This is a genomic window from Virgibacillus halodenitrificans JCM 12304, assembly GCF_001310895.1.
GTDB classification, from domain to species: Bacteria; Bacillota; Bacilli; order Bacillales; family Amphibacillaceae; genus Virgibacillus_Q; species Virgibacillus_Q halodenitrificans.
Window position 1 is genome coordinate 1 of sequence record NZ_BAZS01000033.1, and the last position, 44,660, is coordinate 44,660.

52 protein-coding genes, 3 pseudogenes and 1 other annotated feature are annotated in these 44,660 nt (G+C 39.3%); of the genes and pseudogenes, 3 read left to right on the forward strand and 52 right to left on the reverse strand.

Annotation, left to right across the window (positions count from 1 at the left end; genetic code table 11):
• Positions 1-319: 319 nt before the first annotated feature.
• On the reverse strand, positions 320-1,792 hold the full coding sequence (locus JCM12304_RS15170; RefSeq protein ID WP_060681347.1) for an aldehyde dehydrogenase family protein: 1,473 nt from the start codon (positions 1,790-1,792) through the stop codon (positions 320-322).
• A gap of 695 nt (positions 1,793-2,487) precedes the next feature.
• On the opposite strand from JCM12304_RS15170, the gene JCM12304_RS15175 reads away from it, so the two are divergent.
• Genes JCM12304_RS15175 through JCM12304_RS15185 form a run of 3 tightly spaced genes read left to right on the forward strand, consistent with a single transcriptional unit; the run spans position 2,488 to position 6,158 of the window.
• Positions 2,488-3,978, forward strand: a complete 1,491-nt coding sequence (locus JCM12304_RS15175) for a spore germination protein (protein ID WP_060681349.1) — start codon at positions 2,488-2,490, stop codon at positions 3,976-3,978.
• Positions 3,956-5,059, forward strand: a complete 1,104-nt coding sequence (locus JCM12304_RS15180) for a GerAB/ArcD/ProY family transporter (protein ID WP_060681351.1) — start codon at positions 3,956-3,958, stop codon at positions 5,057-5,059. The genes JCM12304_RS15175 and JCM12304_RS15180 overlap by 23 nt, the downstream gene beginning before the upstream one ends.
• Complete coding sequence (locus tag JCM12304_RS15185; protein WP_060681353.1) at positions 5,046-6,158, forward strand: Ger(x)C family spore germination protein; 1,113 nt, start codon at positions 5,046-5,048, stop codon at positions 6,156-6,158. The genes JCM12304_RS15180 and JCM12304_RS15185 overlap by 14 nt, the downstream gene beginning before the upstream one ends.
• A gap of 480 nt (positions 6,159-6,638) precedes the next feature.
• Here the strand turns inward: JCM12304_RS15185 and JCM12304_RS15190 are convergent.
• The 51 genes and pseudogenes from JCM12304_RS15190 to JCM12304_RS15440 form a co-directional block, all read right to left on the reverse strand.
• A pseudogene (locus tag JCM12304_RS15190) lies at positions 6,639-7,207 on the reverse strand (manganese catalase family protein); the annotation flags it as partial.
• A 389-nt stretch (positions 7,208-7,596) separates the two neighbouring features.
• Positions 7,597-7,977: a hypothetical protein gene (locus JCM12304_RS15195; RefSeq protein WP_172675304.1), complete on the reverse strand. Its 381-nt coding sequence runs from the start codon at positions 7,975-7,977 to the stop codon at positions 7,597-7,599.
• Between the two features lie 462 nt (positions 7,978-8,439).
• Positions 8,440-8,832 carry a 30S ribosomal protein S9 gene (rpsI, locus tag JCM12304_RS15200; protein ID WP_019375502.1) on the reverse strand — a complete coding sequence of 131 codons (393 nt, stop codon included), beginning with the start codon at positions 8,830-8,832 and terminating at the stop codon, positions 8,440-8,442.
• A 20-nt stretch (positions 8,833-8,852) separates the two neighbouring features.
• Positions 8,853-9,290 carry a 50S ribosomal protein L13 gene (gene rplM / locus JCM12304_RS15205; RefSeq protein ID WP_019375503.1) on the reverse strand — a complete coding sequence of 146 codons (438 nt, stop codon included), beginning with the start codon at positions 9,288-9,290 and terminating at the stop codon, positions 8,853-8,855.
• Positions 9,291-9,443: 153 nt separating this feature from the next.
• Positions 9,444-10,196: a tRNA pseudouridine(38-40) synthase TruA gene (gene truA, locus JCM12304_RS15210; RefSeq protein ID WP_019375504.1), complete on the reverse strand. Its 753-nt coding sequence runs from the start codon at positions 10,194-10,196 to the stop codon at positions 9,444-9,446.
• 26 nt (positions 10,197-10,222) lie between these two features.
• Entirely contained in the window at positions 10,223-11,023 is an 801-nt protein-coding gene (locus tag JCM12304_RS15215) for an energy-coupling factor transporter transmembrane component T family protein (RefSeq protein ID WP_060681355.1), read from the reverse strand.
• Positions 11,016-11,888, reverse strand: a complete 873-nt coding sequence (locus JCM12304_RS15220; protein WP_060681357.1) for an energy-coupling factor ABC transporter ATP-binding protein — start codon at positions 11,886-11,888, stop codon at positions 11,016-11,018. Before JCM12304_RS15220 ends, JCM12304_RS15215 begins: the two co-directional genes overlap by 8 nt.
• Entirely contained in the window at positions 11,864-12,703 is an 840-nt protein-coding gene (locus tag JCM12304_RS15225) for an energy-coupling factor ABC transporter ATP-binding protein (RefSeq protein WP_060681359.1), read from the reverse strand. The genes JCM12304_RS15220 and JCM12304_RS15225 overlap by 25 nt, the downstream gene beginning before the upstream one ends.
• Before the next feature lie 417 nt (positions 12,704-13,120).
• Positions 13,121-13,474 (reverse strand): 50S ribosomal protein L17, encoded by a 354-nt coding sequence (rplQ, locus tag JCM12304_RS15230; RefSeq protein ID WP_040953956.1) that lies wholly within the window; start codon positions 13,472-13,474, stop codon positions 13,121-13,123.
• A gap of 138 nt (positions 13,475-13,612) precedes the next feature.
• On the reverse strand, positions 13,613-14,557 hold the full coding sequence (locus JCM12304_RS15235) for a DNA-directed RNA polymerase subunit alpha (protein ID WP_019375509.1): 945 nt from the start codon (positions 14,555-14,557) through the stop codon (positions 13,613-13,615).
• Between the two features lie 209 nt (positions 14,558-14,766).
• Positions 14,767-15,159, reverse strand: a complete 393-nt coding sequence (rpsK, locus tag JCM12304_RS15240) for a 30S ribosomal protein S11 (RefSeq protein WP_019375510.1) — start codon at positions 15,157-15,159, stop codon at positions 14,767-14,769.
• A 22-nt stretch (positions 15,160-15,181) separates the two neighbouring features.
• Positions 15,182-15,547: a 30S ribosomal protein S13 gene (gene rpsM, locus JCM12304_RS15245; RefSeq protein ID WP_019375511.1), complete on the reverse strand. Its 366-nt coding sequence runs from the start codon at positions 15,545-15,547 to the stop codon at positions 15,182-15,184.
• 24 nt (positions 15,548-15,571) lie between these two features.
• The gene (rpmJ, locus tag JCM12304_RS15250) at positions 15,572-15,685 is read right to left on the reverse strand and encodes a 50S ribosomal protein L36 (RefSeq protein WP_010095733.1); all 114 of its coding nucleotides are present in this window, start codon (positions 15,683-15,685) and stop codon (positions 15,572-15,574) included.
• A gap of 31 nt (positions 15,686-15,716) precedes the next feature.
• Complete coding sequence (infA, locus tag JCM12304_RS15255) at positions 15,717-15,935, reverse strand: translation initiation factor IF-1 (RefSeq protein ID WP_010095735.1); 219 nt, start codon at positions 15,933-15,935, stop codon at positions 15,717-15,719.
• Positions 15,913-16,248 (reverse strand): KOW domain-containing RNA-binding protein, encoded by a 336-nt coding sequence (locus tag JCM12304_RS15260; RefSeq protein WP_019375512.1) that lies wholly within the window; start codon positions 16,246-16,248, stop codon positions 15,913-15,915. Before JCM12304_RS15260 ends, infA begins: the two co-directional genes overlap by 23 nt.
• Before the next feature lie 181 nt (positions 16,249-16,429).
• Positions 16,430-17,074 carry an adenylate kinase gene (locus tag JCM12304_RS15265; protein ID WP_019375513.1) on the reverse strand — a complete coding sequence of 215 codons (645 nt, stop codon included), beginning with the start codon at positions 17,072-17,074 and terminating at the stop codon, positions 16,430-16,432.
• Between the two features lie 34 nt (positions 17,075-17,108).
• The gene (gene secY / locus JCM12304_RS15270) at positions 17,109-18,401 is read right to left on the reverse strand and encodes a preprotein translocase subunit SecY (RefSeq protein ID WP_019375514.1); all 1,293 of its coding nucleotides are present in this window, start codon (positions 18,399-18,401) and stop codon (positions 17,109-17,111) included.
• Positions 18,401-18,841: a 50S ribosomal protein L15 gene (gene rplO, locus JCM12304_RS15275; RefSeq protein ID WP_019375515.1), complete on the reverse strand. Its 441-nt coding sequence runs from the start codon at positions 18,839-18,841 to the stop codon at positions 18,401-18,403. Before rplO ends, secY begins: the two co-directional genes overlap by 1 nt.
• 29 nt (positions 18,842-18,870) lie before the next feature.
• On the reverse strand, positions 18,871-19,053 hold the full coding sequence (gene rpmD / locus JCM12304_RS15280; protein ID WP_019375516.1) for a 50S ribosomal protein L30: 183 nt from the start codon (positions 19,051-19,053) through the stop codon (positions 18,871-18,873).
• A gap of 13 nt (positions 19,054-19,066) precedes the next feature.
• Positions 19,067-19,570 (reverse strand): 30S ribosomal protein S5, encoded by a 504-nt coding sequence (rpsE, locus tag JCM12304_RS15285; RefSeq protein WP_019375517.1) that lies wholly within the window; start codon positions 19,568-19,570, stop codon positions 19,067-19,069.
• A gap of 20 nt (positions 19,571-19,590) precedes the next feature.
• Positions 19,591-19,953 carry a 50S ribosomal protein L18 gene (gene rplR, locus JCM12304_RS15290; RefSeq protein ID WP_019375518.1) on the reverse strand — a complete coding sequence of 121 codons (363 nt, stop codon included), beginning with the start codon at positions 19,951-19,953 and terminating at the stop codon, positions 19,591-19,593.
• Positions 19,954-19,985: 32 nt separating this feature from the next.
• Positions 19,986-20,525 (reverse strand): 50S ribosomal protein L6, encoded by a 540-nt coding sequence (rplF, locus tag JCM12304_RS15295; RefSeq protein ID WP_019375519.1) that lies wholly within the window; start codon positions 20,523-20,525, stop codon positions 19,986-19,988.
• A gap of 26 nt (positions 20,526-20,551) precedes the next feature.
• Positions 20,552-20,953: a 30S ribosomal protein S8 gene (gene rpsH / locus JCM12304_RS15300; protein WP_060681360.1), complete on the reverse strand. Its 402-nt coding sequence runs from the start codon at positions 20,951-20,953 to the stop codon at positions 20,552-20,554.
• A 29-nt stretch (positions 20,954-20,982) separates the two neighbouring features.
• Complete coding sequence (locus JCM12304_RS15305) at positions 20,983-21,168, reverse strand: type Z 30S ribosomal protein S14 (protein ID WP_019375521.1); 186 nt, start codon at positions 21,166-21,168, stop codon at positions 20,983-20,985.
• 29 nt (positions 21,169-21,197) lie between these two features.
• Positions 21,198-21,737, reverse strand: coding sequence for a 50S ribosomal protein L5 (rplE, locus tag JCM12304_RS15310; protein WP_026041277.1), 540 nt, complete (start codon positions 21,735-21,737; stop codon positions 21,198-21,200).
• 26 nt (positions 21,738-21,763) lie between these two features.
• Positions 21,764-22,075, reverse strand: a complete 312-nt coding sequence (gene rplX / locus JCM12304_RS15315; protein WP_019375523.1) for a 50S ribosomal protein L24 — start codon at positions 22,073-22,075, stop codon at positions 21,764-21,766.
• Positions 22,076-22,111: 36 nt separating this feature from the next.
• Positions 22,112-22,480, reverse strand: a complete 369-nt coding sequence (gene rplN, locus JCM12304_RS15320) for a 50S ribosomal protein L14 (protein ID WP_019375524.1) — start codon at positions 22,478-22,480, stop codon at positions 22,112-22,114.
• Positions 22,481-22,524: 44 nt separating this feature from the next.
• Positions 22,525-22,788, reverse strand: coding sequence for a 30S ribosomal protein S17 (rpsQ, locus tag JCM12304_RS15325; RefSeq protein ID WP_019375525.1), 264 nt, complete (start codon positions 22,786-22,788; stop codon positions 22,525-22,527).
• Between the two features lie 26 nt (positions 22,789-22,814).
• On the reverse strand, positions 22,815-23,015 hold the full coding sequence (gene rpmC, locus JCM12304_RS15330) for a 50S ribosomal protein L29 (protein WP_019375526.1): 201 nt from the start codon (positions 23,013-23,015) through the stop codon (positions 22,815-22,817).
• A complete protein-coding gene (gene rplP / locus JCM12304_RS15335) occupies positions 23,005-23,439 on the reverse strand; it encodes a 50S ribosomal protein L16 (protein WP_019375527.1) in 435 nt (144 codons plus the stop codon). The genes rpmC and rplP overlap by 11 nt, the downstream gene beginning before the upstream one ends.
• A 17-nt stretch (positions 23,440-23,456) precedes the next feature.
• Complete coding sequence (gene rpsC, locus JCM12304_RS15340) at positions 23,457-24,098, reverse strand: 30S ribosomal protein S3 (RefSeq protein WP_019375528.1); 642 nt, start codon at positions 24,096-24,098, stop codon at positions 23,457-23,459.
• Positions 24,099-24,101: 3 nt separating this feature from the next.
• Entirely contained in the window at positions 24,102-24,443 is a 342-nt protein-coding gene (gene rplV / locus JCM12304_RS15345; protein ID WP_019375529.1) for a 50S ribosomal protein L22, read from the reverse strand.
• Positions 24,444-24,461: 18 nt separating this feature from the next.
• Positions 24,462-24,740: a 30S ribosomal protein S19 gene (gene rpsS / locus JCM12304_RS15350; RefSeq protein ID WP_019375530.1), complete on the reverse strand. Its 279-nt coding sequence runs from the start codon at positions 24,738-24,740 to the stop codon at positions 24,462-24,464.
• Between the two features lie 57 nt (positions 24,741-24,797).
• Entirely contained in the window at positions 24,798-25,628 is an 831-nt protein-coding gene (gene rplB / locus JCM12304_RS15355; protein WP_019375531.1) for a 50S ribosomal protein L2, read from the reverse strand.
• A gap of 32 nt (positions 25,629-25,660) precedes the next feature.
• Positions 25,661-25,948, reverse strand: coding sequence for a 50S ribosomal protein L23 (gene rplW / locus JCM12304_RS15360; RefSeq protein ID WP_019375532.1), 288 nt, complete (start codon positions 25,946-25,948; stop codon positions 25,661-25,663).
• Complete coding sequence (gene rplD, locus JCM12304_RS15365; RefSeq protein WP_019375533.1) at positions 25,948-26,571, reverse strand: 50S ribosomal protein L4; 624 nt, start codon at positions 26,569-26,571, stop codon at positions 25,948-25,950. Before rplD ends, rplW begins: the two co-directional genes overlap by 1 nt.
• A gap of 26 nt (positions 26,572-26,597) precedes the next feature.
• Entirely contained in the window at positions 26,598-27,227 is a 630-nt protein-coding gene (gene rplC, locus JCM12304_RS15370; protein WP_019375534.1) for a 50S ribosomal protein L3, read from the reverse strand.
• 31 nt (positions 27,228-27,258) lie between these two features.
• Positions 27,259-27,567 (reverse strand): 30S ribosomal protein S10, encoded by a 309-nt coding sequence (rpsJ, locus tag JCM12304_RS15375; protein ID WP_019375535.1) that lies wholly within the window; start codon positions 27,565-27,567, stop codon positions 27,259-27,261.
• Between the two features lie 827 nt (positions 27,568-28,394).
• Positions 28,395-29,585 (reverse strand): elongation factor Tu, encoded by a 1,191-nt coding sequence (gene tuf / locus JCM12304_RS15380; protein WP_019375536.1) that lies wholly within the window; start codon positions 29,583-29,585, stop codon positions 28,395-28,397.
• A gap of 122 nt (positions 29,586-29,707) precedes the next feature.
• Entirely contained in the window at positions 29,708-31,786 is a 2,079-nt protein-coding gene (fusA, locus tag JCM12304_RS15385; protein WP_060681362.1) for an elongation factor G, read from the reverse strand.
• 42 nt (positions 31,787-31,828) lie between these two features.
• Positions 31,829-32,299, reverse strand: a complete 471-nt coding sequence (gene rpsG / locus JCM12304_RS15390; RefSeq protein WP_019375538.1) for a 30S ribosomal protein S7 — start codon at positions 32,297-32,299, stop codon at positions 31,829-31,831.
• A gap of 36 nt (positions 32,300-32,335) precedes the next feature.
• Complete coding sequence (gene rpsL, locus JCM12304_RS15395) at positions 32,336-32,752, reverse strand: 30S ribosomal protein S12 (protein WP_019375539.1); 417 nt, start codon at positions 32,750-32,752, stop codon at positions 32,336-32,338.
• Between the two features lie 138 nt (positions 32,753-32,890).
• Positions 32,891-33,142, reverse strand: coding sequence for a 50S ribosomal protein L7ae-like protein (locus JCM12304_RS15400; protein WP_019375540.1), 252 nt, complete (start codon positions 33,140-33,142; stop codon positions 32,891-32,893).
• A gap of 169 nt (positions 33,143-33,311) precedes the next feature.
• On the reverse strand, positions 33,312-36,917 hold the full coding sequence (gene rpoC / locus JCM12304_RS15405; protein WP_060681364.1) for a DNA-directed RNA polymerase subunit beta': 3,606 nt from the start codon (positions 36,915-36,917) through the stop codon (positions 33,312-33,314).
• Between the two features lie 154 nt (positions 36,918-37,071).
• A complete protein-coding gene (rpoB, locus tag JCM12304_RS15410; protein ID WP_019375542.1) occupies positions 37,072-40,608 on the reverse strand; it encodes a DNA-directed RNA polymerase subunit beta in 3,537 nt (1,178 codons plus the stop codon).
• Between the two features lie 335 nt (positions 40,609-40,943).
• A complete protein-coding gene (locus JCM12304_RS15415; RefSeq protein ID WP_026041278.1) occupies positions 40,944-41,546 on the reverse strand; it encodes a class I SAM-dependent methyltransferase in 603 nt (200 codons plus the stop codon).
• A gap of 163 nt (positions 41,547-41,709) precedes the next feature.
• Positions 41,710-42,075: a 50S ribosomal protein L7/L12 gene (gene rplL, locus JCM12304_RS15420; protein ID WP_019375544.1), complete on the reverse strand. Its 366-nt coding sequence runs from the start codon at positions 42,073-42,075 to the stop codon at positions 41,710-41,712.
• Between the two features lie 69 nt (positions 42,076-42,144).
• The gene (gene rplJ / locus JCM12304_RS15425) at positions 42,145-42,645 is read right to left on the reverse strand and encodes a 50S ribosomal protein L10 (RefSeq protein ID WP_019375545.1); all 501 of its coding nucleotides are present in this window, start codon (positions 42,643-42,645) and stop codon (positions 42,145-42,147) included.
• A gap of 61 nt (positions 42,646-42,706) precedes the next feature.
• Positions 42,707-42,850 (reverse strand) — a sequence feature (ribosomal protein L10 leader region).
• 48 nt (positions 42,851-42,898) lie between these two features.
• Positions 42,899-43,591, reverse strand: a complete 693-nt coding sequence (rplA, locus tag JCM12304_RS15430) for a 50S ribosomal protein L1 (protein WP_019375546.1) — start codon at positions 43,589-43,591, stop codon at positions 42,899-42,901.
• A 213-nt stretch (positions 43,592-43,804) separates the two neighbouring features.
• Positions 43,805-44,229, reverse strand: a pseudogene (gene rplK, locus JCM12304_RS19170) (50S ribosomal protein L11).
• A 149-nt stretch (positions 44,230-44,378) separates the two neighbouring features.
• Positions 44,379-44,660: pseudogene (locus JCM12304_RS15440) on the reverse strand (hypothetical protein); the annotation flags it as partial.

Here is a 44,660-nt window from a genome sequence, read left to right on the forward strand (position 1 = left end):
TCATTACAAGAACCGAATACGATTACATTTCAAATTTAAACCTGTGGCAAAGAAGCTATTATATCTGATGAAAATAAATCACACTCTAGGGTAGCTTAACCTCCCCAGAGTGCGATGAATAAATGCATTTTAAAATCGACTAAAATTCAATACCAACGTCATTTGACTTAGAACCGGGATTATTTGACGCCTACTTATATATACATAAAACAAGAAGAGGTTGGCTTAATCAGTTCCTTTAACTCCATAATTTTATAATCACTTTTTGTGTCTGCCCTTTTGTTTATGCGAAAAGGCGTTTTTTTATTATAAATGATTTTCACTCCAAATAATCTGTATGGAAAGGATTTTCCCTTTCTTCAGTTTGGACAGAAATCCATTGGACAGTTGTAAACTCTTCAAGTGACCATTTCCCTCCAAATCGGCCCAATCCAGATGCTTTCTCCCCTCCGAATGCAATCAATGGCTCATCATTAACGCTTTGGTCATTCACATGAACCATACCAGAGGTTATCTGTTTGGCCACCTCCACACCTCTTTCCGGGGAACCTGCGTGAACCGCCCCGCTTAGACCAAATGGGGTGTCATTTGCAATGCGAATTGCATCTTCATCACTTTCAGCAGAAATAATAGTTGCCACCGGCCCAAACATTTCGTTCTGAGCAGTTGCAACATCATTCGAACCTGTTAGTATATAAGGATGCATGACGTTCCCTTCTACTTTTCCTTCCAACACAACTTCTGCCCCTTGCTTTTTAGCTGATTCGATTTGTTCGAGTATCCGATCAATTGCCTGCCGATTTATCAAAGGACCGATTAGATTATCCTTCTCGCTTGGATTGCCCACTTTAATCTTTTTCGCCTTTTCAACAAATTTCTCAACAAACTCCTTATATATATCCTTATGAACAATAATTCGATTGATGGCCATACATATTTGTCCATTATGCATAAACTTACCGAATAATGCCGAGTTTACCGCATTTTCCACTTTCGCATCTTCCAGCACTATGAATGGGTTGTTCCCCCCTAACTCAAGAGCAACTTTTTTAATATTTCTTCCACAAATTTCACCGATATGACGTCCTACCGGAGTAGACCCTGTAAATGAAATTAACCGTGGAATTGGATGTTCCACAAATGCATCGCCGATATCCTCTATGTTTGGAACCACAACATTAAAGACTCCTTTCGGCAATCCAGCTTCTTCAAATACCTTCGCAAGCAATATTCCGCCAGTTACAGCTGTCTGATTATCAGGTTTCAGTACGACCCCGTTACCGACAGCAAGTGCCGGTGCAACCGAACGCATGGCAAGATACATTGGAAAGTTAAACGGTCCTATTACACCGACTACCCCTAGAGGACTACGGTAAATCCTATTTTCCTTTCCTGGGATCAGGGAAGGGACGATTTCCCCTCTCATTCTTAGTGGGAAAGAAGCTGCTTCCCTTGTAATTGCAATAACAAAGTCAATTTCGACATTAGCTTTCAGATGGGATGAGCCACCTTCCCTAATTAAATGGTTAACCAACTCTTCTCTTCTCGCATCGATAATCTGCACTGCTTTTTCCATGATGGAAGAGCGTTCGAACGGATTAAATTTTGCCCATTCCTTTTTAGCCTGTTCAGCAGATTTATAAGCCTCATCTATATCTTCTTTACTAGCCATTTTTATTTCTTGCAGAACTTCATCATTATAGGGATTTTTCACTTCATAAGTGGTTTTCCCTTGGCCATCACGCCATACGCCAGAGATAAAATTTTTGTTAAGATTTTCATAAAGTTTCATATAATTTTTCTCCTTTCCTTCATACATGATTTATTCCTTATTAAATAAACTTCCCTATCAATCCCACCACAATCCAAGGATTTCTTTATTTCGTAAAAAAGCGCCTGTCCCTGTGCTTCCGTAGGACTATTTCAATACTCGCAAAACCGTTGTTACATTAAGATTACTGGAGGGAACTTTGGGCTAATACATAGACCCTTCACCCAAATTTAAAGAATACCTAAAATTAATAATCTTGAAACCATAACAACAGAAGTTGAAGCTACACGAGACGATTTAGTAATCAGAATCCAGTAAATCTTAAAATCTACCTGCCTTTTGAATTGAAGAAAGATTTTTATGTCAAATAGTGCAAAATAACACTTAAAAAAGTGCAAATTAAATTCAAAAGTGACAATCAAGGCATTTAGTTTGAATTTAATTTACGCAATAATTCTGATGTAATATAAAGTTTGTGAATATTTTCACTTAAACTATATGGGACAAAAACGGAATAAAGTATAGCCTCCAAAACTTTACTATTGGGCCAATTTGTGGAATATGGCTTATGGGGCTGCTGAGCGTTGGTGTTCAAGTAATTTGTCCCACGGATGTCCTTGTATTCTCTTTGAAACATCTTCCATCTTCTATTTGCATAATTGTATTCAAATTCCACATACTACTAACAAGAAATGGCGGTAAAAAGGGTGTGCGGGATGAGATTAAAAAGAAATAAATCCAAAAAGTCTTTGATAGATCAGGCAAATCTTTCCATAGAGAATATCAAAAGTCAATTAAATCATACTAGCGATTTAAAAGACCGCGAAATACATAGCAATAATCAAATCTATATTATCCTTTACATCAATTCATTAGTTGATCAGGAAAAGCTTGAATCAAAAATAATTAAACCGCTTATAAAAATGGAAAACAACAACATTTTAAATGAACTATATAGCCAGGAGATCAGCACTGCCAAAAGTAACAAAATAGCCATCAACGGATTATTAGACGGTTATTGTCTGCTAATTAAAAAAGGCAGAAATAGTGAAGGATTCCTGCTGAAAACGAACGCATCAACCGATAGAGAAGTTTCGGAGCCTATCGTAGAAAAAACAATCCTTGGGGCAAAAGTAGGTTTTGTTGAAAGCTTAGACAAAAACATTTTTTTACTCCGTACTGTAACAAAATCACCCGATTTCACGGTTAAAAAGTATACATTGGGATCCTCAACAACAACGAATGTATCACTAATTTATTTGGATCACTTGACAGATCCGGAAATCATAAAAAAGGTTGAACAACGTATAAAAAGTATTACGCTTGATTCCATCCGATCAGCAGGAGATATTCAGGATTGCATTGAAGATCATACAGTTACTCCATTTCCCCAGCTTTTACTTACAGAACGGTCAGACCGAGCTTCAGCAAATTTAAAGGACGGAAGGGTTGCTTTAATTATAGATGGAAGTCCTACTGTAATTATATTGCCAGCAACATTTATGACGTTCTTTCAAACACCGGATGACTATATTACCCGTTGGTGGTTAGGTTCATTTTTTAGATTTATACGTCTATTCAGCTATATCATTGCACTTATTCTACCGGCGTTATATATTGCTTTCGTTTCATTCCATTATGAAGCAATTCCTTTGGAGCTTGTTTATTCGCTGCAGTCTTCGTTGAGCTATGTACCATTTCAACCATTTATAGAGTTAATGATTATGCAGCTTTCCTTAGAGTTGCTTAGAGAAGCGTCCATTCGACTGCCACCTTCCATCGCCGCGACCTTTGGGATCGTCGGAGGGCTAGTTGTAGGAACAGCAATGGTTGAGGCAGGAATTGTCTCCTATGGTGGGCTTATAGTTGTTGCATTAACATCAGTCTCATCATTTGTTCAGCCAAATCTAGAAATGAGCAGCTCGATTCGTATATTAGGATTTCCTTTAATGCTATTGGCAGCTACATTTGGCTTTTTTGGTATTGTTATTGGAGTGTTATGTGTGTTAATTCACTTGTCACGCCTTACTTCATTCGGTGTTCCATACTTTTCGCCTTTTGTTCCATTGAACATAAAGGATTTTAAAGATACTATCATTCGTGTTCCTTCTTGGATGATGTATAAATACTCTAAAAATTCTCCTCATTATAAGCAAGAAAAACGATCAAGGAAGTGGAAACTAGATGAGAGTGAAGAGCCGTATTAGTTCTGTAAATTTATTTTTTCTGCTGGTGCATACGATGATTGGTGTAGGCTTGTTATCATTACCTCATCAAACACATGACGCAGCAGGCAGTGACGGGTGGATTTCCATTTTAATTTCTGGATTTTTTATTCAACTAATTGTACTGCTTATCTGGTTACTTTGCAGGAATTTCCCCAATCTTACCTTATTTGATTTTTCTAAAGTAATTTTGGGAGAAACTTTTGGAAATGTATTAAATTTTATATATATTATTTACATGCTCACAGTGATTTGTTATGTCTTCATAATATATGCGGATACCTTGAAACGATGGATCCTCCCTGAAACTCCAGTATGGATAATATTTTTGATAGGATTCTTTCTACTTATTTATGGATGTATTTGTAATATAAAAGATATAGTATCTTTATTTTCTTTTCTATTCATATTCATCCTGTTTTTATTCTTCATTACGTTTTTGGTTTATGGTTATTCATACATTGATGTTCGCTATCTCTTCCCTATTGGTTCCAGTGGTGGATGGAATATTCTTAAAAGTACAAGTGATTCAATGATATCCTTCATAGGGCTTGAAACATTACTTATTTATTTTGCTTTTATAAAGCAATCTAAAACTATTTCAGCACTGAAAGGAGTTTTTTTAGCAGTATTATTTGTAACCATCTTTTTAACGTATATTGTGATTCTAAGTACCGTAATGCTTAGTCCTGAAGAAATAAAAATCACGCCGGAACCGGTTCTATATATACTAAGTGCAATAGAAATAAGGATTTTAAGCCGATTAGATTTAATATTTCTTTCTTTCTGGGGTCTGATAGTTTTTACTACTATTATCAGCTACTCCTTTTCAGCAAGTATGGGAATAAGTAAATTAATCCGCATCAAACATAAATTTGCTGTGATACTATCTGGAACATTCGTCCTTATCGTTTCGATAATATTTTATTATATGGAGATTACCTTACTTGAAAAATGGCTAAAGCATTTAAGTTTAATTTTCGGCATTATTATCCCTATCCTACTGCTTTTAATAACAATTATTTTTAAAAGAGAGGCGGCATCGACCTATGAGAAAAACTGAGCTCTTCTTGATCTTATCTATTCTTCCATTACTAGCTGGGTGCTGGGATGAAAGACTTCTAAAGAATTCACGTACTGTGTATATATCGGGTTTTGACTTGGATGAGAATGGTGATTATCAAACAACTTCAATTATTAGAGATATGAATATTAGTGAGTCAAGTAGGGGGGAAATATCCATATCGAATGATCTGGTAACTGGAAAAGGAGGTTCGATAAAAGAGGCAAGCATGACAATTGATCAAAGCGTACCTGGTTATTACGATCCAGCAAAAGGAAGAACTTTAATCTTAGGAATCGACGTCGCCAAAGGTGACATCTACAATGTGCTGGATTCTCTTTACCGGGATCCAAGGGTGGACTTAAACGCCAAAATTGCTGTGACAGATAACAGTGCAAATGAGATAATTACCCATATATCCGAAAATGAAGTTGAAAAAGGGGAATACCTGTACGAATTGATTCACAGCAGTGAAATGTATTCGAAGATGCAGGAAATTACACTAAGATCGATTCGCACCTATTTGTTTGATGAAGGAAAAGATTTCATGCTCCCTTATCTGAGCAAGGACGAGGAAGATAATGAAGTTAAAATAAATGGTGCTGCTCTTTTTCATGACCATAGCTTTACCGGACAGTTTCTTTCCCCTGATGAAAGTACTTTGCTATTATTATTTATGGAAGCACAATCCAAAAAAGCACTCTTAACAGAACAGTTAGATAAAAAAGCTGACGGATCCGTCAGCTATAATGTAAAAAGCGTATCAAGAAAACTTAAGCTGGAAAAAGAAGAAAAGGTACATGCTGATATTATGCTGCAATTGGACGTGGAGATTGTTGACTATCCTCCAAACCATTTAGATAAGCAGGAAATGATAAATTTTTTAGAAAACCGATTATCAGAGATTCTCACTGAAAAAGCGGATGCTCTGTTCAAAAAACTTGCAGCGAATCAAAGTGACATACTTGGATTAGGCAGAGAACTCATTGCCTTTCATCCATCTATATGGAAAGAAATAAAGGGAGAAAATTATTATGAGCATATCCTTGTAAATCCAAAGGTAAAAGTCAATGTTAGAAGTAGTGGAATCATTTTGTGATCACTGTTTAAAGGCCTTTCCTGATGGAAAGGTCTTTTCGTGCTATAACCTATTAGATAATCTCTAATTTCATGTCCTACGTGTCTTTCATGAAATTCTCTCCTTAGAATTAATTTCCCAAGTTAAATTAAATGAGTTTTTTATGTATTGCGATTAAATTAAGTAGAACTTTATAATTATCTATTAATTAAGATGTAAAAAGTATTTATAAAATAATGAGCTAAAGGATATACACCCAATCAATAAAAGGAAATTTAAATATCCTGCATTTACAACCCATTACAAAAGACGATTGGATATCCTTGCGCTTCCGTGAAGACTAAATTTTGTGGCAACAAATGAACATGTAAAACAAATCTTCGAAAAAGTAGGTTTCCAAGAAGTCGAAGGATTAATGATTGAAGGTTAGCAGGTTTCCCACTTTACCTTTAACATAACGGAAAAGAGCTAAGAGGATTTCCTCCTAGCTCTTTTTGTAGATTACATATTACTTTTTAAACGTTTTAAAATCCGATGATAATCATCACGATCAATCCCTGCGGCAAATTGCTCTGGAAGTTCTGGGAAGTCGGGCACAGGCGCACCCTTAGGCATTCCATCAATTACTCTCAGTGTTTCGCCAGTTTCAGGGTTAGCCCCTTTCCAAATAATTTGGTTGATATCCCGATAGTCCTCTTCTCCCCATGTATACAATACATTGTACAATCCTTGATCCATAAATTTTTTGGCGTGATCAACACAGTCCTTATACGGTTAAAGAATTATGATAAACTAGGAACCAATTTAATAGCATCAATTATTATCCAAACTTGGAACAGGAAGCATCTTGCCTACCTCTGCCCCCGTAGCTACTTCGATTGCTTTCGCATAGGCAATAATGTGCGTTCCGCCTCGAACATTTCCAGCGCGGTAGGGTGGGTAGTCATTTCATAAACACGCATTTTATGGTTTCTTGCACCGATTTCCAATAAATAGTTGGCGAGAAGGTCCTCAACGAGCGTACCACTGTTATTGACAAAAGTTCCATTCCACGGTCTTCCCATCCCATCATCCAATTCAAAGCTTTGGCTGGCCGACGAACTTCCCAAATTGCTATGAATAAGATAAAGAACGTATTTAACAGGTATAGAAAAAAATCCACTCCAACTAAAATTCCTCCTTAGTTTTTCCCTTAGCATGTACAAACTATGTAGCAAGTATACGTTTGGAATACGAGGAATTGTTTAGATTGACCTTTTCTCATGAGACACCTCAAATAATTTTGTAATTAGTTTGTTTTGTCACAGGAAATTTAATGTTGGAGATGTATCGAAAAACAAAAAAGGAGGTTCGTTTTACATTTCTTCCATTTAAACCTAAAATCTTACATTATTCTGCTGTAGCTGACTAAGTATATTCTATGTTAAAAAGACTCCAACAGGGGGCAAGGTACCACTAATTAGGGATATCCGGTAAGAGCTCTATAAGTTGTAGCAACCCATGTTCCGTATTCGCCTGCTTGTAAAGAAGGGGGTTTCATAATAAGCCTCCCATTTAAAATAAAATGTCGAATTCTAATCTGGGGTTCATCAAATATGGCTAAGTTTCCAGAAAATGTGGCATAAGGTGAACCAAATCTTATTTGTTTGGTGTTTTCATCCCAAGATCCATTAATTGGAATAGGTGTACCACGAAAATTAACCGTACCAATTACCCTGTTATCTGTAATAGAGTTAATGTTGAGTACGCCCCAAACGATTGGTTTACCAGCTATAGCAGCATGGATACCCCATACTGATGGGAATGGAATATTAACCATTGTTTTCTGTGCAGTTTGCAATACTAATCTCCCCCTAAATTTAAAGTTTATGTTCAGAAGAATAAAGAATTAGATACCTTATTTACTACCCTATATAAAGGACCAATCCAGTATATGCACCACAAGCTGAATATGTTTACTTTTAACGGTTAGAAGCTCATCCTTTCGTTGAAAAATGCAGATCATTCAACAAATAGTTGTTAACTTTTAAGAAATCACTCGTGATGGAATCAAAAATCACGTGACAAAAAGTTGTTTATTCAACAAAATGGCCTGTTTGTTGCGCTATCCCAATCCATCTTATCAATGTAATTGCATCAAACTTAATTTCAAAATCACAGCCTCTTTTTCTCTAAATTATTTGTCTGCTACTTGTATGTTACGTGTATGCTACGTGTGAATTTTCCCCTGTTTTTAAAGCACCGCATATACAGTAAAATCCCCCAACCACACATGGTTGGGGGATTTGCAAGTGTTGATTTATTAACGTTTTGAGAACTGTGGTGCACGACGAGCGCCTTTAAGACCGTATTTCTTACGTTCTTTCATGCGGGCATCACGAGTTAGATATCCTTCTGGTTTTAGAGAAGCACGGTATTCTGGATCAGCTTCTAGAAGTGCACGGGCGATACCGTGACGGATAGCTCCAGCTTGTCCTGTGAATCCTCCACCATGAACGTTAACTAAAACATCATAAGTTCCTTCAGTTTCAGTTGCTGCAAGTGGTTGGTTAAGAATTAAAAGTTGTGTTTCATATGGGAAATAGTCTCTAGCATCACGACCATTGATTGTAATGTTTCCTGTACCAGGTACTAAACGTACACGTGCAGTTGACTTCTTACGACGGCCTGTGCCATAGTATTGTACTTGTGCCAATTGATTAACCTCCTCTTTAATTATCCGCGAAGTTCGTAAACTTCTGGTTTTTGTGCTTGATGATTGTGTTCAGATCCTCTGAATACATGTAATTTCTTGCTCATTTTACGACCAAGTGGTCCTTTAGGAAGCATGCCTTTAACTGCAGTCTCAAGCATTTCTTCTGTATATTTTGAACGCATTTCGTTTGCATTACGCTCTCTTAAGCCACCAGTGTAACCTGAATGACGATAGTACATTTTGTCTTGTAATTTGTTTCCTGTTAATTCGATCTTCTCCGCATTAATGATGATCACGTGATCACCTGTGTCTGCGTGTGGAGTGTAAGTTGGCTTGTGCTTTCCACGAAGGATTGCGGCAACCTCACTTGCTAAACGACCAAGACGTTGACCTTCAGCATCCACAACGAGCCATTTGCGTTCAATATTATTTTCATTCGCCATGAAAGTTGTGCGCATGATTGATTCCCTCCATCAATAAAATCTTTAATATTCGTTTCGTTATTCCTATATTTCAACATAATTAGTTCCGGGGCTAATCATGGTTTAGAAATAAAATGCCATAAATCATAATATACCAAACTGAGGCTATTTGTCAAGGGCTGAGACAGATTATTTACTGTTATTATAGGTTACCTGCCATAAATATAAACCTTGGGGTGGAACGGTTTCTCCCACAAGCTGTCTATCCTTCTTTTCTAACAATTTTTCAATATCTTCCGGACTTCTTCTACCTTGGCCAATATCCAATAATACACCTACGATAATTCGCACCATATTGTATAAAAATCCGCTTCCCCGAAAAATAAATTCGATTTCATTTCCTCGTTTTTCACAACTTACCTGAAACATCATTCGTTCTTTACTTCCCTTTGTAGTAGCCTTAGCTGAGGAAAAGGTAGTAAAGTCATGAAACCCTTCTAAATATTCACAGGCTCGCTGCATTTCCACAACATCTAACTTATATGGGAAGTGATAGGCATAGTTTCGCTTAAATACATCTGGTTCCTTTATGTTTAATACATAATAATGATATTCCTTCTCCGTTACATCATAACGAGCGTGAAACGTATCTGGAACCATTTCTACTTCTTTAACATACAAATCATCTGGTAATAAGGTGTTTAATGCCTTTTGCCAGTTAACTGTTGGGATATCGTAGTCTGAGTCAAAGTGAATCACTTGACCTTTCGCATGAACACCTGTATCCGTTCTTCCTGAAGCCTGAATACGGATAGGTAATCCTTTATGCATTTTAGTTAAAGCCTTCTCCAATTCACCTTGAATCGTTCTCTTCCTCGGCTGGATCTGAAAACCCGCAAATTGGGAACCATCGTAAGTAATTTTGCATTTCAATCTAGCCATTTGCTTCCGACCTTTCTGTTAACTTCTTACCAGCTTCTAAAATAGAATAAACCGGCAATTACAAACACAAATAAAACAAAAATCAACATATCTCTTTTTTCTATCTTTAACTCACGTAATTTCGTCCTGCCCTCTCCCCCTTGATAGCCTCTTGCTTCCATAGCCATCGCAAGCTCCTCTGCGCGTTTGAAGGCACTGATGAACAAAGGTATCAATAAGGGCACGATTGCTTTTATTCTTTCCTTAATAGGCCCTGTCTTAAAATCCACACCACGCGATGCCTGAGCCTTGGAAATTTTCTCTGTTTCCTGCATGAGTGTAGGTATAAACCTTAAAGAGATAGACATCATTAAAGCGAGCTCATGAACAGGGAATTTTAATTTCTTTAATGGATGTAGCATTTCTTCTATTGCATCTGTTATTTCTATAGGCGTTGTTGTCAATGTTAATAGAGAGGTAACCAGAATTAGTAGAAAGAAACGCATGGAAATTGCGAACCCTTGAATGACTCCTCCAGAATAAATCTTAAAACCTAAAATCTCTAATAAAACAGTACCTTCCTTTGTAACAATCAAATGCAAAATAAACGTGAAAATAATTAGGAACCATACTGGTGTTAACCCTTTCGCAATAAATCGGATTGGCACTCTGGAGGTGACTATACATGCGATAGCGAACAAGGTAAGAATGGAATAACTCACTACATTATTAGCAAAAAAAACAATAAAGACAAAGAAAAAAATAACTGTTATTTTTGTACGCGGATCTAACCGGTGTATAAGAGAATTACCGGGGACATATTGCCCGATAATTAAGGAATTATTCATTACTAACACCGTCCTTAACGATGGAATGAATCGTTTCCGCTATCTCCTGTACGGTTTGTCCATGAAATGGAATAGAGATAGAAAACTTGTCTTCAAAGGCATTGAGTAATTGAATTACTTCCGGCACATCCAGCTGTACTTGTTTTAGTGCATCCTTCTGTGTAAATACCTCTTCTGGAGATCCTTCCATATATTTCGTTCCCTTATTTAAGATAATTACATGATCCGCGTATTTTAGCGCATCCTCCATGCTATGAGTAACAAGGATTGTTGTAAGACCTTGTTCTTTATGCATCGTATTAAACATTTCCATTATTTCTTTTTGTCCACGTGGATCCAGACCTGCAGTAGGCTCATCGAGCACTAATACATCTGGGTTAATGGCCAAGACTCCAGCAATGGCTACTCTGCGCATCTGCCCTCCACTAAGATCGAAGGGCGACCGCTCAAGCATATCTTCCGAAAGACCAACTGCGGGTATAACCCTTTTTATACGCTCATTTATTGTTTCTTTGGGTACACCAAAATTCTCAGGTCCAAAAGCGATGTCCTTTGCTACTGTTTCTTCAAATAGCTGATGTTCAGGATACTGAAATACTACTCCTACCCGGCTTCGAAGTTCTTTGAGGTTAGTTGGTTTTTCCTTTGGAGTTAGTTTATATTCTCCTATTTTTACTTCTCCCTCGCTTGGGGTTACCAGGCCATTCAAATGTTGTAGTAACGTAGATTTACCTGAACCCGTATGCCCTACTATTGCTACAAAAGACCCTGAGGGAATATGAAAATTAAGATCTTTGATTGCTTGATGAGCAAAAGGAGTATTGCGTTGGTATATATAGCTTACGTTTGTGAATGTAATATCCATAAGTCCTCCAGCAATTCTTCGTGATTTAATGGTTCTTTTGTAAGGTTAATTCCTGTCTCCTTCAATTCATCAGCCAAAATAGCAACGAATGGAACATCAAGACCTATCTCTCTTAAAGAATCTTTCTTGGAAAATATCTCTCTAGGTGTAGCACGATCCCAGATCTCACCTTTATTCATAACAATAACACGATCAGCTTGTACTACTTCCTGCAGATCATGAGTTATTGTAATTAGTGAAAGGTCTTCTTTGTTTTGAACATTGGAGACCGTCCGCATAATTTCAGTCCTGCCTTTTGGATCAAGCATGGCAGTGGCCTCATCCAAAATGAGGACTTTTGGAGAAATAGCTAGCACGCTGGCGATAGCCACCCGTTGCTTTTGCCCACCGGAAAGCCGATGTGGTTCAGTAAACCGGTAGTCTTCCATACCTACGGCAGATAGCGTTTCTTCTATACGTGTTACCATCTCTTCTCTTGGTGTTCCTCTATTTTCCATCCCAAAGGCTACATCGTCCTGTACAGTCGTACCAACAAATTGATTATCAGGATTTTGAAAGACCATACCAACCTCTTTGCGAATATCCCAAATTGTTTCCTCATTCACTTGCTGGCCATCTATCAAAATTTCACCTTTTTGCGGAAATAAAAGGCCATTTATTAATTTAGCTATTGTTGACTTGCCGGAACCGTTATGACCAATGATGGCTACCCATTCACCTTCATAAATTTCAAATGAGCAATTTCTCAACACCCAGGGTTGCTCTTCTCCATATCGAAATGATACATCTCTAAACTCAATTAACTTCCTACTCATCGTACTCCCTCTCTCTCCCTGGATCTTGACTTATAATAAACTAACATAGTTTTATAATATAGATAGACTTCTATGATGTACATAGTCACTAAGTGGAATTATAGGGTTCCCCAGTTGATCCTGCCGGAGAATCGTATTCTGCCATAGAGGCTGGTTATCCGCCGGAGACTTGATATATCAGCCGTAGGAGGGTAGTTATCCGCCAGAGAACCGATTTACCTGCCCCTGCAGCTCTTATCTGCCTCAGAAGCGATTTATCCGTCGGGGGACATCTTACCCCCCTTCAGAACCAGCTTCGCTCCTCAGAACGCCGCTATATACCTTAGAGCTACATTTATCAATATTACTATACAAAAAAAGGGCTTGGATTCACCTCATGGAAGAGATTCAGTCCTGCCCTTGACGTATAACGTTACATTAAACTAGCTCGATAATTGCCATCGGAGCTCCGTCACCTTGACGAGCACCTAGTTTAAGAACACGTGTGTATCCACCTTGACGGTCTTCATAACGTGCAGCAACATCATCAAAAAGTTTTTGAATTACATTTTCGTTTTCATTTGCTTCCTGATTGTATAAAAATGCTGCAGCCTGCCGACGTGCATGAAGATCACCACGTTTACCAAGCGTAATCATTTTTTCTACTACAGATTTAAGTTCTTTCGCTTTTGCTTCTGTTGTTTCAATCCGTTCATGAATAATCAAATCAGAGGCAAGGTTGCGAAGTAATGCCATACGAGTGTCTGTTGTACGACCAAGTTTTCTAGCCATGGACTATCCCTCCCTTTCCTGTTGTATAAGGAACTGTCATTAATCTCGGGTTATTTAAACAGCAACACACAGATTTTTATAAATCTGAGATGGAACTGAAATGAACTTACAGTATTGTTCTAAAGGAGTTGTAAATGATCAGTCATCATTACGTAAACCAAGTCCAAGATCAGTTAATTTTACTTTAACTTCTTCTAGAGACTTACGGCCTAAGTTCCGAACCTTCATCATGTCTTCTTCAGATTTGTTTGCAAGCTCTTGAACGGTATTAATTCCAGCACGTTTCAAACAATTATAAGATCTAACAGATAAATCAAGTTCTTCAATCGTCATTTCCATGACTTTTTCTTTTTGGTCTTCTTCTTTCTCGACCATGATTTCTGCTTTTTGCGCTTCATCTGTTAAACCTACAAAGATGTTTAGATGTTCTGAAAAGACTTTGGCTCCTAAAGAAACTGCTTCTTCAGGACGAATGCTGCCATCTGTCCAAACATCAAAAGTTAATTTATCGTAGTTAGCATCCTGTCCTACACGCGTATTTTCAACTTGATAGGTCACACGTGAAACTGGTGTGAAAATAGAATCAACTGGGATTACACCGATAGGTTGCTCATCCCTTTTATTAGCTTCAGCTGAACGGTAACCACGGCCACGTTCTGCTGTTATTTTCATTTGTAAGTTTCCTTTGCTGTTCAACGTAGCAATAGGTAATTCCGGATTCAATACTTCTACATCACTATCAAAAGTTAGATCTGCAGCCGTAACTTTTCCTTCTCCCTGTACATCGATCTCCAAGGTCTTCTCTTCATCAGAGTAAATCTTAAGAGCAAGCTTTTTCAAACTTAAAATAATCGTGGTCACATCTTCAACAACACCATCAATTGTAGAGAATTCATGTAGTGCTCCATCAATTTGGACTGATGTAACAGCAGCACCTGGAAGTGAGGATAGTAGGATACGACGCAAGGAGTTTCCTAGAGTGGTACCATATCCACGTTCGAGCGGTTCGACTACGAATTTTCCAAATGTAGCATCATCGCTGATTTCTACCGTTTCAATTTTTGGTTTTTCAATTTCAATCATTCCATAAAACCCTCCTTTAAAACGTCGAAACCCCGGTTAGACAATAGGTCTAACCGAAATTCCTCAAATAGGCAGTTGGCGTTTCTGCACTATTGTCTATTTTGCCTTACTTGTCTCTTGGATGCTTGAATGATAAAGGAATTTAGCCTTTACACTTTTAAGCCATCATAACCCATTATAGACAGGGTGACAAATTCTATACGGTATAATTATACACGACGACGTTTTGGTGGGCGACAACCATTATGAGGAACTGGTGTTACGTCAACAATTGCTGTAACTTCCAGACCTGCTGCTTGAAGTGAACGAATAGCTGCTTCACGTCCAGCTCCTGGTCCTTTAACAGTAACTTCTAGAGTTTTCATACCATTATCAACCGCTGTTTTTGCAGCAGTTTCAGCTGCCATCTGTGCAGCAAATGGAGTTGATTTACGAGATCCTTTAAAGCCAAGTGCACCAGCTGAGCTCCAGCCAATAGCATTGCCTTGTGTGTCCGTAATAGTAACAATAGTATTGTTAAAAGTAGAACGAATATGTGCTACACCTGTATCAATATTCTTTTTCACACGACGCTTACGTGTGTTTGTTTTAGTACGTGCCATTGATTAGCTTACCTCCTTCACGTTATTTTTTCTTTCCTGCAACTGCTCGACGAGGTCCTTTACGAGTACGTGAATTGTTTTTTGTCTTTTGACCACGAACTGGTAAACCGCGGCGGTGACGAAGCCCTCTGTATGAGCCGATTTCGATTAGACGCTTAATGTTAAGTGAAACTTCACGACGAAGGTCACCTTCCACTGTATATTCGTCCAATGCTTTACGGATTTTACCTAATTCATCTTCTGTTAGATCGCGTACACGTGTGTCTTCAGAAACGCCTGCTTCTTTAAGGACTTTCTTAGCTGTAGTACTACCAACTCCATAAATATAAGTTAATGAAATAACTACACGCTTATCACGTGGAATATCTATACCTGCAATACGTGCCATATAACGTTAGCACCTCCTTGGTTATTAGCCTTGTTTTTGCTTGTGTTTAGGGTTTTCGCAAATCACCATTACTTTACCCTTACGCTTGATTACTTTGCATTTTTCGCAAATTGGTTTTACAGATGCTCTTACTTTCATCATCTTTACCTCCTTTTATATCGGAGCTCGCTTATTTATAACGGTACGTAATTCGTCCTCTAGTTAAATCATACGGAGAAAGTTCAACCGTTACTTTATCGCCTGGTAGAATGCGAATGAAATGCATACGGATTTTACCAGAAACATGTGCTAAGACCGTATGGCCATTCTCAAGCTCAACATTAAACATCGCATTCGGCAACGTTTCCGTTACGGTACCTTCTACTTCAATTACATCGTCTTTCGCCATCGTGTTGATCTCCCTTCTTCAAATCAGTCACAACCTCATTGACAAATTTAGCTATGGCAAATCGAATTTTGCCATTTGTGACACGACCAGTTTCTAGAAGGCTGTTTTGGACCTCTGGAGAAATGTATCCCATACATTCAATATGCTGTAAATTCTTTTTCTTTGGTCGATCATATTTACGTTTTTCCCCATCTGCAAGCATAACATACCTGTCATCCACTGCTTCAATGATGATTGCATATTGTCCAGCTTCGCGTCCCTGCATAATACGAACAACTTGACCTATTAGCGGAATCGAATCATCTTCGTTCAACAACGATCACCTTCACTTAGGCTATAGTTTATACTGCTACACCTTTTATGAAAAAGGCTCTACATTTCATTTTGTGTCACTTTATATGAAGTACTATAAAATTTATAATCACTCAATTGCAATTATAACTATTTATAGCCGGAATTGCATTTATTTTGCGCTACCAAAGCAGCTCAACCACTTATTTATCAATACGTGATTGAATGTCCTGGAAGACCTGATTGATTTCCTGGTCGCCATTCACTGTAACAAGGTAACCTTTGTTCTGATAGAAGTCCAGTAACGGTTTCGCCTGCTCCATATTTACTGACAAACGATTTTTAACCGTTTCGGCTGTATCATCATCACGCTGAATTAACTGGGAACCATCCTTATCACATATTCCTTCCACTTTTGGCGGGTTGTATATGACATGATAAGTTGCTCCACATGTAGGACAGATTCTACGACCAGTTAGTCGCTCCACTAATTTTTCTTCTGGAACATCTACATGGATCACGTAATCAATGGATGTATCCAGTTCCTTTAAAAGCTCCTGTAAAGCCTCTGCTTGTGCGATTGTTCTTGGAAAACCATCCAGTAGAAAACCGTTTTTGCAGTCAGATTTACTAAGTCTTTCTTTAACGATCCCAATAGTTACTTCATCCGGAACAAGGGCACCTTGGTCCATATATTCCTTGGCCTGTTTACCGAGGTCTGTACCCTCTTTAATGGCCAAACGGAACATATCTCCAGTAGAAATATGAGGAATGTTATACTTATCGTTTATTTTCTCTGCCTGTGTACCTTTACCAGCACCAGGTAGACCCATCAATATTAAGTTCAACAAATTTCCCCTCGCTCTCACTGACAGCAAGATATTACTTTATAAAACCTTTATAGTGACGCTTTACTAACTGGCTTTCCAGTTGTTTCATTGTCTGTAAAGCAACCCCTACAACGATTAGTAAGCTAGTGCCGCCGATTTGTACTGCGGTAGGTAGATTTGCAAGACCACCTAGAACAATAGGTAGCACAGAAACAGCAGCTAAAAAGATTGAGCCAACAAATGTTAAGCGGTACATAACACGTGTCAAATATGTTTCTGTATTTTTACCAGGTCGTATACCTGGAATATATCCACCTTGTTTTTGTAAATTCTCAGCCATTTGTTCAGGGTTAACTTGAACAAATGTGTAGAAGTAAGTGAAAGCAATAATTAAAGCAACATAGATAACCATCCCGATTGGGTGAGTGTAATCAAACACTGTTTGGATCACTGAAGCTACTTTATTGCCCTCAAAGAAATTTGCTACCGTACTTGGTGCAACCATAAATGCGATCGCAAAGATTACCGGTATAACACCTGCAGCATTTACTTTAAGTGGTAAATGCGTAGAATGTCCACCAACCGGAGAACGATTCACAAGTTTTTTAGCATATTGAATTGGTATTTTACGTAAAGCTTGCTGAATGAAGATTACTCCAACAGTTACTGCTATTACTACCAATGCAATTAGGGCGACAATAACAATATTAATAAACAAATCATCACCAGGATTTATAAAATACTGGCTGTATAATTGTTTAACACCATTAGGTACAGCGGCAACGATACCGGCAAAAATGATAATTGATATACCATTTCCAACTCCGTTGGCTGTAATTTGTTCACCTAACCACATTAAAAATGCTGTACCACTTGTTAACGTAAGTGCAATAACAAGGAATTTCAATACGTTTGGATCAGAGATCAGCATACCACCAGCCATAGCGTTGAAGCCGATAGACATTGCAGTTGCTTGAATGAATGCAAGAACGATCGTTCCGTAACGAGTGACTTGTGCAAGTTTCTTACGGCCCATATCCCCTTGCTTCTTCCACTCAGCAAATTTAGGTACAACGTCCATTTGTAACAACTGCATAATAATTGAGGCAGTAATGTATGGCATGATTCCCATTGCAAAAATGGAGAAGTTTTGCAGGGCTCCTCCACCAAACGTGTTTAGAAACCCAAAAACATTTTGCGAGTTCATAAAGTCAATCGCTTGTTTATCTGTATATGGCACTGGAATAAATGTGCCTAGACGGAAGACAACTAACATGAGTAATGTAAAGATTATTTTCCGCCTAATGTCACCTACGCGCATAAAATTGGAGATTGTACGGAACATTAAATCACCTCAGTTTTACCGCCCGCTGCTTCAATAGCTTCAACAGCTGAAGCAGAGAACTTATGAGCTTTTACTGTAAGTTTCTTTTCGATAGCACCTTTGCCGAGTACCTTAATACCAGCCTTAAGCTTGCTTACGACACCTTCTTCAAGTAATAGCTCAGGTGTAACTTCTGTGCCGTCTTCAAAACGATTTAGAGCATCCAAGTTAACAATTGCAAACTCTTTGCGGTGGATGTTCGTAAATCCTCGTTTCGGTAAACGTTGGAATAAAGGCATTTGACCACCTTCAAAGCCCGGACGAGTACCGCCGCCTGAACGTGCTTTTTGTCCTTTATGTCCACGGCCGGAAGTTTTTCCGTTACCTGATGACATTCCGCGACCTACACGATTACGATTTTTGCGAGTTCCTTCTGATGCCTTCAATTCATGAAGTTTCATGCGAGCACCTCCCTTTACGCTAATGTTTATTAAACTTCTTTAACCGAAATTAAATGAGATACTTTATTTACCATACCACGTACAGCTGCTGTATCTTCACGAACAACGGATTGTCGAATTTTTTTAAGTCCTAATGCTTGAACAGTTTTACGTTGAATATCTGTTCCACCGATAACACTGCGCGTGAGGGTGATTTCTAATTTTTTAGACATAACATTTCCCTCCTTATCCTAACAGTTCTTCTACAGACTTTCCACGTAGTTTTGCTACGTCTTCTGCGCGCTTTAAGTTTGTTAAGCCGTTTAATGTTGCACGAATCATATTGATCGGTGTGTTTGAACCAAGTGACTTCGTTAAGATATCACCAACACCAGCAAGTTCAAGAATCGCACGAACAGGTCCACCTGAGATAACTCCAGTACCCTCAGTAGCTGGTTTCATTAATACGTTACCTGAACCAAATCTACCGTGAATTTCATGTGGAATTGTTGTTCCAACGATAGGTACTGTAATCAAGTTTTTCTTTGCGTCATCAACTGCTTTTTTAATTGCTTCAGGTACTTCTTGTGCTTTACCAGTACCAAAACCTACATGACCATTTTTATCTCCGACAACAACCAAAGCTGCAAAGCGGAAACGACGTCCACCTTTTACTACTTTCGCAACACGGTTGATCGTAACAACACGCTCTTCAAGATCTAGTTTGTTCGGATCAATGCTTGTATTCATGTATGTCCCTCCTTTATCGATTAAAATTCAAGACCTGCCTCGCGGGCAGCATCTGCTAATGCTTTTACACGTCCATGATAAAGGTAGCCTCCGCGATCGAATACAATCGATTTGTAACCTTTATCCTGGGCACGTTTAGCGATCAATTCTCCGACTTGCTTAGCTGCTTCTACATTGCCGGTAGCTTCTACTTTAAGCTCGTTGTCTTTTGTAGAGGCACTTGCAACTGTTTTGCCATTAATATCATCGATTAATTGTACATAGATGTGTTTATTTGAACGGTACACATTCAAACGAGGACGTTCCTGTGTTCCAAAAAGATTTTTACGAACACGTGCATGTCTTCTTTTACGTGTAACATTTTTGTCAGGTTTTGTGATCATCTAGGTCACTCCTTTCTGCTCCCTAACTAATCTTACTTAGCAGTTTTACCTTCTTTGCGGCGTACAAATTCACCTTCGTAGCGAATACCTTTCCCTTTATAAGGTTCAGGAGGTCTGATTGCTCTAATATTTGAAGCAATTGCTCCAACTAGTTCCTTATCAATACCTTTTACAACTACTTGTGTGTTTTTAGGAATTTCAATTTCAATACCCTCAATTGGGTCGATTTCTACAGGATGTGAGTAACCAGCGTTAATCACAACTTTGTTACCTTGCTTTTGTGCACGATAACCAACCCCAATAATTTCAAGGGATTTTTCAAAGCCTTTACTTACGCCAACAACCATGTTATTGATCAAACTACGAGTAGTTCCGTGTAACGCACGGTGATCTTTATGATCGCTTGGACGCTCAATTGTAATGACGTTGTCTTCCATGTTGATTTTCATGTCCTGAGGTAGATCTCTGGATAATTCACCTTTTGGACCTTTTACTGTTACAGAATTACGGTCACCAATTTTAACCTCTACACCTTCTGGAATTTCAATTGGTTTAAGTCCTATACGAGACATTCCATGCACCTCCTTATCAAAAAATGTTAATTACCATACGTAGCAAGAACTTCGCCACCAACAGCTTGAGAACGGGCTTCTTTATCAGAAAGCACACCTTTAGATGTTGATACGATAGCAATACCTAAACCATTAAGTACGCGAGGTACTTCGTTAGCTTTAGCGTAGACACGTAGTCCCGGCTTACTAATTCTTTTAATACCTGTAATTACTCGTTCGTTATTAGCACCGTATTTAAGGAAAATACGCAGAACGCCTTGTTTGTTATCTTCAACAAATTCATAATCTGAAACAAAACCCTCACGTTTAAGGATATCAGCGATCTCTTTTTTCATAGTAGAAGCAGGAAGCTCCAACTTTTCATGGCGTACCATGTTAGCATTACGAATACGAGTAAGCATATCTGCGATTGGATCTGTCATAACCATTACTAATTACCTCCTTCCCGAATCGGGGTTTACCAGCTTGCTTTTTTGACACCAGGAATTTGACCTTTATAGGCAAGTTCACGGAAACAAATACGGCAAAGTTTAAATTTACGGATTACAGAATGTGGTCGGCCACAACGTTCGCAACGTGTATATTCACGTACTTGATACTTTTGTGGACGTTTTTGTTTCGCAATCATTGATTTTTTAGCCACAATTTTCCCTCCTTGTATTAGCTCTTAGCTTATTTTTGGAAAGGCATGCCTAGCTGAGCTAAAAGTTCACGAGCTTCTTCGTCAGTATTGGAAGTTGTTACAATAACGATATCCATACCACGGACCTTGTTCACTTTATCGTAGTTAATTTCTGGGAAAATTAGCTGTTCTTTAACACCTAATGTATAGTTTCCTCGACCATCAAAAGCTTTTTTAGAGATACCACGGAAGTCACGTACACGTGGAAGTGATACTGCAATAAGCTTTTGTAGGAAATCGTACATGCGCTCACCGCGAAGAGTTACTTTCGCACCGATTGGCATTCCTTCACGAAGACGGAAACCAGCGATTGATTTCTTTGCACGAGTTACCATTGGCTTCTGACCAGAAATTAATGCAAGCTCTTCTACAGCACTATCCAATGCTTTTGAATTTTGAACTGCATCACCAACACCCATGTTGATAACAATTTTTTCAACTGTTGGTACTTGCATAACAGATTCATAATTAAATTTATTCATCAAAGATGGTAATACTTCATCTTGGTATTTTTGTTTTAGTTGATTCATCATGTCGCCCTCCTTTCGTCGCTAAACTATTTATCTAATGCTTCACCGGATTTTTTAGCGATGCGGACTTTCTTTCCGTCACGTACTTCATGCCCAACACGAGTTGGTTCACCGGATTTAGGATCTATTGGCATTACGTTAGAAACATGGATTGGTGCTTCTTGATTAAGGATTCCGCCTTGCGGATTCTCCTGAGAAGGCTTCGCGTGTTTTTTAATCATGTTAATACCTTCTACAAGAACACGTTCCTTTTTAGGGTATGCTTCTAAAATAGTGCCTTGTTTACCACGGTCTTTACCGGATATTACTTTGACTTTATCACCTTTTTTTACATGCATGCTTTACGCACCTCCTTACAAGGCAAAAATTTAAGCTTATAAAACTTCTGGAGCTAGAGATACGATTTTCATGAATTTAGCTTCACGTAATTCACGTGCGACTGGTCCGAAGATACGAGTTCCTCTTGGACTTTTATCATCACGGATAATTACTGCTGCATTTTCATCAAAACGAATGTATGATCCATCTTTACGACGCGCGCCAGATTTAGAACGTACGATTACGGCTTTAACAACCTCACCTTTTTTGACAACGCCTCCTGGTGTTGCTTGTTTTACAGTACAAACAATTACATCACCAATATTAGCAGTCTTACGTCCGGAACCACCAAGTACTTTAATTGCAAGCACTTCACGTGCACCAGAGTTATCTGCAACTTTTAAACGAGTTTCTTGTTGAATCATATCGCTGTGACCTCCCTTCGGATACCTTTCCGAGCGAACTTATATTATATAATTACCGCTTCTTCAACGATTTCAACTAAGCGGAAACGTTTTGTAGCTGAAAGCGGACGAGTTTCCATGATGCGTACAACATCGCCAATTTTTGCTTGATTGTTCTCATCATGTGTTTTGAATTTCTTAGAGTACTTAACACGTTTACCGTATAGTTTATGAAACTTGTAAGTCTCAACTAAAACAGTAATTGTTTTATCCATTTTATCCGATACGACACGGCCTGTGTATACTTTACGATTATTACGTTCAGTCATTTTGAGGCTAACCTCCTCTCGAATTATCAGTTATTTACACTTAGTTCACGTTGACGTACAACAGTTTTCAAGCGAGCAATTGACTTTCTTACTTCGCGAATGCGAGCAGTGTTTTCCAATTGACCTGTTGCAAGCTGGAAGCGTAAATTAAATAGTTCTTCTTTTAAAGATTTAACTTTTTGTTCAATTTCGGCAGTGGTTAGTTCTCTGATTTCATTAGCCTTCATTGCTTTCACCACCAATTTCTTCACGTTTTACAAACTTAGTTTTAATCGGCAGTTTATGAGAAGCAAGACGCAACGCTTCACGAGCAACTTCTTCTGATACACCTGCGATTTCAAACATAATTTTTCCTGGTTTTACTACTGCTACCCAGCCCTCTGGAGCACCTTTACCGGAACCCATTCGAACTTCTAGGGGCTTTGCAGTGTATGGTTTGTCAGGAAAGATTTTAATCCAAACTTTACCGCCACGTTTCATGTAACGAGTCATTGCAATACGAGCTGCCTCTATTTGACGGCTTGTGATCCAAGATGCTTCTGTTGCTTGTAGGCCATACTCACCAAAAGCTACAGTAGTTCCACCTTTTGCTTGACCTCTCATTTTACCACGATGTTGTCTACGATATTTAACACGTTTAGGCATTAACATAGAAAGTGCCCCCTTCCTTATTTGTTTGATTTAGTTGGAAGGACTTCTCCACGATAGATCCACACTTTAACGCCTAGCTTACCGTAAGTAGTATCAGCTTCAGCTGTACCATAATCGATATCAGCACGTAATGTGTGTAGTGGTACTGTTCCTTCACTATAATGTTCCGCACGAGCGATGTCTGCTCCACCAAGGCGTCCAGAAACCTGAGTCTTAATACCTTTAGCTCCTCCGCGAATTGCACGTTGGATAGCTTGCTTTTGAGCACGACGGAATGAAATACGATTTTCTAACTGACGAGCAATATTTTCAGCAACTAGTGTTGCATCAAGATCAACTTTTTTGATTTCCACAATATTAATGTGTACACGTTTGCCAGTCAGGCTATTCAATGATTTACGTAGAGCTTCTACTTCGGAACCGCCTTTACCAATTACCATACCTGGTTTACCAGTATGAATAGTAATGTTCACACGGTTTGCTGCACGTTCGATATCAATAGAAGAAACAGCAGCAATACGCAAGCGGTTTTCAAGATATTCTCTGATTTTAATATCTTCATGTAGTAAGTCTGCATAGTCTTTACCAGCATACCATTTAGACTCCCAGTCTTTGATAATGCCGACACGAAGACCCGTTGGATTTACTTTTTGACCCACTGACTATCCCTCCTTCTTTTCTGTTACAACCACAGTAATGTGGCTTGTGCGTTTATTAATTTTACTTGCACGTCCTTGAGCACGTGGACGGAAGCGTTTCAGTGTTGCACCTTCATTTACAAATGCTTCAGAAATCACTAGATTATCTGGATCCATTTCGTAGTTATGTTCCGCGTTTGCAATAGCAGACTTAAGAACCTTTTCTACGACTGGAGAAGCACCACGTTGTGTATGACGTAAAATTGCAACTGCTTCACCAACGTTTTTTCCTCGAATTAGATCAACAACTAAACGAACTTTACGAGGAGCAATACGAACCGATTTCGCAATGGCTTTTGCTTGCATGTTGAGTGCCTCCTCTCATTAGCGTTTTGTTTTCTTATCATCGCCGGCATGCCCTTTATACGTACGGGTTGGGGCGAATTCACCTAATTTATGGCCAACCATATCTTCCGTTACATAAACTGGAACGTGTTTACGTCCATCATATACCGCAATGGTATGACCAACAAATGTAGGGAATATAGTAGAACGACGTGACCAAGTTTTAACTACTTGCTTTTTGTCACTTTCGTTTAATGTTTCAATCTTTGACAGTAGATGGTCATCTGCAAAAGGTCCTTTTTTCAAGCTACGACCCATGGATAAACCTCCTTTCGCAATTGAGAGACGGGGGTTATATCCCGTCCGCTATTCCGTTTATTTTTTACGCTTACGAACGATATATTTATCAGTCGACTTGTTACGGTGACGTGTTTTGTAACCAAGTGTAGGTTTACCCCATGGTGACATTGGTGATTTACGTCCGATTGGTGCACGTCCTTCACCACCACCGTGTGGGTGATCGTTAGGGTTCATTACAGAACCACGTACTGTAGGGCGCTTGCCTAACCAGCGAGAACGTCCTGCTTTACCAACACGAATAAGTTCATGTTCAATGTTACCTACCTGGCCAACTGTAGCGCGACAAGTAGAAAGGATTAAGCGAACTTCACCAGAAGCTAAACGAACTAGTGTGTACTTATCTTCACGGCCAAGAACCTGAGCTTCGGCACCTGCTGAACGAGCAAGCTGTCCACCGCGTCCTGGTTTTAACTCAACATTATGAATGATTGTACCAACTGGAATGTTAGCCAATGGAAGTGCGTTACCTAACTTGATATCCGCATCTACACCTGATTCAATTGTTTGATCCACTTTAAGACCTTTTGGAGCTAGAATATAACGCTTTTCTCCATCAACATAATTGATTAGAGCTATATTAGCTGAACGGTTCGGATCATATTCAATTGTAGCAACGCGTCCTGGTATACCATCTTTATCACGCTTGAAGTCGATAATACGGTATTGACGCTTATGACCGCCACCTTGATGACGAACAGTTAGTTTCCCTTGGTTATTACGACCGCCACGTTTGTATAATGGGCTTAAAAGGGACTTTTCTGGAGTATCTGTAGTGATTTCAGCAAAATCAGATACAGACATATTACGTCGACCATTTGACGTTGGTTTGAATTTTTTAATCGCCATCTTGTTTTCCCTCCTTCACAATTTCCTTGTTCTTAACCTTCAAAGAAGTCCAGTTCTTTACTGTCTTCAGAAAGTTGTACGATAGCTTTTTTGCGATCTGAGCGATACCCACCGTATCTTCCCATTCGCTTGAACTTACCTTTAAGATTCATTGTATTTACTTTTTCTACTTTGACACCAAATACTAGTTCTACAGCAGATTTGATCTCTGTTTTGTTAGCTTTTGGGTTTACTTCAAACGTATATTTCTTCTCTGCCATTAGGTCAGCAGAGTTTTCCGTAATTACCGGGCGCTTAATAATATCGCGTGGGTCTTTCATTATGAAAGCACCTCCCCTGCTTTTTCAGCTGCATCTTTAGTTACGATCAGCTTGTCATGCGAAAGCAAGTCCAGTACGTTCATTTCCTCTACAGTCAATACTTTTACAGACTGAAGATTGTTTGCTGAACGCATAACTGTCTCATCTTTTTCAGCAGTAACAATTAATACTTTTGTATCAACGTTAAGTGCTTCAAGCATCTTAACTACTTCTTTAGTTTTAGGAGCATCAATTGCAATGCTTTCTAATACTACAATATTATCTTCTTTTACTTTGGAAGATAAAGCAGATCTTAATGCTAGACGACGTACTTTCTTTGGTAGTTTATAGCTATAGCTTCTAGGAGTCGGTCCGAATACAGTTCCGCCACCTACCCATTGTGGTGAACGAATGGAACCTTGACGCGCACGTCCTGTTCCTTTTTGACGCCATGGTTTACGACCACCACCGCGTACTTCCGAACGGTTTTTTACAGCGTGCGTTCCTTGACGCATAGATGCACGTTGCATTACTACAGCTTCATGTAAAACATGTGTGTTTGGTTCAATACCGAATACGGAATCGTTTAACTCCATATCGCCAGCTTGTGAACCGTCTTGTTTTAATAGTGCTACTTTAGGCATGACATATCCTCCCTTCGTCTATATGATTAGTTAGCCTTTATTGCACTCGTGATTTTTACGAATGATTTTTTTGCTCCAGGCACGTTCCCTTTAACTAAAATAAGGTTACGCTCAGCATCCACATTAACAATTTCAAGATTTTGAATTGTAACTTGGTTGCCACCCATTTGTCCTGGAAGTGGTCTTCCTTTAAATACACGCATTGGATCAACAGCACCTAGTGAACCAGGTCCTCTATGATAGTGGGAACCGTGGGACATTGGGCCACGTTGTTGATTATGTCGTTTGATGGAACCTTGGAAACCTTTACCCTTGGTTGTTCCAGTAACATCAATTTTATCTCCTGCTTGAAAAACATCAACGCTTATTTCCTGACCAACTTCATAGTCGTCAAGATTAGCGTCACGGAATTCACGAACGCAGCGCTTAGGGGCTGTTTCAGCTTTAGCAGCATGACCTTTTTTCGCTTTATTCGTACGTGATTCTTTCTCATCAGCAAAACCGATTTGTAATGCTTCATAGCCATCATTTTCTAGCGTTCTCTTTTGCAATACAACGTTTGGCTCTGCCTGAATTACTGTTACAGGCACTAACTCGCCAGTTTCAGAGAAAAGCTGAGTCATGCCGATTTTACGACCTAAGATTCCTTTCGTCATCCGTTACACCTCCTATAGTAAATCCATTATTTTATAGTTTGATTTCAATATCCACACCAGATGGTAAGTCAAGACGCATTAACGAGTCAACAGTTTGTGGTGTTGGATTAACAATATCGATCAAGCGTTTATGTGTACGCATTTCGAATTGCTCGCGTGAATCCTTGTACTTATGCACCGCACGTAAAACAGTATATACAGATCTTTCTGTAGGTAATGGAATTGGTCCAGAAACATTTGCTCCAGAACGCTTCGCAGTATCTACAATTTTCTCAGCAGACTGATCTAAGATACGATGATCATATGCTTTCAAACGGATTCTGATCTTTTCTTTTGCCATTATTTTCCCTCCTTCTCGCCCATATTATTATAGACATTCTCCACGAAAATTCCTTAGCACCCCGCCATGGCAAAGGGGCCGGGTGTGCCAACAACCTTCCGCTTCATCGCCTTCGATGACCAACATTCTTATTATATAGAATTCCGCCGGTCAATGCAACCCCTTTTTAATAAATGTTGTAAGGATATTGCACATCTATGTATTATACTTACTATTTTCAATGAATGCAAGGGGTACAAGGAAATTCCTTATCTTAACAAGAATATTTTCTAGCTTAAGTGAAAAGTTGTTCGAATGCGTTTAAACTTTAAGGAATTTAATTACCTTCTAGTTTGTTGGGAAATTCGAGTTATAGATGGGAAAATTCTATCTGCCATAGAGTGGACTCATTAGTAGTAAGTGGTGGATATTCGCGGATTGAAGATTTAATCTGAAGTAGAGTTACTTAATTAGCAGAAGGGAGTGGGTATCCGCTGGAAAATAATTTATTCGGCTGGAGAGTGAGATAATCAGCCGCAGAATAGGTTTATCAGCAGTAGAGCGAAACTATCCGCCAGAGAGCAATTTAATCAGCAGTAGAGCAACATTATCCGCCGCAAAATAGTTTTATCAGCAGCACAGCAATATTATCCGCCAGAGATATTCAGGAATTAGCTATAGTTTGATTATCATACATTAACCTTTAAAACAGCCATACATAATACACCCAAGTTAGTTAAGAGTTCATCTATCCCACAAGTCATTGGATACCCCAACATATCTATTAGAATTCAAACAAACAAAAAAGCAGGTAGCGTCGTCACGCTACCTGCTTTTGATAAAGTTTATTACTTTTGAATTGATGATACTACACCAGATCCAACAGTACGTCCGCCTTCACGGATAGAGAAACGAGTACCGTCTTCAATAGCGATTGGAGAAATAAGCTCAACGCTCATTTCGATGTTATCGCCAGGCATTACCATTTCAGTACCTTCTGGCAACTGAATAACACCAGTTACGTCAGTAGTACGGAAATAGAACTGTGGACGATAGTTAGCGAAGAATGGAGTATGACGTCCACCTTCTTCTTTTGACAATACATAAACTTCAGCTTTGAAGTTTGTGTGTGGAGTAATTGAACCAGGCTTTGCTAGTACTTGACCACGGTTGATGTCTTCACGTGCAACACCACGTAGAAGTGCACCAATGTTGTCACCAGCTTCAGCATAGTCAAGAAGCTTACGGAACATTTCCACACCAGTTACAGTAGTTTTAGAAGCATCTTCAGCAAGACCAATGATTTCAACTTCGTCTCCTACTTTAACTTCTCCACGCTCAACACGTCCAGTAGCAACTGTACCACGACCAGTGATTGAGAATACGTCCTCAACTGGCATCATGAATGGCTTGTCTTTGTCACGGTCTGGAGTTGGGATGTACTCATCAACTGCAGCCATTAGTTCAACGATTTTTTCTTCGTAGTCTGCATCGCCTTCTAGAGCTTTAAGAGCAGAACCTTTGATTACAGGTACATCGTCACCTGGGAAGTCGTATTCAGTAAGTAGATCACGTACTTCCATTTCTACTAATTCAAGTAGTTCTTCATCGTCTACCATATCTGTTTTGTTAAGGAATACTACGATAGAAGGTACCCCAACGTTACGAGATAATAGGATATGCTCACGAGTTTGTGGCATTGGACCATCAGCAGCAGATACTACTAGGATAGCGCCGTCCATTTGAGCAGCACCAGTGATCATGTTTTTAACATAGTCAGCGTGACCTGGGCAGTCAACGTGTGCATAGTGACGAGTGTCAGTTTCATATTCTACGTGAGATGTTGCAATTGTGATTCCACGTTCTTTTTCTTCTGGTGCACCGTCAATTTGGTCATAAGCCATTGCAGACCCTTTACCAGATTTCTTATGCATAACTGTTGTGATAGCAGCAGTTAGAGTAGTTTTACCATGGTCAACGTGTCCAATTGTACCAATGTTTACGTGACTTTTTGAGCGATCAAATTTTTCTTTAGCCATTTATAGTTCCTCCTTTAGTTAAATAAAAGTTTTTTTATTTTTTTATATTAAGCAGAGAAATAATTTTAAACTATAACTCAGCCTTCAATAAAAGTTATACTTGATGATGATCAAAAAATCAATTATTGACCAGCATTTTTCTTAATAATTTCTTCTGAGATACTCTTTGGCACTTCTTCATAATGGTCAAAGTGCATAGTGAATGTTCCACGACCTTGCGTATTTGAACGTAAAGCAGTAGCATAACCAAACATTTCAGCAAGTGGTACAAAACCTTTTACTAGCTGAGCAGTTCCGCGTGCTTCCATACCTTCAACGCGTCCACGGCGTGATGTAACATCACCCATAATGTCTCCCATGTATTCTTCCGGAATAACGATTTCAACTTTCATCATTGGTTCAAGAAGTACTGGGTTACACTTGTTTTTAGCAGCCTTTAAGGCCATTGATGCAGCTATTTTAAATGCCATCTCGTTTGAGTCAACATCATGGTAGCTACCATCATATAGTGAAGCTTTAATATCAATTAATGGATATCCTGCAAGTACACCATTCTCCATTGATTCAGCAATACCTGCTTCAACAGAAGGAATGTATTCACGAGGAACAACCCCACCAACGATTTTGTTTTCAAATTCAAAGCCAGCGCCTTCTTCATTTGGTTCAAATTTAACCCAAACGTGACCATATTGTCCACGACCACCTGACTGACGTACAAACTTACCTTCAACCTCTGCAGCAGAACGGAAAGTTTCTCTGTAAGCAACCTGTGGTGCACCAACATTAGCTTCAACTTTGAATTCGCGCTTCAAACGGTCAACAATAATGTCTAAGTGAAGTTCACCCATACCAGAAATAATTGTTTGACCAGTTTCTACGTTTGTTTCTGTACGGAAAGTTGGATCTTCTTCAGCAAGTTTTGCTAAAGCAATACCCATTTTATCTTGGTCCGCTTTTGTTTTTGGTTCGATTGCAACACCGATAACCGGTTCTGGGAATTCCATTGATTCAAGGATAACTAAGTCCTTTTCATCACAAAGTGTGTCCCCAGTTGAAGTATCCTTCAAGCCTACTGCTGCTGCAATTTCACCAGAGTAAACGCGTGAAATTTCTTCACGGGAGTTGGCGTGCATTTGTAGGATACGACCTACACGTTCACGCTTATCTTTTACAGAGTTCTTAACATAAGAACCGGAATCTAGTGTCCCAGAATATACACGGAAGAATGTAAGCTTTCCAACGTATGGATCTGTCATAACTTTAAATGCTAAAGCAGAGAAAGGAGCTTTATCATCTGATGGACGAGTTACTTTCTCTTCTGTTCCAGGAACAATACCTTCAATTGCCGCAACATCTGTTGGTGCAGGCAAGAAGTCAATTACACCATCAAGCATTAGTTGAACACCTTTGTTTTTAAATGCAGAACCACAATATACAGGATAGAATTCTACATCCAATGTTGCTTGACGAATTGCATTCTTAAGTTCTTCGTTGGAGATTTCTTCCCCTTCTAGGAACTTCATCATTAACTCTTCATCAAGTTCTGATACTGCTTCAATAAGACCTGCTCTTAACTCTTCTGCCTTATCTTTATATTCTGCAGGGATCTCACGGGATTCCGCTTTTGTACCAAGGTCATCAAGATAGAAGTGTGCTTCCATATTGATCAGATCAATAATACCTTCAAATTGATCTTCAGCACCAATTGGTAACTGTACTGGATGTGCATTTGCACCCAGACGATCCTTTAGTGTGCCTGTAGAATACAAGAAGTCAGCACCTACTTTATCCATTTTGTTAATGAATACGATTCTAGGTACTCCGTATGTTGTCGCTTGACGCCATACAGTTTCTGTCTGTGGTTCAACACCAGACTGTGCATCAAGTACAGTTACAGCACCATCCAGCACACGTAGGGAACGTTCAACTTCTACAGTGAAGTCCACGTGTCCAGGTGTATCTATAATGTTAATACGATGTTCCTTCCAAGCAGCAGTTGTTGCAGCAGATGTGATTGTAATACCACGCTCTTGCTCTTGCTCCATCCAGTCCATCTGTGAAGCACCTTCGTGTGTTTCACCAATTTTATGAATACGTCCTGTGTAGAAAAGAATACGCTCAGTAGTAGTGGTCTTACCTGCATCGATGTGTGCCATAATACCAATATTACGCGTCTTTTCCAAGGAGAACTCTCTAGCCATGTATTCTTCTCCTTCCTATTTGAAAACTTTATTGTCTTGTTCTTACCAACGGTAGTGAGCGAATGCTTTATTCGCTTCTGCCATTTTATGCATTTCTTCGCGCTTCTTAACGGAAGCACCTGTGTTGTTAGATGCATCAAGAATTTCATTAGCAAGACGTTCTTCCATTGTTTTCTCTCCGCGTAGGCGAGAGTAGTTAACAATATAACGTAGTCCTAATGCCTGACGACGTTCAGGGCGAACTTCCATCGGTACCTGGTAGTTAGAACCCCCAACACGGCGAGCACGAACCTCAAGTACTGGCATTACGTTTTTCATTGCCTGTTCAAAAACTTCCATTGCATTTTGGCCGCTTCTTTCAGAAACAAGTTCGAATGCATTATAAAGAATTTTTTGTGCCTTACCTCTTTTACCATCAACCATAATTTGATTGATTAAACGAGTCACTAATTTTGATTTATAAAGTGGATCTGGCAAGACATCGCGTTTAGGTACTGGTCCTTTACGTGGCATATGTCCTCCTCCTCTCTCAATAGTTATTATTTTACATTACTTTTTCTTAGGGCGTTTTGTTCCGTATTTAGAACGTCCTTGTGCACGGCCTTCTACTCCAGCTGTGTCAAGTGCTCCACGTACAATGTGGTAACGTACCCCTGGTAAGTCTTTTACACGTCCACCACGTAGTAATACTACGCTGTGCTCTTGTAGGTTGTGACCAATTCCAGGGATGTATGCAGTTACTTCCATGTTATTTGACAAGCGAACACGCGCATATTTACGAAGTGCTGAGTTCGGCTTCTTTGGAGTCAATGTACCAACACGTGTACAAACACCACGTTTTTGTGGAGAGTTTTGGTCAGTAAGTTTCTTTTTGAAACTGTTATAACCTTTATTTAGTGCCGGTGAATCAGATTTCTTCGGCTTGTTCACGCGACCTTTACGTACTAATTGATTAATTGTAGGCATTGAAATGTCCTCCCTTCCAATTTTATAAATTTAAAATCTGTAACCAGCTGTTTTAAGCGAGTTATAAACCCACACATCCAGGTGGTTCATCTTTTGGCAAAAAACAAAGTCTCGACAGCTAATTTCCTGTCAAAACCATTAATGCTTTATTGCAACTGTAGATGCACCAACCTCAATACCACAAGCCGCACCTAGTTTTTCCATCGAATCTACATAGCGGCAAGGGATGCCAAGATCTTCTGCTAAACCAGCTACTTTTTGTGTCAATCGGTGATCAGCATCATCAGCAATAAACACTTCACTTATTTCACCATTATTCATGGCCTTAAGCGTCTGTTTCGTTCCAATAATTATTCGTGATCGAACTTGAGTCACTTTTTCATAAGACATTTCATATCCTCCAAAGTAACAAGCATTATCGGAAGCACCTTGAATATTCTATCACCCATATTTTTCAATGTCAATATATATCGGGAATATTTTTGGTGCTTCCGATGGTTTATCACTTGTTCTTAAACTCTTCTCTATTTTTTAAACCTATGCTCATTATTAGCAAGTTCTATTGAACAGTCTCTGTTTCTTCCTCGTTAGCTGTTTCAGGTTCATCCAAGTCTGCTTGCACCTGACGATATCGCTGCATCCCAGTCCCAGCAGGAACCAGCTTACCAATGATTACATTTTCTTTCAGTCCTAGTAACTCATCTCGCTTACCTTTAATTGCAGCATCTGTAAGTACACGTGTAGTTTCTTGGAAAGAAGCTGCAGATAAGAATGAATCTGTTTCTAAGGACGCTTTGGTAATACCTAATAATACAGGTTTTCCAGTTGCTGGTTGTTGCCCATCATTCAATACTTTATGGTTAGCAACCTTGAACTGATGGATTTCAAGTAATGAGCCTGGCAATACATCCGTATCTCCAGAATCAATAACACGAATCTTACGAAGCATTTGACGAACCATAACTTCGACGTGTTTATCACCAATTTCTACACCCTGCATACGGTAAACGCGCTGCACTTCACGCAATAAATAATCTTGTACTCCTTCAACACCCTGAACGCGCAAGAGATCTTTCGGGTCTACAGAACCTTCTGTAAGCTCCTGCCCTGCGATAACTGTATCTCCAACTGTCACCTTCATACGAGCATTATAAGGCACAGCGTAGGCACGTTGTTCTACTTCACCTTGAACAATAATTTCTTGTTTGTCCTTCACTTCTTTAACTTCGTGAATGGTTCCGTAGATTTCACTAATCACAGCCTGCCCTTTTGGATTCCGAGCTTCAAATAGCTCCTGAATACGAGGCAAACCTTGTGTAATATCGTCCCCTGCAACACCACCTGTGTGGAATGTACGCATGGTTAACTGTGTACCTGGCTCACCAATGGATTGTGCAGCAATTATACCGACTGCCTCTCCAACTTCTACATCTGCTCCAGTTGCTAGGTTACGGCCATAACATTTTTGACATACACCGTGCTTCGTATTACATGTGAAGGCTGTGCGAATGGTTACTTCTTCAATACCAGCCTCAACAATTTGTTTTGCTTGGTCTTCGGTAATAATTGTATCTTCTTTCGCAAGAACCTCGTTTGTTTCTGGGTGCTTTACAGAACGGAAGGCTGTTCGCCCAATTAACCTGTCGATTAACGGCTCTATTAACTCAGTACCATCAGTTAAGGCAGAAACTGTAAGTCCTCGGTCAGTTCCACAGTCTGCTTCACGTACAATAACATCCTGAGCCACATCAACAAGACGACGAGTCAGATAACCTGAGTCGGCTGTCTTCAAGGCTGTATCAGCAAGTCCTTTACGGGCACCGTGCGTAGAAATAAAGTACTCAAGCACTGTTAAACCTTCACGGAAACTGGACTTAATCGGCAATTCAATAATTTTACCAGCCGGGTTGGCCATTAGACCACGCATACCTGCGAGCTGTGTAAAGTTAGAGGCATTACCCCTCGCTCCTGAATCACTCATCATAAAGATCGGGTTTCTCTCACTTAGGGATTGCATCAGCTTATCCTGAATTGTATCCTTCGATTGAGACCATATAGCAATAACCCTGTCATAGCGCTCTTCATCTGTGATTAAACCACGACGGAATTGTTTAGATACGTTATCCACTTTCTTTTGAGCTTCTACAAGGATTTCTTCTTTTTCTTTTAGAACAACGATATCAGAAATACCAACAGTCATACCTGCTTTTGTGGAATAACTGAAACCAAGATCCTTCATGCGGTCAAGCATTTTCGATGTTTCACTGATTTTGAACCGTTTAAAGACTTCCGCAATAATATCTCCCAGGAAACCTTTTTTAAATGGTTTTATAATATCTCTCGATTTGATTTCTTCTTTTATGTTCGTTCCACTCTCTACAAAATAGTGTCCCGGAGTTTCAATCTCCAAATTTAATTTTGTAGGTTCATTTATATAAGGGAACGACTCGGGTAAGATTTCATTGAAAATAATTTTCCCTACAGTGGTGATCAATAATTGGCCTTGTTGCTTGTCAGTGAATGTTTTGTTGTTTAGACTCGATGCTTGGATTGCTACTCTTGTATGCAAATGTACATACCCATTCTGATAAGAGAGCAATGCTTCATTTATATCATTAAACACAGCACCTTCACCGATGGCGTCTTCTCGTTCCAACGTAAGATAATAGTTTCCTAAAACCATATCCTGAGATGGTGTAACAACTGGTTTACCATCTTTTGGATTTAAGATGTTTTGGGCCGCAAGCATAAGAATACGTGCTTCTGCCTGTGCTTCAGCTGATAAAGGAACATGGACTGCCATTTGGTCACCATCAAAGTCAGCATTGTATGCTGTACATACTAATGGATGCAGGCGAATTGCACGTCCTTCAACTAACGTAGGCTCAAATGCTTGAATACCCAGTCTGTGCAATGTAGGTGCACGGTTAAGTAATACAGGATGCTCCTTAATTACTTCTTCCAGTACATCCCATACATCTGGATGCACACGTTCAATTTTACGTTTTGCTGATTTAATATTATGTGCGATTCCTTTTTCCACAAGTTCTTTCATAATAAATGGCTTAAAGAGCTCCAGTGCCATCTCTTTCGGTAAACCACACTGATACATTTTCAAGTGAGGTCCTACAACGATAACAGAACGTCCGGAATAATCTACACGTTTTCCTAATAGGTTTTGACGGAAACGACCTTGCTTCCCTTTCAGCATATGTGATAAGGACTTTAATGGTCGGTTACCTGGTCCAGTGACTGGACGGCCACGACGTCCGTTATCTATCAAGGCATCTACTGCCTCTTGTAGCATACGCTTTTCATTTTGCACAATAATACTTGGTGCTCCGAGATCCAACAAACGCTTTAGACGGTTGTTTCGATTGATTACACGGCGATATAAATCATTCAGATCAGATGTCGCAAATCTTCCACCGTCCAACTGAACCATCGGGCGTATTTCCGGTGGGATTACAGGTAAAACATCCAACACCATCCAAGAGGTATCATTGCCGGAATTACGGAATGACTCCAGTACTTCCAAGCGTTTAATTGCTCTTGTTCTACGTTGTCCCTGTGCTGTTTTCAATTCTTCTTTTAAAGCATCCACTTCTTTTTCAATATCGATGTCTTGCAAAAGTTTACGGATTGCTTCTGCACCCATTTGGGCTTTAAAAGATTTACCATACTTGTCATAATATGCACGGTATTCTTTTTCAGATAAAAGCTGTTTTTTCTCTAAAGGTGTGTCACCAGTTTCCGTTACAATATATGCAGCGAAATAGATTACTTCCTCAAGAGCTCTTGGAGACATATCCAAGACAAGGCCCATACGGCTTGGTATACCTTTAAAATACCAAATATGGGATACCGGAGCTGCTAATTCAATGTGACCCATGCGCTCACGACGCACCTTAGCTTTTGTTACTTCTACACCACAACGGTCACATACAACACCTTTATAGCGTACTCGTTTGTACTTTCCACAATGGCATTCCCAATCTTTTTGTGGCCCAAAAATCCGCTCACAGAACAAGCCATCTTTCTCCGGCTTCAATGTACGGTAATTAATTGTTTCTGGCTTCTTCACCTCACCATAAGACCATGATCGAATCTTTTCTGGTGAAGCTAACCCAATCTTCATATACTCAAAATTATTTACATCTAGCAAGGGGCCTACCTCCCTTTTAATGTCCGATTTTACCTAAGCTTATAACAGTTATATAAGATAAAGCTGGAGGTTGATCCAACTGTTGAACCAACCTTTCACTTTGGATATTTGGATATTATGCGTCTTTTAATCATTTACCCTATTGATATAATACTTAACTTTCTTCTACTTCAAGGTTTAATTTACTAGCTTGTTGTGTATCTTCTTCTTCCAGTTCGCGCATATCGATCTCTTCTTCGTTACTGGAAAGCATTTTAACGTCCATTCCCAGACTTTGAAGTTCTTTAATTAATACCTTGAACGACTCCGGCACTCCCGGCTCAGGTACATTATCACCTTTTACAATGGATTCATATGTTTTCACCCTGCCGACAATATCGTCAGATTTCACAGTAAGGATTTCCTGCAACGTATATGCTGCACCATATGCTTCAAGTGCCCACACTTCCATCTCACCAAAACGCTGACCACCGAACTGGGCTTTACCACCAAGCGGTTGCTGTGTAACAAGTGAGTAAGGACCTGTTGAACGAGCATGTAACTTATCATCAACCATATGCGCAAGCTTGATCATATACATTACCCCAACGGAAACACGATTATCAAAAGGCTCACCTGATCTTCCATCATAAAGGACTGTTTTCGCATCCCTTGGCATACCAGCCTCTTCTAGAGTTTCCCAAACATCCTCTTCGGTAGCTCCATCAAAAACAGGTGATGCAACATGGATTCCAAGCTGTCTGGCAGCCATTCCAAGATGTAACTCAAACACCTGTCCAATATTCATACGGGATGGTACACCCAATGGATTAAGCATAATATCAATTGGTGTTCCATCAGGTAAGAATGGCATATCCTCTTCTGGTAAGATTTTGGAGATTACACCTTTGTTCCCGTGGCGACCTGCCATTTTATCTCCTTCATGAATCTTACGCTTTTGCACGATATATGCACGCACAAGTTGATTAACACCTGGAGGTAGCTCGTCGCCATCCTCACGATTAAAGATCTTCACATCTAAGACAATTCCGCCTGCTCCGTGAGGTACACGTAGGGATGTATCGCGAACTTCCCTTGCCTTCTCTCCAAAGATTGCATGAAGAAGTCGTTCTTCAGCAGATAGCTCTGTAACACCTTTAGGCGTAACCTTACCAACAAGGATGTCCCCATCAGTAACTTCAGCACCAACTCGGATAATCCCATGTTCATTCAGGTTTTTAAGTGCTTCTTCCCCAACGTTAGGAATGTCTCTTGTGATTTCTTCTGGTCCAAGTTTTGTATCGCGTGCTTCAGACTCGTATTCTTCTATATGGATGGAAGTATAAACATCATCCTTAACAAGTCGTTCACTCATAATGATAGCATCCTCGTAGTTATAACCTTCCCAAGTCATAAAACCAACAAGCACGTTTCTTCCTAAGGCTAGCTCCCCATCTTCCATAGAAGGTCCGTCTGCAAGGATTTCTCCTTTAGTAACACGGTTGCCTTCACTTACAATAGGTCGCTGGTTGTAGCATGTTCCCTGGTTGGAACGAATATATTTTTGTAATTTGTAACGATCCAAATCGCCTTTTACTTCTTTTCCATCCACTTCTGATATGCGACGAACAAGAACCTCTTTGGCTTCTACTTTTTCTACAATGCCTTCGTGACGGCAAATGATAGCTGCACCAGAGTCTTTCCCGTCTACATACTCCATTCCTGTACCAACAATAGGAGCTTCCGGATTCATAAGCGGCACTGCTTGACGTTGCATGTTCGCTCCCATTAGTGCACGGTTGGAGTCATCATTTTCCAAGAAAGGAATACATGCGGTCGCAGCGGAAACAACTTGCTTTGGTGATACATCCATATAATCAATTTGTTCACGTGGAACTGCTGTATTCTCCCCGCGGAAACGAGCGATTACTTCTTCATCTGTGAAAGTACCGTCATCATCTAATTTAGCATTAGCCTGTGCAACAACATAGTTGTCTTCCTCATCGGCAGTTAAATAATCAATTTGAGCAGTTACCTTACCAGTTTCTGGGTCGACCCGGCGATAAGGTGTTTCAATGAAACCAAATTTATTAACTTTTGCATAACTTGACAATGAGTTAATAAGACCAATGTTCGGTCCCTCTGGCGTCTCAATCGGACACATACGACCGTAGTGGGAATAATGCACATCACGTACTTCGAAGCCAGCACGTTCACGCGTCAAACCACCAGGTCCTAATGCTGACAGACGACGTTTATGTGTTAATTCAGCCAACGGATTGGTCTGATCCATAAACTGTGACAGCTGAGAACTACCAAAGAATTCTTTAATCGATGCAATTACAGGTCGAATATTGATTAACTGTTGTGGTGTGATACTTGATGTATCTTGAATAGACATCCGTTCACGCACAACACGCTCCATTCGGGACAAACCGATTCTGAATTGATTCTGTAAAAGCTCCCCTACAGAACGCAAACGACGGTTCCCTAAATGATCAATATCATCTGTATTACCTACACGATGTAGCAGGTTAAAGAAGTAACTGATAGCTGATAAAATATCTGCAGGTGTAATATTTTTGATGCTGGTATCTACATTCGCATTCCCAATTACGGTTAGTTCCTTCTCACCACTAGGGTCAGTAGGATCTACGATTTTAATTGATTGAAGCGTAATTTGATCATCCAGTACACCTTCGTGAGGTTCAACAGTCCTCTCACCAAGCTTGTCTTCTTCTTTTTCCAAATATGGAATAATCTTATTTAATAACTTACGTTCGAGCTTATCACCTTTTTGTGCCAGTACCTCTCCTGTTTCAGGATCTACAATAGGTTCAGCAACAACTTGGTTGAAAAGTCGGTTCTTTATGTGTAATTTTTTATTCATTTTATAGCGACCAACATGCGCTAAATCATAACGCTTTGGATCGAAAAATCTGGAAACAAGTAAGCTTTTTGCATTTTCAACGGTTGGCGGCTCGCCAGGACGTAAACGCTCATAAATCTCCAATAAAGCTTTTTCAGTTGTTTCTGTGTTATCTTTTTCTAATGTATTTTTAAGGTATTCATTATCACCCAGCAAATCGATAATTTCTTGATCCGAACCAAAACCAAGAGCACGTAATAATACCGTAATCGGCAATTTACGTGTACGATCAATACGAACATAGGCCACGTCTTTCGCATCAGTTTCAAACTCTAACCATGCACCACGGTTAGGAATAACTGTTGCTGCAACGCCCCTTTTTCCGTTTTTATCAATTTTTTCATTATAGTAAACACTAGGTGAGCGCACAAGCTGTGAAACGATAACACGCTCTGCACCATTAATGACAAATGTACCTGTGTCTGTCATAAGCGGGAAATCACCCATGAATACTTCTTGTTCTTTTACTTCGCCTGTTTCATTGTTAATCAAGCGAACCTTTACTCGAAGTGGAGCATTATAAGTGACATCTCTTTCCTTAGATTCATCCACAGGGTATTTTGGTTCACCCAAGCTGTAATCGACAAATTCAAGTGAAAGGTTACCTGTAAAATCTTCAATAGGAGAAATATCCTTAAACATTTCTCTAATGCCTTCTTCCAGGAACCACTCATAAGAAGCTGTTTGAATCTCGATAAGATTCGGCAATTCTAATACTTCACTAATACGCGCATAGCTTCTGCGTTGGCGGTGCCGTCCATACTGAACTAGTTGACCTGTCAACTGCTTCACCCCTTAAATCATGCATTTTCAAGTAGTATTTTTCTACTTTAAATGATTAATATATTTTAAAAACTCCCTGATTTCTCAGGTTGTTTTTTGAATCCTCATTTTAAACACGCTAACAAACTTGCAATCCGAATATATACAAGTTATGGATCTATTTTATACCAAGCCGAAAATAACAATATAAATAGAAAATAAGGGAAAATCTCCCTTTCAATCTTACCATTATTTCCCTAGCACGGAGAATTATACGTCATTTTTATAAAATACCCTATTGACATAAGAATCGCCATGTTAGCATTTATTAAGCATAACATACACGTATACCTTGGTCAAACATTTATAGCCCGAAGAATAAAGTAACCTTTATCCTTTGTTACGACTTCTACATTCCCAAATAATTCTTCTAATTTATCCTTCGCGGAAGGAGCTCCCTGCTTTTTCTGTATTACAACCCATATTTCTCCCATCTTCATCAATGCCTTCTTTGACTTTTCGAACATTTGATGAACCGTCTGTTTTCCTGCTCTGATCGGCGGATTCGTCAAGATCGCAGCAAACATCCGACCATCCAGTTGAGAGAACTGGTCGCTTTGGATAAACTCCGCATTATTAATTTGATTTTTAGCAGCATTTTTTTCGGCTAAAAGGACAGCTCTTTCATTTACATCTGCCATAACTACATGGCGGTCTGGGTAAGAATCAGAAATCGCAATACCAATCGGCCCATACCCACACCCCAAATCCAAGATATCCCCTTGTATTTCAGGTGGGCGGAATTGTTCTATTAGTAATTTTGATCCGAAGTCGACTTCATTCTTCGAAAACACACCCACATCACTTGTAAATGTATATTGCCTTTCTTTCAACCGATAACTCCATGTCTTTGGTGAACTTTTAGATTGAGGTTTTTTTGAAAAGTAATGCTCTGACATTTGGCACCTACTTTTTAATAAAATAGATTGAGAAGATAGGAGAGGCACAAATCAATAAACAACATCAGTTTTCCCTTTGGTTGTTCATACTTTGTGCCTCCTCATCATATTTTATATATAGAGAGCCCGTCGTTAGCTTGTACGACGAGCCCCATTATTGAAATTACTTAACTTCTACAGTTGCGCCAGCTTCTTCTAGCTTGCCTTTAACTTCTTCAGCTTCTTCTTTAGATACAGCTTCTTTGATTGCTTTTGGTGCGTTGTCAACCAAGTCTTTTGCGTCTTTAAGACCAAGACCAGTGATTTCGCGAACTGCTTTAACAACTTTAATTTTTGAAGCTCCAGCACTTTCAAGTACTACGTCAAATTCAGTTTGTTCTTCAGCAGCTTCTCCAGCGCCAGCTCCACCTGCTACTGCAACTGGTGCTGCAGCTGTTACACCAAATTCTTCTTCAATTGCTTTTACTAAATCGTTTAAGTCTAATACAGACATTTCTTTAATCGCATCAATGATTTGTTCTTTAGTCATGATATTATTTCCTCCTAATTATTATTAATTTTTTATAAAACGAAACAGATTGATCTGCTTATTATCCAATTATGCGCCTTGTTCTTCTTTTTGCTCTGCAATTGCTTTTGTAGCATATGCAAAGTTGCGAACAGGAGCTTGAAGTACGCTAAGCAACATAGAAACCATGCCTTCGTAATTTGGTAGATCTGCAAGTTCCTTGATTTGATCAAGTGTTGCGACTTTACCTTCAATTACGCCACCTTTGATTTCCAATGCCTCATGCTTTTTAGCGAAGTCATTTAAAATTCTTGCTGGTGCTACTACATCTTCTGTACTGAAAGCAACCGCGTTAGGTCCTACCAATACATCAGAAAGGTCATTTAACTCTGCAGCTTCTACAGCACGTCTAGTCATTGTATTCTTATATACCTTGAAGTCAATTCCTGCTTCACGAAGTTGTTTACGTAATTCAGTAACTTCAGCTACGTCAAGGCCACGATAGTCTACAACTACAGCAGTTTGACTCGCACGGAATTTTTCAGCAATCTCTTCAACGATTTGCTTTTTCTTCTCGATAATGCTGGACATTGTTCCACCTCCTATTGTCATTGTTTATTATACCGTATAGAAATAGCGCAAGCGCCTGTTTATTAACAGAAGAAAAGCTCCCATGCAGACATGGGAGCTTAATATAACAATTAACCTATTACAGGCTAATCTGCTTTTAAACACCTCGGCAGGATATTAAGCGAAGTATCGCCCCTACTGTCTACGGTACAACATATTCATTTATATAACGCATATCAGTATAACGAATATTTAACTAAAAGTCAACATGTTATTAACGATATGATGAAACGTCTACTCTTACACCAGGGCCCATTGTGGAAGTTAATGAAACATTTTTCATGTAAGTTCCTTTAGCAGCCTGTGGTTTAACTTTAACTAAAGTTTCAGTGATCGCTTCAAAGTTCTCAATTAGTTTCTCATTATCAAATGAAAGCTTACCAATTGGAACATGGATGTTAGCAGATTTATCTACACGATATTCTACTTTACCAGCTTTAATATCTTTAACAGCTTTTTCTACTTCGAAAGTAACTGTTCCAGTTTTAGGGTTAGGCATAAGGCCTTTTGGTCCTAACACGCGTCCAAGTTTACCAACTTCAGCCATCATGTCAGGTGTAGCTACGATTACATCAAAATCAAACCAACCTTGGTTAATTTTATTAATATAATCAGATTCGCCTACAAAGTCAGCTCCTGCTGCTTCAGCTTCTTTAGCTTTTTCACCTTTTGCAAATACTAGTACACGTTGTGTTTTACCAGTACCATGTGGCAACACCATTGCGCCACGAATTTGTTGGTCTGCTTTTTTAGGATCTACGCCTAAACGAAAAGCAGCTTCAACAGTTTCATCAAAGTTTGCTTTAGCTGCTTCTTTAACTAAAGCTACAGCTTCTGCTACATCATATGATTTAGAACGATCAACAAGCTTAAGAGCTTCTTGATGTTTTTTACCTTTTTTAGCCATTTTATTTCCTCCTCTTTTGTGGTTATAACGGTAATACCTCCCACTTATAAAAGCAACAGCTTTTATAAAGCATGTTATAAAACTGGTCCATCACATTCACGAAAAAGGTTGCGAGTAATGGCAATCAATCGCAACCTATACCGTATAAATTTGGGTAATCCATCTCTTCTCTCACTTATAAAAGCAAGCATAAGAATGGATCTCCATTAAAAATTAGTCTTCAATCGTAATACCCATGCTGCGAGCAGTACCTTCAACCATACGCATGGCTGCTTCTACGTCTGCTGCATTCAAATCAGGCATTTTAGTTTCTGCGATTTCTTTTACTTTGTCGCGTTTAACAGTTGCGACTTTATTACGGTTTGGCTCACCTGATGCAGTTTCAATACCAGCTGCTTTTTTCAATAGAACAGCTGCAGGTGGAGTTTTTGTAATAAATGTAAATGAACGGTCTTCAAATACCGTAATTTCAACAGGGATAATCATACCCGCTTGATCTTGGTACGTGCGTTGAATTCCTTACAGAATCCCATGATGTTAACACCCGCTTGACCTAGTGCCGGTCCAACTGGTGGTGCCGGATTAGCTTTTCCAGCTGGGATTTGCAGCTTTACTAATTTAATTACTTTTTTAGCCACGAGACACACCTCCTTAAAGTCCGTGATGTGGTAATAGGGGATGTCCCCTCCCACTCCTATTTCCATTTTCTCTAATAAAGTTGAGAACATGAATAACAAAAAAATTTTAGCATGAATAAGAAAATATTGCAAGGCTTTGTCAAAGATTACTATCTATAAGAGCTAAGAAAGATTAAATATTGACCAAAATTTGCCTTTCGAATAAATAATTTTACACCATTTATTGGGGCATCCGGTGATTCGTAAAATATATATATTGCGACGTAACTGTACGTATTGTAAATTACTGTTTCTAAAAGATACACTACTAAAATATATTTTAATACGTTTTGATGATCATCTACCGCCATTGATTTGCGTTTCAGGCGGACGCTTTCCGCCGGCATGGCCTTAGCCGCTTCCTCCGCTACGCTCCGTCCAGGGTCTTCGGC

What these genes read in the sequence shown, in the direction of transcription:
- JCM12304_RS15225 (WP_060681359.1), bottom strand. Translation starts at nt 12,703, where the DNA reads ATGAGTAGGAAGTTAATTGAGTTTAGAGATGTATCATTTCGATATGGA.
- JCM12304_RS15220 (WP_060681357.1), bottom strand. Translation starts at nt 11,888, where the DNA reads ATGGATATTACATTCACAAACGTAAGCTATATATACCAACGCAATACT.
- rpsJ (WP_019375535.1), bottom strand. Translation starts at nt 27,567, where the DNA reads ATGGCAAAAGAAAAGATCAGAATCCGTTTGAAAGCATATGATCATCGT.
- JCM12304_RS15215 (WP_060681355.1), bottom strand. Translation starts at nt 11,023, where the DNA reads ATGAATAATTCCTTAATTATCGGGCAATATGTCCCCGGTAATTCTCTT.
- secY (WP_019375514.1), bottom strand. Translation starts at nt 18,401, where the DNA reads ATGTTCCGTACAATCTCCAATTTTATGCGCGTAGGTGACATTAGGCGG.
- rplF (WP_019375519.1), bottom strand. Translation starts at nt 20,525, where the DNA reads ATGTCTCGTATAGGACTTAAACCAATTGAAATTCCAGAAGGTGTAGAG.
- rplV (WP_019375529.1), bottom strand. Translation starts at nt 24,443, where the DNA reads ATGCAAGCAAAAGCCATTGCGAAATCGGTTCGTATTGCTCCTCGTAAA.
- rplB (WP_019375531.1), bottom strand. Translation starts at nt 25,628, where the DNA reads ATGGCGATTAAAAAATTCAAACCAACGTCAAATGGTCGACGTAATATG.
- JCM12304_RS15235 (WP_019375509.1), bottom strand. Translation starts at nt 14,557, where the DNA reads ATGATTGAAATTGAAAAACCAAAAATTGAAACGGTAGAAATCAGCGAT.
- infA (WP_010095735.1), bottom strand. Translation starts at nt 15,935, where the DNA reads ATGGCGAAAGACGATGTAATTGAAGTAGAAGGTACCGTAACGGAAACG.
- rplJ (WP_019375545.1), bottom strand. Translation starts at nt 42,645, where the DNA reads ATGTCCAGCATTATCGAGAAGAAAAAGCAAATCGTTGAAGAGATTGCT.
- rplR (WP_019375518.1), bottom strand. Translation starts at nt 19,953, where the DNA reads ATGATCACAAAACCTGACAAAAATGTTACACGTAAAAGAAGACATGCA.
- rplQ (WP_040953956.1), bottom strand. Translation starts at nt 13,474, where the DNA reads ATGGCTAGAAAACTTGGTCGTACAACAGACACTCGTATGGCATTACTT.
- rplL (WP_019375544.1), bottom strand. Translation starts at nt 42,075, where the DNA reads ATGACTAAAGAACAAATCATTGATGCGATTAAAGAAATGTCTGTATTA.
- JCM12304_RS15400 (WP_019375540.1), bottom strand. Translation starts at nt 33,142, where the DNA reads ATGTCTTATGAAAAAGTGACTCAAGTTCGATCACGAATAATTATTGGA.
- rpsH (WP_060681360.1), bottom strand. Translation starts at nt 20,953, where the DNA reads ATGGTTATGACAGATCCAATCGCAGATATGCTTACTCGTATTCGTAAT.
- rpmC (WP_019375526.1), bottom strand. Translation starts at nt 23,015, where the DNA reads ATGAAGGCTAATGAAATCAGAGAACTAACCACTGCCGAAATTGAACAA.
- rpsG (WP_019375538.1), bottom strand. Translation starts at nt 32,299, where the DNA reads ATGCCACGTAAAGGACCAGTACCTAAACGCGATGTCTTGCCAGATCCA.
- rplX (WP_019375523.1), bottom strand. Translation starts at nt 22,075, where the DNA reads ATGCATGTAAAAAAAGGTGATAAAGTCAAAGTAATATCCGGTAAAGAC.
- JCM12304_RS15180 (WP_060681351.1), top strand. Translation starts at nt 3,956, where the DNA reads ATGAGAGTGAAGAGCCGTATTAGTTCTGTAAATTTATTTTTTCTGCTG.
- JCM12304_RS15175 (WP_060681349.1), top strand. Translation starts at nt 2,488, where the DNA reads ATGAGATTAAAAAGAAATAAATCCAAAAAGTCTTTGATAGATCAGGCA.
- rplW (WP_019375532.1), bottom strand. Translation starts at nt 25,948, where the DNA reads ATGAAAGACCCACGCGATATTATTAAGCGCCCGGTAATTACGGAAAAC.
- rpsL (WP_019375539.1), bottom strand. Translation starts at nt 32,752, where the DNA reads ATGCCTACAATTAATCAATTAGTACGTAAAGGTCGCGTGAACAAGCCG.
- JCM12304_RS15170 (WP_060681347.1), bottom strand. Translation starts at nt 1,792, where the DNA reads ATGAAACTTTATGAAAATCTTAACAAAAATTTTATCTCTGGCGTATGG.
- rpsE (WP_019375517.1), bottom strand. Translation starts at nt 19,570, where the DNA reads ATGAATACAAGCATTGATCCGAACAAACTAGATCTTGAAGAGCGTGTT.
- fusA (WP_060681362.1), bottom strand. Translation starts at nt 31,786, where the DNA reads ATGGCTAGAGAGTTCTCCTTGGAAAAGACGCGTAATATTGGTATTATG.
- rplC (WP_019375534.1), bottom strand. Translation starts at nt 27,227, where the DNA reads ATGACGAAAGGAATCTTAGGTCGTAAAATCGGCATGACTCAGCTTTTC.
- rpsM (WP_019375511.1), bottom strand. Translation starts at nt 15,547, where the DNA reads ATGGCACGTATTGCAGGTATAGATATTCCACGTGATAAGCGTGTAGTT.
- rplD (WP_019375533.1), bottom strand. Translation starts at nt 26,571, where the DNA reads ATGCCTAAAGTAGCACTATTAAAACAAGACGGTTCACAAGCTGGCGAT.
- rpsQ (WP_019375525.1), bottom strand. Translation starts at nt 22,788, where the DNA reads ATGACTGAACGTAATAATCGTAAAGTATACACAGGCCGTGTCGTATCG.
- rpsS (WP_019375530.1), bottom strand. Translation starts at nt 24,740, where the DNA reads ATGGGTCGTAGCTTGAAAAAAGGACCTTTTGCAGATGACCATCTACTG.
- rpmD (WP_019375516.1), bottom strand. Translation starts at nt 19,053, where the DNA reads ATGTCTAAAAAATTAGAAATCACCCTCACGCGCAGTGTTATCGGTGGA.
- rplO (WP_019375515.1), bottom strand. Translation starts at nt 18,841, where the DNA reads ATGAAACTTCATGAATTGAAGGCATCAGAAGGAACTCGCAAAAATCGT.
- JCM12304_RS15415 (WP_026041278.1), bottom strand. Translation starts at nt 41,546, where the DNA reads ATGTCAGAGCATTACTTTTCAAAAAAACCTCAATCTAAAAGTTCACCA.
- rplE (WP_026041277.1), bottom strand. Translation starts at nt 21,737, where the DNA reads ATGAATCAACTAAAACAAAAATACCAAGATGAAGTATTACCATCTTTG.
- rplP (WP_019375527.1), bottom strand. Translation starts at nt 23,439, where the DNA reads ATGTTAATGCCTAAACGTGTTAAATATCGTAGACAACATCGTGGTAAA.
- rplN (WP_019375524.1), bottom strand. Translation starts at nt 22,480, where the DNA reads ATGATTCAACAAGAAACTCGTTTAAAAGTTGCAGATAACTCTGGTGCA.
- rplA (WP_019375546.1), bottom strand. Translation starts at nt 43,591, where the DNA reads ATGGCTAAAAAAGGTAAAAAACATCAAGAAGCTCTTAAGCTTGTTGAT.
- rplM (WP_019375503.1), bottom strand. Translation starts at nt 9,290, where the DNA reads ATGCGCACAACTTTCATGGCGAATGAAAATAATATTGAACGCAAATGG.
- JCM12304_RS15185 (WP_060681353.1), top strand. Translation starts at nt 5,046, where the DNA reads ATGAGAAAAACTGAGCTCTTCTTGATCTTATCTATTCTTCCATTACTA.
- truA (WP_019375504.1), bottom strand. Translation starts at nt 10,196, where the DNA reads ATGGCTAGATTGAAATGCAAAATTACTTACGATGGTTCCCAATTTGCG.
- rpmJ (WP_010095733.1), bottom strand. Translation starts at nt 15,685, where the DNA reads ATGAAAGTAAGAGCATCTGTAAAACCAATTTGCGAAAAATGCAAAGTA.
- tuf (WP_019375536.1), bottom strand. Translation starts at nt 29,585, where the DNA reads ATGGCTAAAGAAAAATTTGATCGCTCAAAAAGTCACGTAAACATTGGT.
- rpsK (WP_019375510.1), bottom strand. Translation starts at nt 15,159, where the DNA reads ATGGCACGTACTAAAACAAACACACGTAAGCGTCGTGTGAAAAAGAAT.